Origin of the sequence: Pseudomonas sp. PA-5-4B, assembly GCF_021606215.1 — a bacterium.
Classification (GTDB): domain Bacteria; phylum Pseudomonadota; class Gammaproteobacteria; order Pseudomonadales; family Pseudomonadaceae; genus Aquipseudomonas; species Aquipseudomonas edaphica.
On the sequence record NZ_WKDB01000012.1, the window covers coordinates 1 to 57,671 of the forward strand.

52 protein-coding genes and 1 tRNA gene (1 of these 53 running past the window's edge) are annotated in these 57,671 nt (G+C 60.2%); 29 read left to right on the top strand and 24 right to left on the bottom strand.

Translation table 11 applies throughout. The features are described from left to right. The first annotated feature begins 313 nt into the window (after nt 1–313). The gene (locus GIW28_RS08160; protein WP_099549416.1) at nt 314–1,510 is read left to right on the top strand and encodes an MFS transporter; all 1,197 of its coding nucleotides are present in this window, start codon (nt 314–316) and stop codon (nt 1,508–1,510) included. Here the strand turns inward: GIW28_RS08160 and arfB are convergent. Then, on the bottom strand, nt 1,507–1,920 hold the full coding sequence (gene arfB, locus GIW28_RS08165; RefSeq protein ID WP_017139168.1) for an alternative ribosome rescue aminoacyl-tRNA hydrolase ArfB: 414 nt from the start codon (nt 1,918–1,920) through the stop codon (nt 1,507–1,509). The two genes, GIW28_RS08160 and arfB, sit on opposite strands and share 4 nt — an antisense overlap. Nucleotides 1,921–1,977: 57 nt before the next feature. Between arfB and GIW28_RS08170 the strand changes: the two genes are divergently transcribed. Further along, complete coding sequence (locus tag GIW28_RS08170) at nt 1,978–2,355, top strand: c-type cytochrome (protein WP_138453797.1); 378 nt, start codon at nt 1,978–1,980, stop codon at nt 2,353–2,355. A gap of 59 nt (nt 2,356–2,414) precedes the next feature. Here GIW28_RS08170 and GIW28_RS08175 read toward each other — a convergent pair whose 3' ends face one another. Continuing rightward, nucleotides 2,415–3,836, bottom strand: a complete 1,422-nt coding sequence (locus GIW28_RS08175; RefSeq protein WP_017139166.1) for an amino acid permease — start codon at nt 3,834–3,836, stop codon at nt 2,415–2,417. Between the two features lie 647 nt (nt 3,837–4,483). Between GIW28_RS08175 and GIW28_RS08180 the strand changes: the two genes are divergently transcribed. Together GIW28_RS08180 and GIW28_RS08185 are read left to right on the top strand one after the other, a co-directional pair. Then, nucleotides 4,484–4,621 (top strand): hypothetical protein, encoded by a 138-nt coding sequence (locus GIW28_RS08180; protein ID WP_003175756.1) that lies wholly within the window; start codon nt 4,484–4,486, stop codon nt 4,619–4,621. 73 nt (nt 4,622–4,694) lie between these two features. Beyond that, complete coding sequence (locus GIW28_RS08185; RefSeq protein WP_017139165.1) at nt 4,695–5,654, top strand: hypothetical protein; 960 nt, start codon at nt 4,695–4,697, stop codon at nt 5,652–5,654. Between the two features lie 193 nt (nt 5,655–5,847). Here GIW28_RS08185 and rluB read toward each other — a convergent pair whose 3' ends face one another. The 6 genes from rluB to GIW28_RS08215 form a co-directional block, all read right to left on the bottom strand. Continuing rightward, a complete protein-coding gene (rluB, locus tag GIW28_RS08190; protein WP_017139164.1) occupies nt 5,848–7,071 on the bottom strand; it encodes a 23S rRNA pseudouridine(2605) synthase RluB in 1,224 nt (407 codons plus the stop codon). Nucleotides 7,072–7,215: 144 nt separating this feature from the next. Continuing rightward, the gene (locus GIW28_RS08195) at nt 7,216–7,407 is read right to left on the bottom strand and encodes a DUF1289 domain-containing protein (protein ID WP_138454185.1); all 192 of its coding nucleotides are present in this window, start codon (nt 7,405–7,407) and stop codon (nt 7,216–7,218) included. Nucleotides 7,408–7,549: 142 nt separating this feature from the next. Then, nucleotides 7,550–8,488 carry an SMC-Scp complex subunit ScpB gene (gene scpB, locus GIW28_RS08200; RefSeq protein ID WP_169985128.1) on the bottom strand — a complete coding sequence of 313 codons (939 nt, stop codon included), beginning with the start codon at nt 8,486–8,488 and terminating at the stop codon, nt 7,550–7,552. A 12-nt stretch (nt 8,489–8,500) separates the two neighbouring features. Continuing rightward, entirely contained in the window at nt 8,501–9,199 is a 699-nt protein-coding gene (locus GIW28_RS08205) for a segregation and condensation protein A (protein ID WP_169875663.1), read from the bottom strand. 120 nt (nt 9,200–9,319) lie between these two features. Beyond that, nucleotides 9,320–9,949, bottom strand: coding sequence for an L-threonylcarbamoyladenylate synthase (locus GIW28_RS08210; RefSeq protein ID WP_017139161.1), 630 nt, complete (start codon nt 9,947–9,949; stop codon nt 9,320–9,322). A 13-nt stretch (nt 9,950–9,962) separates the two neighbouring features. Continuing rightward, nucleotides 9,963–10,826 carry a PHP domain-containing protein gene (locus tag GIW28_RS08215; protein WP_236447672.1) on the bottom strand — a complete coding sequence of 288 codons (864 nt, stop codon included), beginning with the start codon at nt 10,824–10,826 and terminating at the stop codon, nt 9,963–9,965. 87 nt (nt 10,827–10,913) lie between these two features. Between GIW28_RS08215 and GIW28_RS08220 the strand changes: the two genes are divergently transcribed. From GIW28_RS08220 to GIW28_RS08250, 7 genes are all read left to right on the top strand, one after another. Next, nucleotides 10,914–11,510, top strand: a complete 597-nt coding sequence (locus GIW28_RS08220; protein WP_099549410.1) for a septation protein A — start codon at nt 10,914–10,916, stop codon at nt 11,508–11,510. Between the two features lies 1 nt (nt 11,511). Then, on the top strand, nt 11,512–11,811 hold the full coding sequence (locus GIW28_RS08225) for a YciI family protein (protein WP_017139159.1): 300 nt from the start codon (nt 11,512–11,514) through the stop codon (nt 11,809–11,811). Nucleotides 11,812–11,917: 106 nt separating this feature from the next. Further along, entirely contained in the window at nt 11,918–12,325 is a 408-nt protein-coding gene (locus GIW28_RS08230; RefSeq protein WP_176991485.1) for a translation initiation factor 2, read from the top strand. A gap of 7 nt (nt 12,326–12,332) precedes the next feature. After that, nucleotides 12,333–13,010 carry a response regulator transcription factor gene (locus GIW28_RS08235; protein WP_017139157.1) on the top strand — a complete coding sequence of 226 codons (678 nt, stop codon included), beginning with the start codon at nt 12,333–12,335 and terminating at the stop codon, nt 13,008–13,010. Nucleotides 13,011–13,378: 368 nt separating this feature from the next. Then, the gene (locus GIW28_RS08240; RefSeq protein ID WP_017139156.1) at nt 13,379–13,843 is read left to right on the top strand and encodes an LTXXQ domain-containing protein; all 465 of its coding nucleotides are present in this window, start codon (nt 13,379–13,381) and stop codon (nt 13,841–13,843) included. Nucleotides 13,844–13,910: 67 nt separating this feature from the next. Next, entirely contained in the window at nt 13,911–15,254 is a 1,344-nt protein-coding gene (locus GIW28_RS08245) for a sensor histidine kinase (protein WP_177033312.1), read from the top strand. 40 nt (nt 15,255–15,294) lie between these two features. Next, the gene (locus GIW28_RS08250) at nt 15,295–16,644 is read left to right on the top strand and encodes a CoA transferase (protein ID WP_236447129.1); all 1,350 of its coding nucleotides are present in this window, start codon (nt 15,295–15,297) and stop codon (nt 16,642–16,644) included. A gap of 282 nt (nt 16,645–16,926) precedes the next feature. On the opposite strand, the gene GIW28_RS08255 is transcribed toward GIW28_RS08250, so the two are convergent. Then, nucleotides 16,927–17,790, bottom strand: coding sequence for a DNA-3-methyladenine glycosylase family protein (locus GIW28_RS08255; RefSeq protein ID WP_236447130.1), 864 nt, complete (start codon nt 17,788–17,790; stop codon nt 16,927–16,929). Beyond that, nucleotides 17,787–19,214 carry an arginine-ornithine antiporter gene (gene arcD / locus GIW28_RS08260; RefSeq protein WP_236447131.1) on the bottom strand — a complete coding sequence of 476 codons (1,428 nt, stop codon included), beginning with the start codon at nt 19,212–19,214 and terminating at the stop codon, nt 17,787–17,789. The genes GIW28_RS08255 and arcD (GIW28_RS08260) overlap by 4 nt, the downstream gene beginning before the upstream one ends. A gap of 446 nt (nt 19,215–19,660) precedes the next feature. Between arcD (GIW28_RS08260) and arcD (GIW28_RS08265) the strand changes: the two genes are divergently transcribed. The 12 genes from arcD (GIW28_RS08265) to GIW28_RS08320 all read left to right on the top strand — a co-directional run bounded on the left by arcD (GIW28_RS08265) (nt 19,661) and on the right by GIW28_RS08320 (nt 34,082). Beyond that, a complete protein-coding gene (arcD, locus tag GIW28_RS08265; protein ID WP_017139152.1) occupies nt 19,661–21,088 on the top strand; it encodes an arginine-ornithine antiporter in 1,428 nt (475 codons plus the stop codon). A gap of 24 nt (nt 21,089–21,112) precedes the next feature. Beyond that, complete coding sequence (gene arcA / locus GIW28_RS08270; protein WP_017139151.1) at nt 21,113–22,369, top strand: arginine deiminase; 1,257 nt, start codon at nt 21,113–21,115, stop codon at nt 22,367–22,369. 69 nt (nt 22,370–22,438) lie between these two features. Then, nucleotides 22,439–23,449, top strand: a complete 1,011-nt coding sequence (locus GIW28_RS08275) for an ornithine carbamoyltransferase (protein WP_236447132.1) — start codon at nt 22,439–22,441, stop codon at nt 23,447–23,449. 135 nt (nt 23,450–23,584) lie between these two features. Further along, nucleotides 23,585–24,514: a carbamate kinase gene (gene arcC / locus GIW28_RS08280; protein WP_236447133.1), complete on the top strand. Its 930-nt coding sequence runs from the start codon at nt 23,585–23,587 to the stop codon at nt 24,512–24,514. An 18-nt stretch (nt 24,515–24,532) separates the two neighbouring features. Then, on the top strand, nt 24,533–24,895 hold the full coding sequence (locus tag GIW28_RS08285; RefSeq protein ID WP_236447134.1) for a DUF5064 family protein: 363 nt from the start codon (nt 24,533–24,535) through the stop codon (nt 24,893–24,895). 183 nt (nt 24,896–25,078) lie between these two features. After that, the gene (locus GIW28_RS08290; RefSeq protein ID WP_099549404.1) at nt 25,079–26,587 is read left to right on the top strand and encodes a sigma-54-dependent transcriptional regulator; all 1,509 of its coding nucleotides are present in this window, start codon (nt 25,079–25,081) and stop codon (nt 26,585–26,587) included. Between the two features lie 361 nt (nt 26,588–26,948). Beyond that, nucleotides 26,949–27,332 (top strand): glycine cleavage system protein GcvH, encoded by a 384-nt coding sequence (gcvH, locus tag GIW28_RS08295; protein ID WP_099549403.1) that lies wholly within the window; start codon nt 26,949–26,951, stop codon nt 27,330–27,332. Between the two features lie 10 nt (nt 27,333–27,342). Continuing rightward, a complete protein-coding gene (gene gcvP, locus GIW28_RS08300; protein WP_236447135.1) occupies nt 27,343–30,180 on the top strand; it encodes an aminomethyl-transferring glycine dehydrogenase in 2,838 nt (945 codons plus the stop codon). A 174-nt stretch (nt 30,181–30,354) separates the two neighbouring features. Continuing rightward, nucleotides 30,355–31,731, top strand: a complete 1,377-nt coding sequence (locus tag GIW28_RS08305) for an L-serine ammonia-lyase (protein ID WP_176991491.1) — start codon at nt 30,355–30,357, stop codon at nt 31,729–31,731. A 39-nt stretch (nt 31,732–31,770) separates the two neighbouring features. Continuing rightward, the gene (gene gcvT / locus GIW28_RS08310) at nt 31,771–32,895 is read left to right on the top strand and encodes a glycine cleavage system aminomethyltransferase GcvT (RefSeq protein WP_138453676.1); all 1,125 of its coding nucleotides are present in this window, start codon (nt 31,771–31,773) and stop codon (nt 32,893–32,895) included. A 391-nt stretch (nt 32,896–33,286) separates the two neighbouring features. After that, nucleotides 33,287–33,499, top strand: coding sequence for a cold-shock protein (locus tag GIW28_RS08315; protein ID WP_017139143.1), 213 nt, complete (start codon nt 33,287–33,289; stop codon nt 33,497–33,499). A gap of 94 nt (nt 33,500–33,593) precedes the next feature. Beyond that, nucleotides 33,594–34,082, top strand: coding sequence for an RDD family protein (locus tag GIW28_RS08320; RefSeq protein ID WP_099549400.1), 489 nt, complete (start codon nt 33,594–33,596; stop codon nt 34,080–34,082). A gap of 136 nt (nt 34,083–34,218) precedes the next feature. On the opposite strand, the gene nadA is transcribed toward GIW28_RS08320, so the two are convergent. The 3 genes from nadA to GIW28_RS08335 form a co-directional block, all read right to left on the bottom strand. After that, nucleotides 34,219–35,277 carry a quinolinate synthase NadA gene (nadA, locus tag GIW28_RS08325; protein ID WP_017139141.1) on the bottom strand — a complete coding sequence of 353 codons (1,059 nt, stop codon included), beginning with the start codon at nt 35,275–35,277 and terminating at the stop codon, nt 34,219–34,221. Nucleotides 35,278–35,513: 236 nt separating this feature from the next. Continuing rightward, nucleotides 35,514–36,953 carry a lactate dehydrogenase gene (locus tag GIW28_RS08330; RefSeq protein ID WP_169985278.1) on the bottom strand — a complete coding sequence of 480 codons (1,440 nt, stop codon included), beginning with the start codon at nt 36,951–36,953 and terminating at the stop codon, nt 35,514–35,516. Nucleotides 36,954–37,220: 267 nt separating this feature from the next. Then, on the bottom strand, nt 37,221–38,507 hold the full coding sequence (locus tag GIW28_RS08335) for an OmpP1/FadL family transporter (protein WP_017139139.1): 1,287 nt from the start codon (nt 38,505–38,507) through the stop codon (nt 37,221–37,223). Between the two features lie 541 nt (nt 38,508–39,048). Here GIW28_RS08335 and GIW28_RS08340 point away from each other — a divergent pair. The 6 genes from GIW28_RS08340 to pstB all read left to right on the top strand — a co-directional run bounded on the left by GIW28_RS08340 (nt 39,049) and on the right by pstB (nt 49,705). Next, nucleotides 39,049–40,764, top strand: coding sequence for a ShlB/FhaC/HecB family hemolysin secretion/activation protein (locus tag GIW28_RS08340; RefSeq protein ID WP_017139138.1), 1,716 nt, complete (start codon nt 39,049–39,051; stop codon nt 40,762–40,764). A gap of 133 nt (nt 40,765–40,897) precedes the next feature. Further along, on the top strand, nt 40,898–45,817 hold the full coding sequence (locus tag GIW28_RS08345; protein ID WP_236447284.1) for a hemagglutinin repeat-containing protein: 4,920 nt from the start codon (nt 40,898–40,900) through the stop codon (nt 45,815–45,817). Nucleotides 45,818–45,989: 172 nt separating this feature from the next. Then, on the top strand, nt 45,990–47,006 hold the full coding sequence (pstS, locus tag GIW28_RS08350; RefSeq protein WP_176991495.1) for a phosphate ABC transporter substrate-binding protein PstS: 1,017 nt from the start codon (nt 45,990–45,992) through the stop codon (nt 47,004–47,006). A gap of 55 nt (nt 47,007–47,061) precedes the next feature. Further along, complete coding sequence (gene pstC / locus GIW28_RS08355) at nt 47,062–48,057, top strand: phosphate ABC transporter permease subunit PstC (protein WP_017139135.1); 996 nt, start codon at nt 47,062–47,064, stop codon at nt 48,055–48,057. After that, nucleotides 48,054–48,926, top strand: a complete 873-nt coding sequence (gene pstA / locus GIW28_RS08360) for a phosphate ABC transporter permease PstA (protein ID WP_017139134.1) — start codon at nt 48,054–48,056, stop codon at nt 48,924–48,926. The genes pstC and pstA overlap by 4 nt, the downstream gene beginning before the upstream one ends. After that, complete coding sequence (gene pstB, locus GIW28_RS08365) at nt 48,926–49,705, top strand: phosphate ABC transporter ATP-binding protein PstB (RefSeq protein ID WP_017139133.1); 780 nt, start codon at nt 48,926–48,928, stop codon at nt 49,703–49,705. The genes pstA and pstB overlap by 1 nt, the downstream gene beginning before the upstream one ends. Nucleotides 49,706–49,823: 118 nt before the next feature. On the opposite strand, the gene GIW28_RS08370 is transcribed toward pstB, so the two are convergent. The 11 genes from GIW28_RS08370 to ruvB form a co-directional block, all read right to left on the bottom strand. After that, a tRNA-Lys gene (locus GIW28_RS08370) sits at nt 49,824–49,899 on the bottom strand. A 63-nt stretch (nt 49,900–49,962) separates the two neighbouring features. After that, the gene (gene queC, locus GIW28_RS08375) at nt 49,963–50,640 is read right to left on the bottom strand and encodes a 7-cyano-7-deazaguanine synthase QueC (RefSeq protein WP_099549396.1); all 678 of its coding nucleotides are present in this window, start codon (nt 50,638–50,640) and stop codon (nt 49,963–49,965) included. A gap of 1 nt (nt 50,641) precedes the next feature. Beyond that, complete coding sequence (gene queE / locus GIW28_RS08380) at nt 50,642–51,289, bottom strand: 7-carboxy-7-deazaguanine synthase QueE (protein ID WP_017139819.1); 648 nt, start codon at nt 51,287–51,289, stop codon at nt 50,642–50,644. A gap of 164 nt (nt 51,290–51,453) precedes the next feature. Next, nucleotides 51,454–52,287, bottom strand: coding sequence for a tol-pal system protein YbgF (gene ybgF / locus GIW28_RS08385; RefSeq protein ID WP_017139818.1), 834 nt, complete (start codon nt 52,285–52,287; stop codon nt 51,454–51,456). Nucleotides 52,288–52,293: 6 nt separating this feature from the next. Beyond that, entirely contained in the window at nt 52,294–52,794 is a 501-nt protein-coding gene (gene pal, locus GIW28_RS08390) for a peptidoglycan-associated lipoprotein Pal (protein WP_003193861.1), read from the bottom strand. 55 nt (nt 52,795–52,849) lie between these two features. Continuing rightward, nucleotides 52,850–54,130 carry a Tol-Pal system beta propeller repeat protein TolB gene (tolB, locus tag GIW28_RS08395; RefSeq protein WP_032865998.1) on the bottom strand — a complete coding sequence of 427 codons (1,281 nt, stop codon included), beginning with the start codon at nt 54,128–54,130 and terminating at the stop codon, nt 52,850–52,852. 17 nt (nt 54,131–54,147) lie between these two features. After that, nucleotides 54,148–55,221 (bottom strand): cell envelope integrity protein TolA, encoded by a 1,074-nt coding sequence (gene tolA / locus GIW28_RS08400; RefSeq protein WP_017139816.1) that lies wholly within the window; start codon nt 55,219–55,221, stop codon nt 54,148–54,150. Beyond that, nucleotides 55,221–55,673, bottom strand: a complete 453-nt coding sequence (gene tolR, locus GIW28_RS08405) for a protein TolR (RefSeq protein WP_161630238.1) — start codon at nt 55,671–55,673, stop codon at nt 55,221–55,223. Before tolR ends, tolA begins: the two co-directional genes overlap by 1 nt. 23 nt (nt 55,674–55,696) lie before the next feature. Then, nucleotides 55,697–56,392 (bottom strand): protein TolQ, encoded by a 696-nt coding sequence (tolQ, locus tag GIW28_RS08410; protein WP_003209819.1) that lies wholly within the window; start codon nt 56,390–56,392, stop codon nt 55,697–55,699. A gap of 1 nt (nt 56,393) precedes the next feature. After that, entirely contained in the window at nt 56,394–56,849 is a 456-nt protein-coding gene (gene ybgC / locus GIW28_RS08415) for a tol-pal system-associated acyl-CoA thioesterase (RefSeq protein WP_071484353.1), read from the bottom strand. Between the two features lie 139 nt (nt 56,850–56,988). Continuing rightward, on the bottom strand, nt 56,989–57,671 hold the 3' portion of the coding sequence (gene ruvB, locus GIW28_RS08420) for a Holliday junction branch migration DNA helicase RuvB (RefSeq protein ID WP_017139814.1). The gene runs 376 nt beyond the window's last position; only the last 683 of its 1,059 coding nucleotides appear in the window; the start codon falls outside the window, past its right edge; the stop codon is at nt 56,989–56,991.

Sequence of the window (57,671 nt, forward strand, 5' to 3'; positions counted from 1 at the left end):
ACAATGACATGAATGAATTCTAGATGTTTATCCTGGTATCCAAGCTGTACATGACCATTGTGCTTCCATTGACCAGCGTATATTATTAACTACTGCATCTCGACTTATTTTTTTTTTTACAATCAGAACTCGGCAACCGGGATTATTCTCGTCTTCTCGTGGACTGGGATTTGAGTATACTAAACAGTGCTGGCCCCGCCTCAAGCCTGATGTCTTTTTGAGCTGACGTTTTGCTTTTTACCGCCCTGCACAAGCCAAAGCATCGGTATCATTAGCAGCCTATCTTTACCTGCTGCGACGGTGGACCTCCCCCATGCCAGATACCCAGCGCCCCATGGCGGTCACGCTGCAAGTCGTTTCCATCGTGCTGTTTACCTTTATCGGCTACCTCAACATCGGTATTCCCCTGGCCGTATTGCCGGGCTATGTGCACAGCCAACTGGGCTACGGCGCAGTTATCGCGGGCTTGGTAATCAGCGTGCAATACCTGGCCACCCTGCTGAGCCGTCCGTATGCCGGCAAAATCATCGATAACCTGGGCAGCAAGCGCGCGGTGCTGATCGGCTTGGTCGGTTGCGGCCTGAGCGGCGTGTTCATGTTGCTGGCGGCGTGGTTTTCCAGCCTGCCAGGCATCAGCCTGATCAGCCTGCTGATTGGCCGACTGGTGCTGGGCAGCGCGGAAAGCCTGGTGGGCTCTGGCGCCATCGGCTGGGGCATCGGCCGGGTCGGCGCCGCCAACACGGCCAAGGTCATCTCGTGGAATGGCATCGCCAGCTACGGCGCGCTGGCCATCGGTGCGCCGCTGGGTGTGCTGCTGGTCAGCCACTTGGGGCTGTGGAGCATGGGCGTCAGCATCATCCTGCTGGCGGTGCTCGGCGTGCTGTTGGCCTGGAACAAGGAAGCCGCGCCAATTGTGGCCGGCGTGCGCCTGCCCTTCATGAATGTGCTCGGCCGCGTACTGCCACACGGCTGTGCCCTGGCGTTGGGTTCGATTGGTTTTGGCACCATCGCCACCTTTATCACCCTGTATTACACCACCCAGCATTGGGACAACGCGGTGTGGGCATTGAGCCTGTTCGGCGCCAGTTTTATCGGCGCGCGCCTGTTGTTCGGCAATTTGATCAACCGGATCGGCGGCTTTCGTGTGGCGATTGCCTGCCTGTCGGTAGAAGCCCTTGGCCTGTTGTTGCTGTGGCTGGCACCCGACGCGCAATGGGCGCTGGCCGGTGCGGCGTTGAGCGGGTTTGGCTTTTCGCTGGTGTTTCCAGCACTGGGCGTAGAAGCCGTCAACCTGGTGCCGGCCTCCAGCCGTGGGGCGGCGGTGGGGGCTTATTCGCTGTTTATCGACTTGTCATTGGGTATCACCGGCCCACTGGCCGGGGCAGTGGCGGCAGGCTTCGGCTTTGCGTCGATATTCCTGTTTGCCGCCCTCGCGTCGGTCGGTGGTCTGCTGCTGAGTGTTTACCTGTACCGGCAAGCCCCCAAGGCCCGCGAGGCGAGAGGCGCCTAGAAGTCGACCTTGCCGCGCCCGGCCTTGATGCTGCCGCGCTTGGTCTTGGATTCCAGGCGACGCTTTTTCGAACCCAGGGTGGGTTTGGTCGGGCGGCGCTTTTTTTCGACCTTGGTGGCGCTGAGGATCAACTCCACCAGGCGCTCCAGCGCATCGGCACGGTTCTGTTCCTGAGTGCGGTATTGCTGAGCCTTGAGCACCAACACACCTTCACTGGTGATACGACTGTCACGCAGCGCCAGCAAACGCTCCTTATAGAACGCCGGCAACGATGAAGCCGGGATATCAAACCGCAGGTGCACCGCGCTCGACACCTTGTTGACGTTCTGCCCACCGGCGCCCTGGGCGCGAATGGCGGTCAACTCGATCTCGGCATCGGGCAAGTGCACGTTGTTGGAAATTACCAGCATCAATCAAAAACCTTAGGCAACGAGCCACAACAACATAAACAACAAGGACGCAGGAATATGAAAAGGCTATTCATCACTGTGCTCGGCACTTTATCACTCATTCAAACGCCACTGTCCGTCGCGGACACTGCCAACGGCAAAAACCTGTATTCACAGCGATGCGCCATGTGCCACGGCCCGGACCTCAAGGCCTCCGGGCCATTGGCCAGGAAAAGCAGCCCGCCCACGCCCGACCTCACAACGCCTGCTTTCAAAAAACGGCTGGCGGATTATCCGGGCGTTATTGTGTCTTCGGTGATCCTTCGCCCCAATGGCAACCTGATCCCAAAAACCCTGCAAGACAATGGTGTGAAGGTTGCGCCGCATGCCTGGAGCGTCAAGGATTTTCGCGACTTGAACGCCTACATGAGTGGCGTTATTGCAAACAGCCGATGAATCGCATCGCAAAAAAATACCCCTCAATAGAGGGGTATTAATCGCCGATGGAGCGTCGCTTACTTCAGCGCTGCATTTGCCGTGGTCAATGCGGCTTCAGCACTGCGCTTGTTCTTGATCCAGTAACACACCGCCATGAACGCTACCCACACCGGGATTGCGTATACCGACACCTGAATCCCCGGAATCATCAGCATGATCACCAGGATAAACACCACGAACGCCAGGCAGATGTAATTGCCATACGGATACCACAGCGCCTTGAACAGCGGCACCTGGCCGGTGCGGTTCATGTGTTGGCGGAACTTGAAGTGCGAAAAGCTGATCATCGCCCAGTTGATTACCAGGGTGGCAACCACCAGCGACATCAACAACTCCAGCGCGTGTTGCGGGATGAAGTAGTTCATCAACACCGCCACCAGAGTGACCGCTGCCGAGGCGAGGATCGAGCGCACCGGCACGCCGCGCTTGTCGATTTTGGCCAATGCCTTGGGCGCATCACCCTGCTCAGCCATGCCCAGCAGCATGCGGCTGTTGCAGTAGGTGCCACTGTTGTACACCGACAATGCCGCCGTCAGCACCACGAAGTTGAGGATGTGCGCGGCGGTGTTGCTGCCCAGCATCGAGAACACCTGCACGAATGGGCTGCCGCTGTAGGCATCGCCGGACGCGTTAAGGGTCGCCAGCAGGCTGTCCCACGGCGTCAGCGACAACAGCACCACCAGGGCGCCGATGTAGAAAATCAGGATGCGGTAGATCACCTGATTGATCGCCTTGGGGATCACCGTACGTGGCTGATCGGCCTCGGCGGCGGTAAAACCGAGCATTTCCAGACCACCGAACGAGAACATGATGATCGCCATGGCCATCACCAAACCGCCGACGCCATGGGGGAAGAACCCACCGTGGTCCCACAGGTTGCTCACCGACGCTTGCGGACCGCCGCTGCCGCTGACCAGCAAATAGCTGCCCAGGGCAATCATGCCGACGATAGCCACGACTTTGATGATGGCGAACCAGAATTCGGCCTCACCGAAGACTTTGACGTTGGCCAGGTTGATCAGGTTGATCAATACGAAGAACGCCGCCGCCGAGACCCAGGTCGGGATCTCTGGCCACCAGTAGTGCACATACTTGCCGACCGCAGTCAGCTCCGACATGCCTACCAGGATGTACAAAATCCAGCAGTTCCAGCCCGACAGGAAGCCGGCGAAACCGCCCCAGTACTTATGGGCAAAGTGGCTGAAGGAACCGGCGACCGGCTCTTCGACGATCATTTCGCCGAGCTGGCGCATGATCATGAAGGCGATGAAGCCGCAGATGGCATAACCCAGGATCATCGAAGGGCCGGCGGATTTGAGCACGCCGGCCGAGCCCAGGAACAGGCCGGTGCCGATGGCGCCACCGAGGGCGATCAACTGGATATGCCGATTTTTCAGGCCGCGTTTCAGCTCGCCTGAAGAAGATTGGGGTCCACTCATGAAAAGGGTCTCACGCAAGGTTTGAGAATGTCGAATGCAGGTTGCTGCCTTGAATTACCGACTCAAGCAGCGCCGCTCAAACCCCAGCGCAGGCACCAGGAGTACAGCGTCTTTCTAACGGTCATGCGTCACCTGTTTGTTTTTATCTGTGACGAAATCGAACCCGTCCGACTCGTGGCCGCACGGAGTGATCAGGGTGGGTAAACCCTGAGGTCTTGGCCTTTTGCGTGGATACGCAAGGGGGTCACAGTAAAACGCGGCGCATTGTACACCGCTCGACAGCTTCAGCACGCCCCAACAGAGTGCACACACCAAACTGTAAGCTAATCCTTACAGCTGGACGGCACTCAGTAACACCCGGACAAACTCGTAAATTAAACGTTACACCCCGGAAAATCAGCGTTACAGGCAGACTTTTTCGTCAGCTAACGGAAAACTGTCAGTGGGAAGTTTTTGAAAAATCGGTTCAGCCAATTTGCTGTTTTTTCTGGATAAAAAAACACACTGAAAAAACAGAAGAAAAAATTCAAATGAGACCGTGTCAATAAATATTTTGCATTTCCAAACACTCTCTCCTAGGTTCTTTCACTTGCCAGCGAAGCCCGTTGGCAAGCCGTTCTCAAACAACGTCCTCTAGGAGAAATACCATGCAAGCACTGGAAAACGACCTGGAAACCGAACTGCAACTCGACGATTGGTTTGAAGCGCCGACCCATGAGGCCGCCGTTGAAATGATGCAAGCCGATGCCGTCGTGCCCTTTGGCACTGCGATGTGGCCTTTCTAACACCCGGCAGGCATCCGGCAGGTGCTGTGCACGGCACCTGCCCCCTTACCCAAGGCACAGAAGGACACCCGTCATGGACAAGGCCCGCGCCGTCGAACACTTCCTCTACTACCTCGCACACCACCCGGCACTCAACGGCCTGAGCCGCCCGACGGTGTTGCTGGGCCATACCGAGCGCTACGACGCCATCGCCGAAGCAATCACCCACAGCAGCGCCGCACGCTTCAACTTCCAATGCCAGCGCCTGGACCTCACGCCCAGCGACACCCTGGCCCACGCCATCGAAGCCTGCGACCTGTACCTGTTTCTGTATGACTCTTCGACCCTGCCCAACCCACGTGCCGAAGGCCCGGATTTTATTCGCGCCCTGCAAGGCGTGATGGCCGAACACTGGAAGAAATCCCTGCTGTTCAAGGATTATGGCGACTATTTCTACGACACCTTCAGCGTCGAGCCGCAGCGCATCGCCGACCTCAACGCTACGCTGATCCGGCGCATGTCCCAGGCCAACGTGCTGAGCTTTACCGACAAACACGGCTCCCGCCTTGAGGCGCCGCTGAGCAGCATCAAGAAGTGGACCAATATCAACGGGGTCGGCAACCACGACCTGGCACCAGGCGAAATCGCCACCCACAGCGAAGCCATCAATGGCCAGGTGCGGTTTGTTGGCACCTTCCTCAGCACCATCCCGTTTGCGCGTAAGTACGGCGTGCTGCAATCACCGCTGGAGCTGTGGATCGAGAACTCGACGGTTTGCAGCGTGGCCAGCGAGGTGCCAGGGCTGGCGGACGACTTCAATAAATACCTGAATGCCAACCCGTCCAACCGCCGTGTGGAGGAATTGGGGATTGGCACCAACGAGGGCGTGAAAGACTTGTATGCACGCAATGCCGGCTTCGAGGAGCGCCATTGCGGGTTACACCTGGGCTTGGGCGGCGGGCAAAAAGGCAGCCATCACTTGGATTTGATCTTTGCCAGCGGGGTGTTGGCGCTGGATGACAAGCCGGTGTTTGATGGCAGATTTGCGTTCTAAACACACCTCGTTGAAACAAAGCGGATCCCTGTGGGAGCTGGCTTGCCTGCGATAGCATCACTGCGGTTTGCCTGGTAAACCGAGGTGCCCGCATCGCAGGCAAGCCAGCTCCCACACTTGATTGGGTTACCAACTTTCAGAGCAAAAAAAAACGCCAACCCTAAGGTTGGCGTTTTTTTATACAGCGGTTAAATCACTGCGGCTTCTTGCGACCAAAACCCGGACGCTGACCGGAACCGGCCGGCGCGCCACGGCGCTTGCCCGACGGCTCGTCGGCGACCAGTTTCGGACCAGGGCGCTTGTTCGCCGCGGGCTTGGCTGGGCGCTTGGTGCTGGCGTTGTCCGCTGGGCGGTCCGCTTCACCACGGTTGCTACGGCCGCCGCTTGGCGCTTCACCACGGGCAGGACGCGGGGTGCGTGGCGCACGCTCGCCTTCCTGACGCGATGGCGCGGTTGGGCGACGCTCGCCTTCGATGTGCGGCTCACGGGAGATACGCCCACCGGTCGCCGGTGCATTCAGCGCAGGGCGCAAGGTGCGTGCAACACGCTCGGTACGCGCAACAGGGCGCGAAGATTTACGCTGCATACGCTCAAGCTTGTCTTTGCTCTTGGCGTTCATCTGCGGCATGGCCACCGGCGTCAGGCCGACTTCGGCACTGAGGATGTCGACTTCGTACTGGCTCATTTCGCGCCAGCGGCCCATCGGCAGGTCGGAGTTGAGGAACACCGGGCCGAAACGCACGCGCTTCAGGCGGCTGACCACCAGGCCCTGGGATTCCCACAGGCGACGTACTTCACGGTTACGGCCTTCCATCACCACGCAGTGGTACCAGTGGTTGAAACCTTCGCCACCGGGCGCCTGCTTGATGTCGGTGAACTTGGCCGGGCCGTCTTCCAGCACCACGCCAGCCTTGAGGCGTTCGATCATCTCGTCATCGACTTCGCCGCGTACACGTACAGCGTACTCACGGTCCATCTCGTAGGACGGGTGCATCAAGCGGTTGGCCAGCTCACCGTCGGTGGTGAACATCAGCAAGCCAGTGGTGTTGATGTCCAGGCGGCCGATGTTGATCCAGCGGCCTTCTTTGGGCTTGGGCATCTTGTCGAACACGGTCGGACGGCCTTCCGGGTCGTCACGGGTGCAGATCTCGCCGTCGGGCTTGTTGTACATGATCACGCGGCGCACCGATTCGGCGGCCTCTTCACGCTTGATGACTTTGCCATCAATGGTGATTGCATCGTGCAGGTCGACGCGCTGGCCGAGGGTAGCCTCGACGCCATTGACCTTGATGCGCTTCTGGGTGATCCAGGCTTCGACGTCGCGGCGTGAGCCCACGCCGATACGCGCCAGCACCTTTTGCAGTTTTTCGCCTGCTGGGCCGATTTCCTGGCTGTCGTTCTGGTCTTGGTCGTTCATCTTAAGCACCTCCCGGTGGGTCGATTCAGGCGTGGCCTGAAGAGTATTGAAAGCGGGGCTTTGGCCGAATAGATCGGCAAAGGGTCGCGAATCATACGCGCATGGCGCGGGTTTCGCATCACAGACTAGTCGATAAGGCCCAAGTCATTTGCTTTTCCGCCGACCGGTGGCGCCCAGGGCCAGCAGGCGCAGCTCGGCTTCGGCCAGAACGGTGCGTTTGTCGGTTTTGTCGAGCTTCTTCCAGGCGCGGATTTCGCGCTTGCTGCGGCCACAGCCGACGCAGATGTCATCGGCGAATTTGCAGATGCTGATGCAAGGGTCTTTGGTGGAACTCATTTGAATCCTCCCAGCAAGCTGGCTTTTCTGTGGGAGCTGGCTTGCCTGCGATGGCATCACCTCGGTACAACCGACAGACCGGGGCGCCCGCATCGCAGGCAAGCCAGCTCCCACAGGGTTTCCATGTGTCTGGCAGACCGGGTCAGTCCTCAAACTGGCGCCGTTCGGCCTCGATGGCCTCAGCCAGCGCCCGGGCTTCGTCTTCTTCATCGCTCAAAGGCGGCTGTTCAAGGGCGGCAACAGCGGCCAGGAGCTTTTCACGGGCTTCGGCCACGCCGAGGATGTCTTCTCCGGGTTCAGGCTCAGGTTCCGGTTCGACTTGCGGCTCAACCTCAACGTTCACCTGGGTTTCAGGCTCAGCCGCGCCATCACGCAGCAAGTCATCAAAGTCAGTCTTGATGCCCTGCTCCATATCATCCAGTTCAAGCAGCAAGGTATGGAAACTGGTTTCGTCCTTTGGCTCTTCCGGCTCGGCGGTGGCGTCGGCCAGCTCCTGCAGGCTGGCCGGCACCGGCGCGTCGTCGAAGTCGAGCACCGGCTCGGCTTCCATCTCGCGCAGTTCGGCAAGCGGCGGCAGGTCGTCGAGGTTTTTCAGGTTGAAGTGGTCGAGAAACACCTTGGTGGTGGCAAACATCGCCGGTTTGCCGGGCACGTCGCGGTAGCCGACGATGCGGATCCACTCGCGCTCCAGCAGTGTCTTGACGATATGGCTGTTGACCGCCACACCCCGCACATCCTCAATCTCGCCCCGCGTGATGGGCTGGCGGTAGGCAATCAGTGCCATGGTCTCCAGCATCGCGCGGGAATAACGCTGCGGGCGCTCTTCCCACAAGCGGCCGACCCACGGGGAAAATTTCTCACGGATCTGCAAGCGATAACCTGACGCCACTTCGCGCAGTTCAAAGGCGCGGCCGTCGCAGGACTTGCGCAGAATCTCCAGCGCCTTCTTGAACACCGGTGGTTCAGGGCGCTCGGCCTCTTCAAACAACTCGAACAAGCGTTCCAGGGATTGCGGTTTACCCGAGGCCAGGAGAAAGGCTTCCAGCAAGGGCGCCAGTTCGCGGGGTTCAGTCAGATTCATCGATTCAGCTCTTTATTCGGCTCGCGCCCGCACGTGGATAGCCGCAAAAGGCTCATTCTGGACCAGCTCGACCAAGGATTCCTTGACCAGTTCGAGGATGGCCATAAAGGTCACCACCACCCCCAGGCGCCCTTCCTCTTTGGTAAACAGCTCGACAAACGGCACAAAGCCGCCGCCCTTGAGGCGCTCCAGCACATCGCTCATGCGCTCGCGGGTCGACAGCGCTTCGCGGCTGACCTGGTGGCTTTCAAACATGTCACCCCGGCGCAGCACCTCGGCCATGGACATCAGCAATTCTTCCAGGCTCACATCCGGCAACAGCTTGCGCGCCCGGGCTTCCGGGGCATCGAGCTTGGGCACCACCACATCACGGCCCACGCGGCTCAAGCCGTCGATGCCTTCGGCGGCGGCCTTGAAGCGTTCATATTCTTGCAGACGGCGGATCAGCTCGGCCCGCGGGTCGTCTTCTTCGGCCTCAATGGTCTCGGAACGCGGCAACAGCATGCGCGACTTGATCTCGGCGAGCATGGCGGCCATCACCAGGTACTCGGCGGCCAATTCCAGGCGTACCGACTGCATCAACTCGACATACCCCATGTACTGGCGAGTGATTTCTGCCACCGGGATGTCGAGGATATTGATGTTCTGCTTGCGAATCAGGTACAGCAGCAAATCCAGCGGGCCTTCGAAGGCCTCAAGAAAGACCTCCAGCGCATCCGGCGGAATATACAGGTCCAGCGGCATTTCCATGACCGCCTGGCCATACACCATGGCAAATGGCAGTTCCTGCTGGGCGCCCGCCTGGGGATCAGCGGTTTCCACGGCCGACATTCAGGCCTCGACCATAAACGGCGTCGGGTCGCCGCAGCCCACGCGCACCACTTCCGGCTCGCCATCGGCCAGGTTGATCACAGTGGACGCCTTGTTGCCGCCGTAACCGCCGTCAATGATCAGATCGACGTGTTTTTCCAGCAGGCGGCGCATCTCGTAAGGGTCGTACAGCGGCTCTTCTTCACCGGGCAAAATCAGCGACACGCTCATCAACGGCTCACCCAGTTCTGCCAGCAACGCCAGGGCAATCGGGTGCTCGGGCACACGCAGGCCGATGGTGCGCTTTTTGGGGTGCAGCAACAGGCGCGGCACTTCGCGGGTGGCATTCAGAATAAAGGTGTACGGCCCCGGCGTGTGCGCCTTGAGCAGGCGGAAGGTGCCGGTGTCGACTTTGGCGAACAGCCCCAGTTGCGACAAGTCGCTGCAGATCAGCGCAAAGTTGTGGTTTTTGTCCAGGTCACGCAGGCGTCTGACCCGTTCAACTGCGCTCTTGTCGCCGATCTGGCAACCAATGGCGTAGGACGAATCCGTTGGGTAGATCACCACGCCACCGGCGCGAATGATCTCCACGGCCTGTTTAATCAGGCGCGCTTGAGGGTTTTCCGGATGAATCTGGAAGAATTGACTCACTTGTTCTACCTGTTCAGACGGTGGCAATAATGGGGTCATGCTTGAATCGCCCCCACAACAGCGGCAAGTCTTCCGGGACCTGGCGGTACTCGCCAATCTCGGACCAGCCGCCTGGGCCATGAAAATCACTGCCGGCGCTGACCAGCAGACCAAATTCGCGAGCAAGAATCGCCAGGCTGCCCACCTGCTCAGCGGGTTGATGCCCGTTGACCACTTCGATTGCGTGGCCGCCCGCTCCAATATAGTCGGCAATCAGCTTGCGGCGCTTGCTGCGGGTGAAATCGTAATGCCAGGGATGCGCCAGGCTCACCCAGGCTCCGGAGGCACGCAATGTGCCGACTGTATCTTCCAGCGTCGGCCAGTGTTGCTTCACATCACCCAACTTGCCGGCGCCCAGCCATTTGCGAAACGCTTCGGCGCGGTCCTTAACAAAACCTTCACGCACCATCCAGTCGGCAAAGTGCGGCCGGGCCGGTGCGTTGCTGCTGTCGCCCAGTTCCTGCTGGATGGCGCGGGCGCCATCAAGGGCATTGGGCATGCCTTTAAGGCTGAGCTTGCGGCTTATTTCTTCGGACCTCAGCCAACGGCCATCGTGCAATTGGGCGATGGCCGCCACCAAAGGCGCGGCGTTTTGATCGAAGCCGTAGCCGAGCACATGAATGGTGGCGCCGCCCCAGGTACAGGACAATTCCACGCCGTTGACCAGTTGCATGCCCAAGGCATGCGCCGCCGTGCGGGCCTCGTCGAGGCCTTCGAGGGTGTCGTGGTCGGTCAACGACAAGACTCGCACGCCTTTTTCAAACGCACGCGCAACCAGTACCGCGGGCGCCAGGGCGCCATCGGAGGCCGTGCTGTGGCAGTGCAAATCAACATTCACGGGAGTGTGTAACCTCAAGTCAGCTGGCGCTTTCGCTACCAAGGATGTTTGTTATTATGCCGCCACATCCAGCTTCTGGCTCTTACTGTGAAACAATTCATCGACTTCATCCCGCTGTTGCTGTTTTTCATCGTTACCAAACTCGACCCCAGGGTCATCGATATCGCCGGTCATCCGCTCTCGTTCGGGGGCATCTACAGCGCCACTGCCGTGCTGATCGTCAGTTCTATCGTAGTCTACGGCGCCATTTTCATTTCCCAGCGCAAACTGGAAAAAAGCCAATGGCTCACCCTGGTTGCCTGCCTGGTGTTCGGCGGCCTGACCCTGGCCTTTCACAGCGAAACCTTCCTTAAATGGAAAGCCCCGGTAGTGAACTGGCTGTTCGCGCTGGTGTTTATCGGCAGCCACTTCATTGGTGACCGCTTGTTGATCAAGCGCATCATGGGCCACGCGCTGACCCTGCCGGAGCCGGTATGGACGCGTTTGAACGTGGCCTGGATCGTGTTTTTCCTGTTCTGCGGCGCCGCCAACCTGTTCGTGGCCTTTACCTTCCAGGATTACTGGGTCGACTTCAAAGTCTTCGGTAGCCTGGGCATGACCGTATTGTTCCTGATCGGCCAAGGTATCTACCTGTCGCGCCATCTGCATGACACCGCCCCTACCACGCCGAAAACCGAGGACTGACATGCTCTACGCCATCATTGCCACCGACGTTGCCGATTCGCTGGAAAAACGCCTGAGCGTGCGTCCGGCGCACGTTGAGCGCCTGAAAACCCTGCAAGCCGAAGGTCGCCTGGTGATCGCAGGCCCGCACCCGGCCGTCGACAGCAATGACCCAGGCGCCGCCGGCTTCACCGGCAGCCTGATCATTGCCGAGTTCGCCTCCCTTGCCGACGCAAAGGCCTGGGCCAACGCCGACCCGTACATCGCCGCAGGCGTCTACGCTGATGTAGTGATCAAGCCGTTCAAGCAAGTCCTGCCTTAAGCCCGGCTGCGCTGAACCTAATCGGTTCGGCGCGCTCCTAATTGCTCATTATTCTCGGTAACCTGCCGACAACGTTCTGAATATTCGTGTGGAATCAGGAGTTCCGATGCGCTTACGTCCGTTGTGTCTGTTGGCAGTGTTAATGATCGGGGCAAGCGCCCACGCTGAAGAAACCTCGAACACTGGCAGCTCCACGCCCTTGTCCCTGGCCGCCGGCAGCCAGATCACCGAGTTGCAGCAACGCTTGAAAGAAAGCGAACGGCTGCGTGAAGAACTGAGCAAACAACTGCAAAGTGCAGATACTGCTCGCGAAAGCGCCCAACTGAGTCGCTTGCGCCAGGAGAACCAACGCCTGGTCCAGCAACTCAAAGAGACACAAGGCGGCGCCTTGACCCGCTGGCTGACCGAGCAACAACAGTGGTTTGTCACGGGCGCGGCCGTCGCACTGATCGCCCTGCTGTGCGGGATCTTCGCCAGTGGTGGGCACCGTCGCCGTCGACAATGGCTAAATTGAGTGAGTCATGAGCGAGCTGTTACTGATAGATGATGACCAGGAGCTCTGTGAGCTGCTGACCAGTTGGCTGAGCCAGGAAGGTTTCCAGGTGCGCGCCTGCCACGACGGCGTGAGCGCGCGCAAAGCCCTGGCCGAAGCCGCACCCGCCGCCGTCGTGCTTGACGTGATGCTGCCGGATGGCAGCGGCCTGGAGTTGCTCAAGCAATTGCGCAATGACCACCCGGAATTGCCGGTGGTGATGCTCTCGGCCCGTGGCGAACCGCTGGACCGTATCCTCGGCCTGGAACTGGGTGCCGACGATTACCTGGCCAAGCCCTGTGACCCGCGCGAGCTGACTGCGCGCCTGCGCGCCGTGCTGCGCCGCAGCCACCCGGCCGCCGTGTCGACGCAGATGGAACTGGGCGATTTGTGCTTCAGCCCGGTGCGCGGTGTGGTCAGCATCGACGAGCAGGAATTCACCCTCACCGTGTCCGAAAGCCGCCTGCTCGAAGCCTTGCTGCGCCAGCCCGGCGAGCCGCTGGACAAGCAGGAACTGGCGCAGATCGCCCTGGGCCGCAAGCTCACTCTGTACGACCGCAGCCTGGACATGCACGTGAGCAACCTGCGCAAAAAGATCGGCCCACACCCGGATGGTCGGCCACGGATCGTGGCGCTGCGCAGCCGCGGCTACTACTACAGCCTTTAAAGATCGTTTAAAGATCGTTCCCACGCTCCGCGTGGTAATGCCGCCGGGGACGCTCTGCGTCCCGCTGTGTACGCCGGTGACGCAGAGCGTCACGGTATGCATTCCCACGCAGAGCGTGGGAACGATCAATTGCCCAGTGGGAGCTGGCTTGCCTGCGATAGCGCAGGGTCAGCTTGCATCTATGTAGCTGACCCGCCGCATTCGCAGGCAAGCCAGCTCCCACACTTGATCGCATCAATCCGACAGTTTTGTCAGTTCACATCAAAACCCTCTTTACCCAAGCTTTACCCTCCCCTGACCGCCGCTGACCTTGCGCTGCGTAACCTACTCACATCCGGACTCACCGGAATAGAGACAGGAGAAACACCATGCGCAAGACCCTTATCGCTCTGATGTTCGCCGCTGCCCTGCCGACCGTTGCCATGGCCGCAATGCCAGAAGGCCCAGGCCCGATGGGCGGCCCAGAAGGCCACATGATGGGTGGCCCGGGCCACGGCGGTGAACACGGTCCGCGTGGCAAAGGCGGCCCCTTCAGCCAGCTGGACCTGACCAAGGAACAGCGCCAGCAAATCGGCAAATTGATGGGTGACCAATGGCACGCCCGCAAAGACCTGGTCAAAAAGTACCTGGACAAGCTGCCGGCTGCTGACCAGAAAGCCATGCAGGATGAAATCGCCGCCGGCAAACAGAAAACCCAGGCTGACATCCGTGCTGTGCTCAAACCCGATCAACAGAAGAAATTCGACGAGATCGTCAAGAAGCAAGCCGAGCGCCGCGCCGAGTGGAAGGAATTCCAGGCCTGGAAAGCGCAACAGCCGCAAAAAGCGCAATAATGCTCTAGCGTTACCTCCCCAGCCCAGTGGCTCACGCCGCTGGGCTTTTCCTGCTTGAGGGTTTCCTGTGCGTTCATTGTTCTGGCGCATCCTGGCCAGTTTCTGGCTGGCCATCGCCTTGGTTGCCGGGCTGTCGATCCTGCTTGGGCACATGCTCAACCAGGACGCCTGGATTCTCAGCCGCCATCCCGGCCTCAACAACCTGGCGCAAGAGTGGACGCAACTCTACGAAGCCCAGGGTGAGGACGCCGCCCAGGATTTGCTGCAACAACGCAAACGCCAGTACCACATCGACGTGCAGGTACTCAACGAAAGCGGCGACCCGGTGGTACGCGGCACGTTCCCACGTCGCGCCGCCGCCTTCGAAGCCCGCCAGAATGACAACCAGGACAGCCACTTGCCCTGGCGCCGCCTGACCGCCGAGTACACCAGTGAAAAAACCGGGGACACGTACCTGCTGATCTACCGCATCCCCAACCCGGAACTGGACGCCTGGCACCGCAGCAGCCTGCTGTGGCCGTTTAGCGCGCTGGCGATTGCCCTGGTGGTACTGACGTTGTTCAGCCTGCTGGTGACCTTGTCCATCACCCGCCCACTCAGCCGCCTGCGCGGTGCGGTGCATGACCTGGGCCAGACCACCTATCAGCAAAACAGCCTGGCGCAACTGGCCAACCGCCGCGATGAGTTCGGCGTGCTCGCCACCGACTTCAACCGCATGGGCGCGCGCCTGCAAAGCCTGATCGGCAGCCAGCGCCAGTTGCTGCGCGATGTGTCCCACGAACTGCGCTCACCGCTGGCCCGACTGCGTATTGCCCTGGCCCTGGCCGAACGCGCCAGCCCGGAAGAACGCGAACGGCTGTGGCCGCGCCTGACCCGCGAGTGCGACCGCCTGGAAGCGCTGATCAGTGAAATCCTCGTACTGGCCCGTGTGGATGCTGACAACGCCAGCGCAGAGGACGTCGACCTCACCCCACTGCTCAGGACCTTGCAAAAGGATGCCCAACTCAGTGCGCCGGAACAGGTGGTGCAACTGAGCGCCGAGCCCGAGTTGCACCTCAAGGGTTGGCCGACCATGATCGAGCGCGCCGTGGACAACCTGCTGCGTAACGCCCAGCGCTTTAACCCCGTGGGCCAGCCGATCGAGCTAAGCGCCCGGCACCAGGGCGAGCGCATCCTGATCAGCGTGCGCGACCACGGCCCCGGCGTTGAAGCCGAACACCTGAGCCAGTTGGGCGAGCCGTTTTATCGCGCGCCCGGCCAGGCCGCACAAGGCCACGGGCTGGGCCTGGCGATTGCCCGTCGCGCCGCCGAACGCCATGGCGGCAGCCTGATCCTGGGCAATCACCCGGACGGCGGTTTTATCGCCAGCATCGACTTGCCGTTGGAGCCGGGAGTGGTCACAGCCGTGTGAGGATCTTCTATAGTGGCCCTTCTCTAACGGAGGGCCTTTGATGACTGACCTGCTGACATCCATCCAAGCCGCACTCGATCTACCGCAAACCCCGCTGACGTTTACCGAGGCCGGCGCCCTGCCCTCGACCTTTGCCGTGACCGAACTGGCCAGCGCCAGCCTCGGCGCTGCCGGCCAGGCGGTTGCTCAACTTATCCAGCAACAGACCGGGCGCCTGCCCAGCGTAAGCGTGGACCGGCGCCTCGCTTCCTTCTGGTTCTCCTCCTCGATTCGCCCGGTGGGCTGGCAAGTACCGCCGCTGTGGGACCCGGTAGCCGGCGACTACGCCAGCGCCGACGGCTGGATCCGTTTGCACACCAATGCGCCCCATCACCGTGCCGCTGCCGAGCGCGTACTGGGCAAGGTCAAGGACCGCGCCGAGATGGCCAGTAAAGTCGCGACCTGGAACGCCGCCGAACTGGAACAGGCGATCGTCGATGCCGGCGGTTGCGCGGCGCAGATGCGTACATGGCAGGCCTGGCAAACCCATCCGCAAGGGTTGGCGGTGAACGCTGAGGCATTGGTGCAGCGCCAGGCCTTCGACACCCCCTGCGACAAACCTTGGCTCGGCTCGGTGGCACGCCCACTGGCCGGCATCAAGGTGCTGGATTTGACCCGCGTGTTGGCCGGCCCCGTGGCCAGCCGTTTTCTCGCAGGTTTGGGCGCAGATGTACTGCGCATCGACTCGCCGACCTGGAACGAGCCCGGCGTAGTACCGGAAATGACCCTGGGCAAACGCTGCGCACGCCTGGACCTTAAAAGTGCTGAAGACCGCCAGGTGTTCGAAAGCTTGCTCAAGGACGCCGACATCCTGTTCCACGGCTACCGCGCCGACGCACTGGAGCAGTTGGGCTACACCGCCACTGAACTGCAAAACCTCGCCCCCGGCCTGATCGACGTGAGCCTCAACGCCTACGGCTGGAGCGGCCCGTGGCGTAACCGTCGCGGCTTCGACAGTTTGGTGCAGATGAGCAGCGGGATTGCCGACGCTGGCATGGCGTGGAAACAGGCAGATAAACCGGTGCCGCTGCCGTTGCAGGCGCTGGATCATGCGACCGGGTATTTGATGGCGGCCAGTGCGATTCAAGCGTTGAGTGAGCGGCTGAAAACCGGCCGTGGTGGTTCGGCGCGGTTGTCATTGGCGCGCACGGCGAAGTTGCTGGTGGAGGCCGGGCACGTGCCGGAGCAGCCGGCGTTGCGGGCCGAAGAACCGGGCGATCAGGGCTTGGTAGTGGAGCAAACGGCGTGGGGCCAGGCGCACCGTTTGCTGGCGCCGGTGACCATCAGTGGCACGCCGTTGCAGTGGGATTTGCCCGCCGGCGAATTGGGCTCACATCGGGCTCAGTGGTGACTTGAGATCGCTATCGCAGGCAAGCCAGCTCCCACATTGGATGTGTGAACACAGTCAAATGTGGGACCTGGCTCTCACACATTGAAAGTGTGGTCACAGTCAAATGTGGAAGCTGGCTCTCACACATTGAAAGTGTGGTCACAGTCAAATGTGGAAGCTGGCTCTCACACATTGAGAGTGTGGCCACAGTCAAATGTGGAAGCTGGCTCTCACACATTGAGAGTGTGGCCACAGTCAAATGTGGGAGCTGGCTTGCCTGCGATGAGGCCCTGACAGCCACCCTCAATCCCCCCGACTCAACGACGTCCACAAGTGCTGCGCCGCATACGCCCTTAAAGGCCGCCACGCCTCGGCACGCGCCAACAACTGCCGCGCCGACACCGGCCCGCCTTCCAGTGCCGCCAGCGCATTGATCAAGCCAATATCCCCCGACGCGAACGCATCCGGCTCACGCAACTGACGCATGGCGATGTACTGCGCGGTCCAGTCGCCGATTCCCGGCAAGGCCACCAGCCGCGCCACGCCGTCCTTGAGGTTGGCCTTGGGTGCAAATAACTGCGGATCTTCCAGCAACGCCTGAGCCACACCTGACAAAGTACGGCCCCGCGCCTTGGGCATGCCCAAGGTCGCGAGGTCCGCCGCCGCCAAGACTTCGGCAACAGGAAACACATGGGTAATACCGGCATAGGGCGTTTGCAGCGGCTGGCCATACTGCGCCACCAATTTACCCGCCAGGCGAATGGCCGCGACCACCGTGATCTGCTGGCCCAGCACCGCACGAATCGCCAGTTCCAAACCGTCCCACGTCCCCGGTACACGCAGGCCAGGGCGGGCAGCCACCAGTTGTGCCATCAACGGGTCGGCGGCCAGCTGCGCATTGATCAACCCAGGCCGGGCGTCCAGATCGAACATGGCCCGCAGGCGCCGCTCGATCTCGGGCAGCGCCGCCGCGTCGGGGAACTCAACACCCACTTCCAGCCAATCGCCCGCACCCGGTGCCACGCTGATGCAGCCGTGCTGCCCGTTCACGCTGATGCTGCGCCGATACACGCCGGCCTCAACGGTCTCCAGCCCGGTGATCGCCCGCGCCGATAAAAAACCCAGCATTGCCGCCCAGTCATAGGGCGGCTGATACGCCAATCTCACAACGACAACACCCCGCTATACAGCCCATAAGCCGCCAGCCCCGCGCCCGCGATCACGCAGCTGAAAATGCCCTTTTCCATGTGCGTAAACAAGGGCTGGCCCTGCTCGCGCTTGGCCAGGGCAAACAGGATCACGCCGGGCGCATACAACAGCGCCGAGAGCAGCAGGTACTTCAAGCCGCCGGCGTACAGCAGCCAGACGGCATAGCCGAGGGCGATCAGGCCGACCAGCAAATCCTTATAGCGCTGGCGCTGGGCACCGGCATAGGTTTCACCGCGCCCGCTCAACAGCACCGCGTAGGCCGCCGACCACAGGTACGGCACCAGGATCATCGACGAGGCCAGGTAGATCAGGGTGGTGTAGGTGCTGTGGGAAAACAGCGTGATCACCAGGAACACCTGGATCATCAGGTTGGTCAGCCACAGCGCGTTGACCGGCACCCGGTTGGGGTTTTCCTTTTTCAGGAAGGCCGGCATGGTCTTGTCATGGGCAGTGGCGTAGAGGATTTCCGCACACAGCAGCGCCCATGAGAGCAAGGCGCCGAGCAGTGACACGGCCAACCCGATGCTGATCGCCATCGCGCCCCACGGCCCGACGATATGCTCCAGCACACCCGCCAGTGAAGGGTTTTGCAATTGCGCCAGCTCCGGCTGGCTCATGATCCCCAGGGACAGCACATTCACCAGCACCAACAGTGCCAGCACGCCGAGAAAGCCGATCACGGTGGCGCGGCCCACGTCCGAGCGCTTCTCGGCGCGCGCCGAATACACGCTGGCGCCCTCGATGCCGATAAACACGAACACGGTGACCAGCATCATGTTGCGCACCTGATCGACCACGCTGCCAAATTGCGGGTTGCCCAGGCCCCAGATATCACGGGTGAAAATATCCGCCTTGAACGCCACGGCGGCGATCACGATAAACATCAGCAACGGCACGATCTTCGCCACTGTGGTGATCTGGTTGATGAACGCCGCCTCCTTGATGCCGCACAGCACCAGAAAATGCACGGCCCACAGCAGCAGTGAGGCGCAGCCGATGGCGACTGGTGTATTGCCCTGGCCGAACACCGGGAAAAAGTAGCCGAGGGTGCTGAACAGCAACACGAAGTAACCGACGTTGCCCATCCACGCACTGATCCAGTAGCCCCAGGCCGACGAAAACCCCATGTAGTCACCGAACCCGGCCTTGGCGTAGGCGTACACGCCGGAATCCAGTTCAGGTTTGCGATTGGCCAGGGTCTGGAACACAAACGCCAGGGTGAGCATGCCGACGGCGGTGATGGCCCAGCCGATCAACACCGCGCCCACTTCGGCGCGTGCGGCCATGTTCTGCGGCAAAGAGAAAATCCCGCCGCCGATCATCGACCCCACCACCAGGGCAATCAGCGCGCTGAGACGTAGTTTCTCGGCCGGTTGGGACATGCAAACTCCTGAAATAAAATAGTTTGAGAGAACAAGCGCGCACTCAACTAATTAAATCAGCGAGTGCAGCGTTTATTAAAGACAGCGATAAAACCGTCACGCTCATAACGCAACGGCATGACAGTTTATAAAGTTTAAGCTTATTTAGATTTTAAATAGAGCAGGCACTTGGCCAGTTTTTGCAGACTTAACCCGTTAATTGAGAAAAGTTTGCACATTCGACAAAGCGGGCCAGGGTCAAACGTCCACACCTCGGACTAAATGCTTGATCAAAACGCAGGAGCCGCTCTGGAAAGCGCCTTTGCGGGGCAAACTATTGCCCCGGGATCTTACCCCTAAGTCATTAATTCACAATGGAATGTGCCAATGACGTGATCTAAGTCAGCTGTTTGATCAGCGCACAGAATTATTCTGTGCTCTCTCTTCTCCTGCATTGGAGTCATGCAATGTCTGACACTCCCGGAAAACTTCGACTCGGCGCCCTGGTTGCGCTGGTCGTGGGCTCAATGATTGGCGGCGGGATCTTCTCACTGCCGCAAAACATGGCCGCCAGCGCCGATGTCGGCGCGGTGTTGATCGGCTGGGTCATTACCGCCATCGGCATGCTCACCCTGGCGTTTGTGTTCCAGACCCTGGCCAACCGCAAACCTGACCTCGACGGCGGCGTGTACGCCTACGCCAAGGCCGGCTTCGGCGACTACATGGGCTTCTCATCGGCGTGGGGTTACTGGATCAGCGCCTGGCTGGGTAACGTCGGTTACTTCGTGTTGCTGTTCAGCACCCTCGGTTACTTCTTCCCGATCTTTGGCGAAGGCAACACACCCGCTGCGGTGATTGGCGCCTCGGTGCTGCTGTGGGCCGTGCACTTTCTGGTACTGCGCGGCATCAAGGAAGCGGCGTTCATCAACCTGGTGACCACCGTCGCCAAAGTGGTGCCGCTGGTGCTGTTCGTGTTGATCGCTGTGTTCGCGTTCAAGCTGGACATTTTCACCGCCGACATCTGGGGCGTGAAAAACCCCGACCTGGGCAGCGTGATGAACCAGGTGCGCAACATGATGCTGGTCACCGTGTGGGTGTTTATCGGCATCGAAGGCGCGAGCATCTTCTCGTCCCGTGCGGAAAAACGCAGCGACGTCGGCAAGGCCACCGTAATCGGTTTTATCACCGTGCTGCTGTTTTTGATGCTGGTGAACGTGCTGTCCCTGGGCATCATGACCCAACCGGAACTGGCCAAACTGCAGAACCCTTCGATGGCTGCCGTGCTGGAGCATGTGGTGGGCCACTGGGGCGCGGTCTTGATCAGCGTCGGCTTGATCATCTCGCTGTTGGGTGCGCTGCTGTCGTGGGTGCTGCTGTGTGCGGAGATCATGTTCGCCGCCGCCAAGGACCACACCATGCCGGAGTTCCTGCGTAAGGAAAACGCCAACCACGTGCCGGTCAATGCCCTGTGGCTGACCAATGCGATGGTCCAGGTTTTCCTGGTCATCACGCTGTTTTCGGCCAGCACTTACCTGTCGCTGATCTACCTCGCCACCTCGATGATCCTGGTGCCTTACCTGTGGTCGGCGGCCTATGCACTGCTGCTGGCGGTGCGCGGCGAGACCTACGAAAACGCCCTGCGCGAGCGCAAGAAAGACCTGTTCATCGGCGCCATCGCGTTGATCTACGCGGTGTGGCTGCTCTACGCCGGTGGCACCAAGTACCTGCTGCTCTCCGCCCTGCTGTATGCCCCCGGCGTGATCCTGTTCGCCAAGGCCAAGCATGAACTGGGCAAACCGATTTTCACCAACGTCGAGAAGCTGATTTTCGCCGCGGTAGTCATTGGCGCCCTGGTGGCTGCTTATGGCCTCTACGCCGGCTTCCTGACTCTGTAACTTTTGTTCACTGGAGGATCTGTAATGACCACGGAAAAAGTGAAGTACGGCGTACATTCCGAAGCCGGCAAACTGCGTAAAGTCATGGTGTGCTCCCCAGGTTTGGCCCACCAGCGGCTGACCCCCAACAACTGCGATGAACTGCTGTTCGATGACGTGTTGTGGGTGGCCCAGGCCAAGCGCGACCACTTCGACTTCGTAACCAAGATGCGCGAGCGGGACATTGATGTGCTGGAAATGCACAACCTGCTGACCGATATCGTCGCCATCCCCGAAGCGTTGGACTGGATTCTGGAGCGCAAGATCACCGCCAATACGGTGGGCCTGGGCCTGGTCGATGAAGTCGGCTCATGGCTGCGCAGCCTGGAGCCGCGCAAAATCAGCGAGTTCCTGATTGGCGGCGTGTCGGCCGATGACCTGCCGAGCAGCTTCGGCGGCCGGACCATCGAGATGTTCCGCGACTTCCTCGGCCACTCAAGCTTCATCCTGCCGCCGCTGCCCAACACTCAGTTCACCCGCGACACCACCTGCTGGATCTACGGCGGTGTGACGCTCAACCCGATGTACTGGCCGGCGCGACGTCAGGAAACCCTGCTGGCCAGCGCCATCTATAAATTCCACCCCGAGTTCACCAACGCCGACTTCCAGATCTGGTACGGCGACCCCGACCAGGAACACGGGGCCGCCACACTGGAAGGCGGCGACGTGATGCCGATTGGCAATGGCGTGGTGTTGATCGGCATGGGCGAGCGTTCTTCGCACCAGGCGATTGGCCAACTGGCGCGCAACCTGTTCAAAAACAAAGCCGTGGAACGCGTGATCGTTGCCGGCCTGCCGAAGTCCCGCGCGGCGATGCACCTGGATACGGTGTTCAGCTTCTGCGACCGCGACCTGGTGACGATCTTCCCCGAAGTGGTCAACCAGATCGTGCCCTTCACCCTGCGCCCGGATGAAAGCAAACCACACGGCATCGACATCCAGCGGGAGAAAACCAACTTCCTCGAAACCGTGGCTGCAGCCCTCAACCTCAAGACGCTGCGAGTGGTCGAGACCGGCGGCAACAGCTTCGCCGCCGAACGCGAGCAATGGGATGACGGCAACAACGTGGTGGCCGTGGAGCCCGGCGTGGTGATCGGCTACGACCGCAACACCTACACCAACACCTTGCTACGCAAGGCCGGTGTGGAAGTCATCACCATCAGCGCCGGTGAACTCGGCCGAGGCCGTGGCGGCGGCCACTGCATGACCTGCCCGATCATCCGCGACCCCATCGACTATTGATTTTTTGGCCCTGGCCGCTGCTTATCCAGGAGCGGCCAGGGGGATAACCGAAACCTAAGGAGATCCATCATGGCTTTTAATATGCGCAACCGCAGCCTGCTCTCGCTGATGCACCACACTACCCGCGAGCTGAACTACCTGCTGGACCTGTCCCGCGACCTCAAACGCGCCAAGTACACCGGCACCGAGCGTCCGCACCTGCAAGGCAAGAACATCGCGCTGATCTTCGAAAAAACCTCGACCCGCACCCGTTGCGCGTTCGAAGTGGCGGCCCATGACCAGGGCGCCCACGTCACCTATATCGACCCAGTGTCGTCGCAGATCGGCCACAAAGAAAGCATGAAAGACACCGCCCGCGTCCTGGGCCGCATGTTCGATGCCATCGAGTACCGTGGCTTTGAACAGGAAATCGTCGAAGAGCTGGCCAAGTTCGCTGGTGTGCCGGTATTCAACGGCCTCACCGCCGAATTCCACCCAACCCAAATGATCGCCGACACCCTGACCATGCGCGAGCACAGCGACAAGCCGCTGCATGACATCAGCTACGCGTACCTGGGCGACGCACGTTACAACATGGGCAACTCGTTGCTGATGATCGGCGCCAAACTGGGCATGGACGTGCGCATCAGCGCGCCGAAAGCGCTGTGGCCACACGAAGACTTCATCAAGCAGTGCCAGGCGTTTGCCGAAGAAAGCGGCGCGCGCATCACCATCACCGAAGACCCGAAAGAAGCGGTCAAAGGCGTCGACTTCATCCACACCGATATCTGGGTGTCGATGGGTGAGCCGGTGGAAGCGTGGGACGAGCGTATCGAGCAACTGCTGCCGTACCAGGTCAACGCCAAGATGATGAAAGCCTCGGGCAACCCACGCGTGAAGTTCATGCACTGCCTGCCGGCGTTCCATAACAGCGAGACCAAGGTGGGCAAGGACATCGCCGCGCGCTATCCGAACCTGGCCAATGGTGTGGAAGTGACTGAGGAAGTGTTCGAGTCGCCAGCCAACATCGCGTTTGAGCAGGCGGAAAACCGCATGCATACCATCAAGGCAATTCTGGTGTCGGCGCTGGCGGATATCTAACCCCACTCTGATCGTTCCCACGCTCTGCGTGGGAATGCAGCCAGTGACGCTCTGCGTCACAAGAGCGGACGCAGAGCGTCCAGTGAGGCATTCCCACGCAGAGCGTGGGAACGATCCTTCTAAAAGGAATGCATTATGCGCATCGTCGTAGCCCTGGGCGGTAACGCCCTGCTCCGCCGTGGTGAACCCATGACGGCGGACAACCAACGCGCCAATATCCGTATCGCCACCGAACAGATCGCCAAAATCCACCCCAGCAACGAATTGGTGATCGCCCACGGCAATGGCCCGCAAGTCGGCCTGCTGTCGTTGCAGGCAGCGGCTTACACCCAGGTTTCGCCGTACCCGCTGGACGTGCTCGGTGCCGAGACCGAAGGCATGATCGGCTACATCATCGAACAGGAGTTGGGCAACCTGCTGGACTTCGAGGTGCCGTTCGCCACCTTGCTCACCCAAGTGGAAGTCGACGCCAAAGACCCGGCCTTCCAGAACCCGACCAAGCCCATCGGCCCGGTGTACTCCAAAGCCGAAGCCGAAAAACTCGCCGCCGAAAAAGGCTGGGCCATCGCGCCCGATGGCGATAAATACCGCCGTGTGGTGGCCAGCCCACGCCCGAAACGCATCTTCGAAATCCGCCCGATCAAGTGGCTGCTGGAAAAAAGCGCCATTGTGATCTGCGCCGGTGGCGGCGGCATCCCGACCATGTATGGCGAAGACGGCACGCTGCGCGGCATTGAAGCGGTGATCGACAAAGACCTGTGCTCATCCTTGCTGGCATCACAACTGGACGCGGATTTGCTGGTGATTGCCACCGACGTCAATGCGGCTTTTATCGACTTCGGCAAGCCGACCCAAAAGGCCATCGGCCAGGCCCATCCCGATGACATGGAGAAACTCGGCTTCGCCGCCGGCTCCATGGGGCCGAAGGTACAAGCGGCCTGCGAGTTCGCCCGCCAGACTGGCAAAACTGCCGTCATCGGTTCACTCTCGGATATCGAAGCCATCGTCCAGGGCAGCGCCGGCACGCGTATCAGCACGGCAAAACCTGGCATCACCTACCTGTGAAGTAGAGGAGAAACGCCTATGGCCACCTTTGAACCCGGTCACCTGCACATCGAACGTCACGCGCTCAACAAAGAGGACTACAGCTACAACCTGTGCATCGACTACGAGGTCAGCCAGGATCCAAAGGAAGGCAAGGGAATGATCTTCAAGCTGCACGGCTCGGTGCAGGGCAAGGACCTCAAGGAGGAATTCTTTTTACCCAAGGATCAGGCCTTCGACTTTGCCCGGCATGCGATGAACATCGCGCAGAAATATGGAATGCCGAAGGTTGCGACGCTTAACGGCTCGATGCACAAGCAGTACGACTTGATGTTTGAAGATGTAAGGCATCAGTTGGATGTGAAATCCGGCGATCCGGTCAAACCGGAACACCTGGAGTAACAACACCGTAAGTCCAATGTGGGAGCTGGCTTGTGTGGGAGCTGGCTTGCCTGCGATGCGGTCACCTCGGTGTATCAGGTAGACCAAGGTGATGCTATCGCAGGCAAGCCAGCTCCCACATTTTGATCTCCCTGCGCTCCAAGGCATACTTGCCGCCTCCAGTTCCCCAGAATTGCCAGCCCCATGCGTATCCACGTCAGCTTCATCGACCGCGTCGGCATTACCCAGGAAGTCCTGGCCCTGCTCGGTGGGCGCAATCTCAACCTGGATGCGGTGGAGATGGTGCCGCCCAACGTGTACATCGACGCGCCGACCCTGAGCGCCGAGGTGCTCGAAGAGCTGCGCGATGCGCTGTTCAGCGTGCACGGCGTACAGGCGGTCACCGTGGTGGATATCCTTCCCGGCCAACGCCGCCACCTGCAACTCGACGCGTTGCTCGCGGCCATGACCGACCCGGTGCTGGCCCTGGACAGCGCGGGCAAGATCCTGCTGGCCAACCCGGCGCTGATCGCGCTGTATGGCCGCGAACCGGCGGGTGAAAGCATCAGCGCGTTGTTCAATGACCCGGCGTTGCTGGAAACCTTGCTCGAACAGGGCTTTCGTTTGCCGTTGCGCGAAATCAGCGTCAACGGCCAGACCTTTTTGCTCGACGCCACGCCGATCACTGACGCCGGCGCCCTGCTCACTCTGTACCAACCCAACCGCATCGGCGAACAGCTGTCGGCGCTGCACCATGACCATGCCGAAGGTTTTGATGCGCTGCTGGGCGAGTCGCCGGTGATTCGCACGCTCAAGGCGCGGGCGCAACGGGTGGCGGCGCTGGATGCACCGCTGTTGATCCAGGGCGAAACCGGCACCGGCAAAGAGCTGGTCGCACGCGCCTGCCATGCGATCAGTGCGCGGCACAGTGCGCCGTTTCTAGCGTTGAACTGCGCGGCGCTACCGGAAAATCTCGCCGAAAGTGAATTGTTCGGTTATGCGCCTGGCGCCTTTACCGGCGCGCAGCGTGGCGGCAAGCCGGGGCTGATGGAGTTGGCCAACCAGGGCACGGTGTTCCTTGATGAGATCGGTGAGATGTCGCCGTATTTGCAGGCCAAGCTGCTGCGGTTTCTCAACGACGGCAGCTTTCGCCGGGTGGGCGGCGACCGCGAAGTGAAGGTCAATGTGCGCATTCTCAGCGCTACTCACCGCGACCTGGAAAAGATGGTCAGCGAGGGCACCTTCCGCGAAGACCTGTTCTACCGCCTTAATGTGCTCAACGTCGAAGTGCCGCCGCTGCGCGAGCGCGGCCAGGACATTCTGCTGCTGGCGCGCTACTTCATGCAGCAGGCCTGTGCGCAGATCCAGCGCCCGGTGTGCCGCCTGGCGCCTGGCACTTACCCGGCGCTGCTCGGCAACCGCTGGCCGGGTAATGTGCGCCAGCTGCAGAACGTGATCTTCCGCGCCGCCGCCATCTGCGAAAGCAGCCTGGTGGACATCGGTGACCTCGACATCGCCGGCACCTCAGTGGCGCGCCAGAGCGACGGTGAAGTCGACAGCCTGGAGCAAGCGGTGGAAGACTTCGAGCGCAACCTGCTGGAAACGCTCTACACCAGTTATCCCTCGACCCGCCAACTGGCCAGCCGCTTGCAAACGTCCCACACGGCGATCGCCCATCGCTTGCGCAAGTACGGCATTCCAAACAAAACCTGAAAATGTAGAGATCAAAATGTGGGGCTTGTGTGGGAGCCAGCTCCCACACAAGCCCCCTCCCCCATGGAGGGCATCCAAGTTTTGGTCTGAGAACGACATCCGCTGTACTGAAAGCGCTACAGCGTAACGATATCGCTACAACCCTGTTTTTTGCGCGCCATGCAAGGCTTTGATCCGCATAGGCTTTTTTTGGTGTGCCCGAGTGTAGCGAAATCGCTACAGCTGAAAATCATATCGTCATAACCAAAATCGTTAAGTAGCTGATTTATAACGACTTAATAACATTGGCCGCAATATTGCTAAGCAACTCCCCATTATTCCAATCCCGTCCACCAGACGAATCTGGCCCTGAGGAGTTTCCATGAGCGAGTTGCGTTTCACTGAAGATCACGAATGGCTGCGCGCCGAAGCCGATGGCAGCGTCACCGTGGGTATCACCGCTTTCGCGCAGAATGCGCTGGGTGATGTGGTTTTCGTGCAACTGCCGGAGTTGCAGGCTTACGACAAGGGCGCCGAAGCCTCCACCGTGGAATCGGTCAAGGCAGCCAGCGGCGTGTACATGCCGCTGACCGGTGAAGTGCTCGAAGTGAACGAAGCACTCAGCGACAGCCCGGAACTGGTCAACGAAGACCCGATGGGCGAAGGTTGGTTCTTCCGCTTTAAACCGGCCGACGCCGAGGCGGTAGCTAAACTGCTGGATCAGGATGCGTACGACCGCCTGATCAAAGCCAACGCTGAAGCCTGAGGAGCGCGCCATGACCGTTAATCTGACCACCGCCAATGAATTCATCGCCCGCCACATCGGCCCTCGCCAGGAAGATGAGCAGCACATGCTCGCAAGCCTGGGTTTTGATTCCCTCGAAGCCCTCAGCGCCAGCGTGATCCCGGAAAGCATCAAGGGCACCAGCGTGCTCGGCCTGGAAGACGGCCTGAGCGAAGCCCAGGCCCTGGCCAAGATCAAGGCCATCGCCGGCAAGAACCAACTGTTCAAGACCTACATCGGCCAGGGCTATTACAACTGCCACACGCCGTCGCCGATCCTGCGCAACCTGCTGGAAAACCCGGCCTGGTACACCGCCTACACCCCGTATCAACCTGAAATTTCCCAAGGCCGCCTGGAAGCGCTGTTGAACTTCCAGACCCTGATCAGCGACCTCACCGGCCTGCCGATCGCCAACGCCTCCTTGCTCGACGAAGCCACCGCCGCCGCAGAAGCCATGACCTTCTGCAAGCGCCTGAGCAAGAACAAGGGCAGCAATGCCTTCTTCGCCTCGGTCCACAGCCACCCGCAAACCCTTGACGTGCTGCGCACCCGTGCCGAGCCGCTGGGCATCGACGTGGTAGTGGGCGATGAGCGTGAACTGACTGACGTCAGCGCGTTCTTCGGCGCTCTGCTGCAGTACCCGGCGAGCAACGGTGACTTGTTCGACTACCGCGAACTGACCGAGCGCTTCCACGCCGCCAACGCACTGGTGGCCGTGGCCGCCGACCTGCTGGCCCTGACCCTGCTGACCCCGCCGGGTGAGTTCGGCGCCGACGTGGCCATCGGCAGCGCGCAACGCTTCGGCGTGCCGCTGGGCTTTGGTGGCCCGCACGCGGCGTACTTCTCCACCAAGGATGCGTTCAAGCGCGACATGCCCGGCCGTCTGGTCGGTGTGTCGGTCGACCGTTTCGGCAAGCCGGCCCTGCGCCTGGCCATGCAGACCCGCGAGCAACATATCCGTCGCGAGAAAGCCACCAGCAACATCTGCACCGCGCAAGTGCTACTGGCTAACATCGCCAGCATGTACGCCGTGTACCACGGCCCTAAAGGCCTGACCCAGATCGCCCAGCGCATTCACCAACTGACCGCGATCCTGGCCAAAGGCTTGACCGCCCTGGGCCTTAAGGTTGAGCAGGCAAACTTCTTCGACACGATCACCCTCAACACGGGCGCCAACACCGACGCCCTGCACGACAAGGCCCGCGCCCAGCGCATCAACCTGCGTGTGGTCGATGCTGAACGCGTTGGCCTGTCGGTCGACGAAACCACCACCCAGGCTGACATCGAAGCCCTGTGGTCGATCTTCGCCGACGGCAAGGCACTGCCCGCCTTTGCTGCGACTGAAAGCACCTTGCCCGCCGCGCTGCTGCGCCAGTCGCCGATCCTCAGCCACCCGGTGTTCAACCGTTACCACTCCGAAACCGAGCTGATGCGCTACCTGCGCAAGCTGGCCGACAAGGACCTGGCGCTGGACCGCACCATGATCCCGCTGGGTTCGTGCACCATGAAACTCAACGCCGCCAGCGAAATGATCCCGGTGACCTGGGCCGAATTCGGTGCCCTGCACCCCTTCGCCCCGGCCGCACAAAGCGCCGGCTACCTGGAGCTGACTTCCGACCTGGAAGCCATGCTCTGCGCGGCCACCGGCTACGACGCGATCTCCCTGCAGCCGAACGCCGGTTCCCAAGGTGAATACGCCGGCCTCTTGGCCATTCGTGCTTACCACCAGAGCCGTGGCGAAGAACGCCGCGACATCTGCCTGATCCCGTCTTCAGCCCACGGCACCAACCCTGCTACCGCCAACATGGCCGGTATGCGCGTGGTGGTGACCGCCTGCGACGCACGCGGCAACGTCGACATCGAAGACCTGCGCGCCAAAGCCATCGAGCACCGCGAGCACCTCGCTGCGCTGATGATTACCTACCCGTCCACCCACGGCGTGTTTGAAGAAGGCATCCGCGAAATCTGCGGCATCATTCATGACAACGGCGGCCAGGTGTACATCGACGGCGCCAACATGAACGCGATGGTCGGCCTGTGCGCACCGGGCAAGTTCGGTGGCGACGTGTCCCACCTGAACCTGCACAAAACCTTCTGCATCCCGCACGGCGGTGGCGGCCCGGGCGTTGGCCCGATTGGGGTTAAATCCCACCTCACGCCATTCCTGCCAGGCCACGCGGCCATGGAGCGCAAGGAAGGCGCGGTGTGCGCGGCGCCATTTGGCAGCGCGAGCATTTTGCCGATCACCTGGATGTACATCAGCATGATGGGCGGCGCGGGCCTCAAGCGCGCCTCGCAGCTGGCGATCCTGAACGCCAACTACATTTCCCGTCGCCTTGAAGAGCATTACCCCGTGCTCTACACCGGCAGCAACGGCCTGGTGGCACACGAGTGCATCCTGGACCTGCGCCCCTTGAAAGACAGCAGCGGCATCAGCGTGGATGACGTGGCCAAGCGCCTGATCGACTTTGGCTTCCATGCGCCGACCATGTCGTTCCCGGTAGCGGGCACCTTGATGATCGAGCCGACCGAAAGCGAATCCAGGGAAGAACTGGACCGTTTCTGTGACGCCATGATCGCCATCCGCGAGGAAATTCGCGCAGTGGAAAACGGCACCTTGGACAAGGACGACAACCCACTGAAAAACGCCCCGCACACGGCGGCTGAAATCGTCGGTGAATGGAGCCACCCGTACAGCCGTGAACAGGCGGTGTACCCGGTGGCGTCGTTGATCGAAGGCAAATACTGGCCGCCGGTTGGCCGGGTCGACAACGTGTTTGGCGACCGTAACCTGGTGTGTGCGTGCCCGTCGATCGAGAGCTACGCGTAACCCTGACTGACGGAACAGGGTCAAGTGTGGGAGCTGGCTTGCCTGCGATTGCATCACCCGGGTCTACCTGATAGACCGAGGTGTCTGCATCGCAGGCAAGCCAGCTCCCACATGGATCTCTTCCACAGTCAGGCCGAGTACACCCAGAAAATAATAAGAAACCGGAGAACAACCATGTCCCTTAGCGTGTTCGACCTGTTCAAGATTGGCATCGGCCCCTCCAGCTCCCATACCGTCGGCCCGATGCGCGCCGCCGCTCGATTCGTCGAAGGCCTCAAGCGCGACAACCTGCTGAGCGCCACCAGCGGCATCAAGGTGGAGCTCTATGGCTCGCTGGGCGCCACCGGCAAAGGTCACGGCAGCGACAAGGCCGTGTTGCTGGGCCTGGAAGGCGAACACCCAGACACCGTGAATACTGAAACCGTCGCCGCACGCCTTGCGCAAATGCGCGGTGACGGTCGCTTGAACCTGCTCGGTGAACACAGCATTGCGTTCAACGAGAAAGAACACCTGGCGATGATTCGCAAGCCTCTCGCCTACCACCCCAATGGCATGATTTTTCGCGCCTTCGACACCGCCGGGATCCAGATCCGCAGCCGCGAGTATTACTCGGTCGGCGGTGGGTTTGTGGTGGATGAAGACGCTGCCGGCGCTGACCGGATTGTCGAAGACACCACGCCGCTGACCTTCCCTTTCAAGCACGCCAAGGACTTGCTCGGCCATTGCGCCACCTACGGACTGTCCATCAGCCAGGTGATGCTCACCAATGAAAGTGCCTGGCGCCCGGAGGCGGAAACCCGCGCCGGCTTGCTGAACATCTGGCAAGTGATGCAGGACTGCGTGGATGCCGGTTGTCGCAACGAAGGCATCTTGCCCGGCGGCTTGAAGGTCAAGCGCCGTGCAGCGGCGCTGCATCGGCAGCTGTGCAAGAACCCCGAATCGGCATTGCGCGACCCGTTGTCGGTGCTGGATTGGGTCAACCTGTATGCGCTGGCGGTCAACGAAGAAAACGCCAACGGCGGGCGCGTGGTCACCGCGCCCACCAACGGTGCGGCCGGGATCGTGCCGGCGGTGCTGCATTACTACATGCGCTTTATCCCCGGCGCGAACGAGGACGGCGTGGTGCGCTTTCTGCTCACCGCCGCCGCTATCGGGATTTTGTACAAGGAAAACGCCTCGATTTCCGGCGCCGAAGTCGGCTGCCAGGGCGAAGTCGGCGTGGCCTGTTCCATGGCCGCAGGCGCTTTGTGCGAAGTGTTGGGCGGCAGCGTGTCCCAAGTGGAAAACGCTGCCGAGATCGGCATGGAACACAACCTCGGCCTGACCTGCGACCCGATTGGCGGGCTGGTGCAGGTACCGTGCATCGAGCGCAACGCCATGGGCTCGGTCAAGGCGATCAATGCCGTGCGCATGGCCTTGCGTGGTGACGGGCAGCACTTTGTCTCACTCGACAAGGTCATCCGCACCATGCGCCAGACTGGCGCCGACATGAAAAGCAAATACAAGGAAACCGCCCGTGGCGGTTTGGCCGTCAACATTATCGAGTGCTGACGCCTACGAGCGCGTCCGCACGTTTTTCAGGAGCTGAACATGTCCACCGAAACCCTGTTGAAAACCCCATTGCACGCGCTGCACATCGAGTTGGGCGCGCGCATGGTGCCCTTCGCCGGCTACGACATGCCGGTGCAATACCCGCTGGGCGTGATGAAGGAACACCTGCACACCCGTGATCAAGCCGGGTTGTTCGACGTGTCCCACATGGGCCAGATCCGCCTGACCGGCGCCAACGCCGCCAAGGCCCTGGAAACCCTGGTGCCGGTCGACATCATCGACCTGCCAGTCGGCATGCAGCGCTACGCCATGTTCACCAACGACCAGGGCGGCATCCTTGATGACCTGATGGTGGCCAACCTGGGCAACGACGAACTGTTCCTGGTGGTCAACGCGGCTTGCAAGGACCAGGACCTGGCCCACCTGCGCAAACACATTGGCGAGCAGTGCAGCATCGAACCGCTGTTCGAAGAGCGCGCCCTGCTGGCCTTGCAAGGCCCGGAGGCAGTGAAAGTGCTGGCGCGCCTGGCGCCGGAAGTCACCAAGATGACTTTCATGCAGTTCGCCACCCTGCGCCTGCTGGGCGTGGACTGCTACGTGAGCCGCTCGGGCTACACCGGTGAAGACGGTTTCGAGATTTCCGTACCGGCGGCCAATGCCGAGAGCCTGGCGCGCAGCCTGCTCGCCGAAACCGAAGTTCAAGCCATCGGCCTGGGCGCCCGCGATTCCCTGCGCCTGGAAGCCGGCCTGTGCCTGTATGGCCATGACATGAACACCGAAACCACGCCGATCGAAGCCAGCCTGCTCTGGGCGATCTCCAAGGCCCGTCGTGCCGATGGCGCGCGTGCTGGCGGCTTCCCGGGCGCTGACCGCATCTTCACCCAGCAACAAGCCGGCGTAAGCCGCAAGCGCGTGGGCCTGCTGCCACAGGAACGGACCCCGGTGCGTGAAGGCGCAGAAATCGTCGACGAACACGGCACGGTGATCGGCAGCGTGTGCAGCGGCGGTTTTGGCCCGACACTGGGCGGCCCATTGGCCATGGGTTACCTGGACAGCGCATTTGTCGCACTGGACACCGAAGTGTCTGCGTTGGTACGTGGGAAAAAGGTGCCACTACGTGTAAGTAAAATGCCATTTGTACCGCAACGTTACTACCGTGGCTGATTGACTGTTCCTATAAGTAACGCGGTTGCGTTAACGCGCACTAATTTGTAACGCAACCGCCATAAAAGAGTGCATTGACGATAGTCATTTTAATAGGCGCAAACCTATAACAAGTGAGCAACGCTATCGAATATGTGGGATCCACTTTTAGTCAACGAAGTGTCATATGGCCGAGCAAAACCTGGGGATTCTCCGGGGCTTGTTTTTTCCATATTAGTTGACGTAGAGTTTAGCCACTGTGTTTGCATGGGTCGCTTTGAACCTGGACCTGGGCAGTAGCCATAAGTTTGCTACAACCCGTTCGACGTCTCTTACTTTCCTGCAACCCAGCCCAGTACTCTTTCATGTGAAAGGGGCTGTCATTAATTTTTAGCGTCAAAGGAAATAAGAAATGTCGAATCGTCAGAGCGGTACCGTCAAGTGGTTTAACGACGAGAAAGGGTTTGGTTTTATCACTCCAGAAAGCGGTCCGGATCTGTTCGTGCATTTCCGCGCTATTCAGGGCAATGGCTTCAAGAGCCTGAAAGAAGGCCAGAAAGTGTCTTTCATCGCCGTGCAAGGCCAGAAAGGCATGCAGGCTGACGAAGTACAAGCAGAAGGCTGATCCTTACTGCGACAAAAAGCCCCTGATGGTAACATCAGGGGCTTTTTTATGTGCGTTTGCTCGTAAAATGGCTTTTTTCTCAAGAGAGACGGCCATGCCCAAACCTTTGTTGAGCCCCCAAGGCGAATTCCCCGCCGTTGGCCTGGGCCGTCGTCTGGCAGCGATGTTCTATGACTTCCTGTTGTGCACCGCGCTGCTGATCGTCACCGCGTTTATCTACAAGCTGGTGTGGATGGCGTTTATCGGCGAAGCCAGGATGCGCACGCTCACCGAGTCCGGCGCGCTGGACGGCGACCCGCTGCTGTCGACGATCCTGTTTTTTGTGCTGTTTGGTTTCTTCGCCAAGTTCTGGACCCATTCGGGGCAGACATTGGGCATGCAGGTGTGGGGCGTGCGCGTGCAGAACGCCGACGGCTCGCGCATCAGCCTGTGGCAGGCGCTGCTGCGCTTTGTGGTGGCGATTGCATCGTGGTTGTGCGTGGGGCTGGGGTTTGTCTGGTCGGTGTTTGATAAGCGCAAGCGCAGCTGGCATGACATCTACTCGGATACGCAGCTGGTGCACATTCCAAAGCAGAAAAAGTAACCCAAGAACACTAGAGATCAAGTGTGGGAGCTGGCTTGTCTGCGATGGCGATCGTTCAGTCACAGCAGCATTGACTGATAGACCGCTATCGCAGGCAAGCCAGCTCCCACATTTTGTCTATGTGTTCAACTTCAGGTCAGGCGTTGCCAGCCAGCTTGAGGCGCGCAGCCTGGGTAAAGTCCAACATGCGTTTGAGCGGGCGCACGGCGTGCGGGATCACCGACGGCTCGACGAAGATCTCATTACTGCCCTCACGCAAACACTGCAGTGTGCGCTCCAGCGTATTCATCGCCATCCACGGGCAGTGCGCGCAACTGCGGCACGCCGCGCCGTTGCCGGCGGTCGGTGCCTCAACGAAGACTTTATCCGGGCACAACTGCTGCATCTTGTAGAAGATGCCGCGGTCGGTGGCGACGATAAAGGTCTTGTTCGGCAAGCGCTGGGCTGCGGCAATCAGTTGGCTGGTGGAACCCACCGCGTCAGCCAATTCAATCACCGCCGTCGGCGACTCCGGGTGCACCAGGATCGCAGCGTCCGGGTACAGCGCCTTCATGTCTTCAAGCTGCTTGGACTTGAACTCTTCGTGGACGATGCACGCGCCGTCCCAGAGCAACATGTCTGCGCCGGTCTGGCGCTGAATGTAAGTGCCCAGGTGCTTGTCCGGCCCCCAGATAATCGTCTCGCCGTTGTCCATCAGGCTTTCGACGATTTCCAGCGCGCAGCTGGAGGTAACAACCCAGTCGGCACGGGCTTTGACCGCCGCCGAAGTGTTGGCGTAAACCACCACCGTGCGCTCGGGGTGCTGGTCGCAGAACGCTGAAAACTCCTCCACCGGGCAGCCCAGGTCCAGGGAGCAGGTGGCTTCCAGGGTGGGCATGAGGATGCGTTTTTCGGGGGTGAGGATTTTGGCGGTCTCGCCCATGAAACGTACACCGGCCACCAACACAGTCTTGGCCGGGTGGGCAGCGCCAAAGCGGGCCATTTCCAGGGAGTCGGAGACACAGCCTCCGGTTTCTTCGGCCAGGGCCTGAATCACCGGGTCGCAATAGAAGTGGGCAACCAGCACCGCGTCCTGAGCCTTGAGCTCGGCGGCGATGGCGCTGCGCAGGCTCGCCTCTTCATCGGCGCTCAGGGCCTTGGGCTGCTTGGCGTCGAGGTGGGCTTGAACCAGTAGGCGTTCGGAAATTTGCGTCATGTTCGCAAGACCTGCAAGCGCAGTAAGCGCGAAAGTCGAGTGTACCACCGGCTCTGGAGCCCTTCGGGCGCCGCCGGACGAAGTGATTGTGTTCATCAAGCACGGTTGAAGCTGCGCAAGGCTACAGAATATCGAATCGATTCAAAAGCCAAATCTGGCATCCAGGCGCACGCCTGTCGGGCAAAAAAAACGGGAAGGCCCCGTGATGAGCCTTCCCGCTTTCATGGCGCGCAACCTCAGCGCATCAGTACAGCGGGATAGTCCTTTAGCAGCACCGAATCCTGCATGGCCGCCAGGGCGTCCTTCAAGGTTGATTGCTCCAGCGCGTCCTTGGACTTTTTAACCTCCTGGGCTGCGTGCTCCAGCAACGCCAGGTAGTCGCGTTTGGACGAGCCTTCTTTCGGCACCACCGTGTCTGACACCAACTGGGCCATCTCGTACTTCTGGGTCCGGGTGTTCTGCACCGCCGACTGCGACACAGAAGCACTCGTCAGTTGGCCATCCTTATAGGAGAAGCTCGCGGTGCTGCTGGCCTTGTCCTGCACTTGCACATACAGGTAGTTCTGCGATTCGCGGGTGCCATCCAACACCGGTGGCTCGCCACCGCTGAGGCTTTTGTGGAAGTTTGCCGACAGCACCGACTGCTGGTTCTGGGTCACGCTGCGGTCCGCGCTGCTGCGGCCATTGACCTGGGTCTTCTGCGACACGGTGTAGGAGAAGCTGTCGACTTCCGTAGGACGCATTGCGTTGAACGCACCGACGGCCTGCTTGATCGAAGCCTTGAAGTCCGCCAGCCCTGTCAGCAAACCTTTGTCGGTCGGGTTGTTGCTCAATGCATTCGTTGCGCCAGCGCCTTGGGGATAGTTGCTGTTCATGGCGCTGAACGCATCCTTGAATATCGCCATCAAATCAGCATTGGCACTACCGCGCTGTTGCACCCGGTCGAACTGGGCGAGGTAGGTTTTCATCGCATTGGCCTGCTGTTTGGAGTCACCCAGGATTGCGCGGTTTTTCAGGTCCACAGACAGGTCGACGTCGCCGGCCGGGCCACTCATACGTGTGGTGCGGCTTTGGCTGTCGGCGTGGAACGCCAGGCTCATGTCCTCGCCCCCCTGGGTTTTGACTTTGGCGTTGAGGTCCACCGACGCCAACACGCTGGTGTCGAACTGGGTCAGTTTGCTCAGGTCGAGTTTCGGCGGTACGGCGGTCAACCCATCGACCGAAGCCTGGAACGCCTTCCCCAATTGGCCGACGGCTTTGAGTTCATCCGCGGTCAAATCGCCGCCGTCGACGGTGGCCTGCACGCCCAAGCCGTCTTTCTGACTGAACAGGCTGAACGTCACCGTCTTACCGCTGGCGGTCTTGATGCTGAGGCTGATTTGGTTGTCGGCCTTGCTGTGCAACACCGCCTGGTCGGCCTTGATCCCGCCCGTATCACCGGCACGCTCTGCCGTGGTGTTGAGTACCGATTGTGAAATCCCCGCCCCGCCGCCCCCGGTGAACTGATCCACCAACGCAGCACCGAGGCCGCTGTAACGGCTGGTCGTGGAGATTGAACCGAAGCGTTGGCTGATCGCCTGGGTGACTGCGTCCTGATTATCGTTTTCCCAGGCCCACACGGTTTCGCGGCCGGGGAGCTGCCCGTTTTTGGAATAGAGATCGATAACGTCGGCCACGGGATTTCCGAGGCTGACCACGGAAGACGGCCGGGCCGGTGAGACGTCGAGGGTGTTCGCAAGCGCTGCCGGCGGTGAGGTCGTGGCGGCGCGAAGAATGAGGGGATTGGTCGCGATGATCGGCGTTAGCGTAGTCATGACAGTCCGTGTCCTAAAAGCTGATTAGCCTTCAATCTAACCAAGACACGCCGCGATTGACAGCATTGAGGTCAAAACTTACGGCAAAGGACCACGCCAAAAAACCGGCCCTTTGCCGTTATCCACAGGTCAGAAGCGGTAAGTCACCGAACCACCAAAACCATTGGCACTGTTTTCATACTTGGCGTCGTAGGTCAGCGCCAACTGAGGATTGTTGTCGCGCACCTTGATGGGCTCTTCCTTCAGGTAGGAATAAGCCACGTCAAAGGTCAGGTTATCCACAGGCGTCCAGCCGGCACCGAGGCTGAAGACGGTGCGGTCGCCCGTCGGAATACGCACCGAACGGTCGGTGTTGTTGGTTGGCGTCTGGTCCACCGAGAAGCCGGTACGCAGCACCAGCTGCTTGTTGAGCTGGTACGACAGGCCTATCGCGTGGGACCAGGTGTCGTGCCAATGCTGCTCTTCGGTGATGGAGCCCAGGCCGGCCAGCTCAGCGGTAATGTCCGACACGCCGGCGTTGTTGACCGTGATCTTCTTCAACTGGCTCCAGCGCGTGTAGGTGCTACCCACGTAGAGGGTCAAGGCGTCGGTCAGTTGGTGCGTGACCGAGAAGTCCACGGACGACGGCGTGGTGACATTCAGCTTGGCGTCATACTTCTGCGCCCCGCCGTCCAGCACATCGGAGAGCACGCCGGAGGCGTTGGTATGGCCGCTCAGGTGATAGACCACTTGCGAGTGGTAGGTGACGCCGACGCGGGTGCTGTCCAGAGCCTGCACCAGGATACCGGCGTTGAAGCCCATCGCGGTGTCGTCACCCTTGATCTTGGCCGTCTCGGTGCCCAAGCCAAACGCCGGGACTTTGGAGTCCAGCTCGCCGCTGATTTTGTTGAAGGTCGGGCCGAAACCTACCGAGACCTTGTCGTTGAACGCATAGCTGACCGTCGGCTGCACGGTGATGACCTGAATCTTGCTTTTGTTACCAAAGCCATTGCCCTGGAACCCGTGTTCATAGTCGGTCACCAGACCGAACGGCGCGTAGACCCCCAGGCCAAAGGCCCAGTGTTCATCGATCGGCGTCACCAGGTAACCCATCGGCACGGCAATGCCGGGGACCATATCGCCTTTGTTGGTGCCAGGATTGTCGACACCGCCTTGAGAGGAACTGGCGTCCTTGATGTTGGATTTGGCATCGAGGTAGGTGGCGCCGATGCTGACTTCATTGTGCTTGATGCGCGACATGCCGGCCGGGTTACCGAACACCGTACTGGCATCATCCGCCGAGGAAGAACGCCCGGCGTAGCCTGTACCCATTGAGCTGACACTTTGCTCATTGAGGGCAAAACCACCGGCGAACAGGTGTGTGGAGGCGAGCGAAATGGAGAGCGCCAAGGCGCTTTTAAGAGTTTTGTTATTCATTATTAGGACTCGAATTATTGGGCAGCGCTGGGGAAACTACCAACGTTCGAGCGAGGCGTTTATGAAGAGTTTTTCATGCTTTTGATTGTCGGACAATCTCAGGATTTTCAAAGACTTCGCCTGATTTTCCGTGTCTTTTTATGACTTTTTAACCGGATCGTGACTGCCTGGTTTCATCGTCGTAAAGCTGTCAATTTGAACGCAAATACCCCTCGATAGCCACGTTGACGACATGGGATGCGTGCATCTCTATAAACACGCCGATTAAGTCATCTTGCTGCAACAATCAAAACCCTCCCACATCGCCTGATCCACATACCCACCCCGTAAATTCAGGGACCTGATAGCCCCCATCAGTCAATTTGCACTGATTTTGTGCATTTATTTGCTGAATAACGCGGCATTCCTCACGTTTTATGTAATAAATCCTACAGACGATGTAACAATCCGTTTAATCATGACTCAAGAGCGGCAAGCCCCCCGAGCTCACGGTTTGGCTCCGGGGCATGAATCGTGTGTATTTCTACGTTAAGGATGTCGAGTGCCGAACCTGCCCTCACTCAAACGCTTGTGCCATCTCCACCCATTGGGTATCGCCCTGCTCTGCGTGTGCGCGCTGCCCGCGTCCGCCGCCGACGGCCCGCAGCCAGGCCAGGAAGCCCTGCGTTTGCAGCAACAGCAGCAGCGCGACCTGCAGCAATTACAGCTGGAGCAACGCCAGCGCCAGCTCCAGAAAGGCAGCTTCGGCACACCGACGGCCGCCCCCACTGTGCCAGCAGACAATGTCAAAGATGAACGCTGCTGGCCGCTGAGCGGCACACGCCTGGCCGGTGTCACGCTGTTCAGCAGGGCCGAGCTAAATAAACACATCGAGCCCTATGTCGCCCCGTGCATGGGCGTCACCCAGATCAACCGCCTGCTGGCCGAGATCACTCGCCTGTACGTCGAGGCCGGTTATATCGCCAGCCGCCCGTACCTGATCAGCACCCCGGCTGCCGGGCAACCGCTGGATATCCATGTCGAAGAAGGCTACCTGGAAGCCATCGAACTGGCCGACCAAAGCTTGCCCGTGTCCCTGGCCGGCGCCTTCCCCGGGCTGCTCGGCAAACCACTGAACCTGCGCGACCTGGAGCAAGGCCTGGACCAGCTCAACCGCCTGCGCTCGGTGGACCTCACCGCGGATATCGCCCCTGGCCGTGAACCTGGTGCCTCGCGCATCATCCTGCGTTCGCGCAGTAGCGCCTCACGTTGGGGGCTGGGCCTGGGAGTGGATAACCTTGGCAGCGCCGGCACCGGGCGTGATCGCAACGCCATCAGCCTGAGCCTGGACAGCCCGCTGCAGCTCAACGATTCACTCAACCTGAGCTTCAGCGACACGCTCAACCACGGCCCGCGTTACAGCCGCAGCAACAGCCTGTTTTATTCGATCCCCTACGGCTACTGGACCTACAGCCTGTTCGCCAGCCATGCCGAATACCGCTCACCGCTCAAGGTCAGCAGCACCACGCTGTACAACAGCGGCCGTACCGATCAGATCAGCCTGCGCACCGACCGCGTGTTGTGGCGCGACCAGGGCCATCAACTCAGCGCCAACCTGCAACTGGCCTACAAGGACGTCGACAGCTACTTGCAAAAGGTCCGCTTGGGCATCCAGAGCCCAACGCTGAGCGTGGCCGAGGCCGGTTTGAACCTGTTCTGGCTCAACAGCGCGGTGTGGAACCTGGACGTCAATTACGCCCAGGGCCTGACCTGGTTCGGCGCTGATCGCGACGCTGACCAAGTGCAGGAAAACCTGCCCCAGGCGCAGTTTCACAAGTACCGCGCCAACCTCACTCAATGGCGCAACGGCCAATGGCGCACGCAACCCTGGCAGTGGCAAAGCCAGCTGTCTGCGCAATACAGCCCGGACCGTTTGCCTGCCATTGAGCAACTGCTGGGCACCGACGATTCGGCTGTGCGTGGCTACCGCGAAAACAGTGCCTCGGGCGCCATCGGTGCGGTGTGGCGCAACACCTTGCGCCTGCCGCTCAACAGCGACCTGCCGGTAAAAATCACCCCGCGCCTGGGCCTGGACAACGGTTGGGTCAAGCGCGAACACGGCGCCCCGGGCCAACGCCTGAGCGGCGCGAGTGCCGGGCTCAACCTGAGCTGGAAGAACGTGCAGCTCGACGTCGATTACCAACGCAATTTGCACACGCCAACAGGCTTTGGCCAGGAGCCGGAGGTCTGGCTGACGCGCCTTAGCTTGCAGATATGAGCGTGCAGATATGAGTGTGCAGATTTAAACCAACACCCGATTAGCCTGAAACAACCGCCGTACCTGACCACCCCAGTAGCGTTGCAACGAACAACGCACGAGGCGGATCAGCCAACATAGAGCGAACTTACTTATGCCGACTGACACCCACACGTTTCACCTTTCACCCCAGGGCAAACTGCGCTGGGCCATCGCCAGCCTGTTCCTGCTGCCGCAACTGGTACTGGCCGCCGGCATCACCGTGGTCGAAGGGCCTGGCGGGATACCGCAACTGCAAAACCAGCAGGGCGTGCCCATCGTCAATATCGTCGCGCCGAATGCCGGCGGCCTGTCCCATAACCAGTTCCTGGATTACAACGTCGACCGCCAGGGCGTGGTGCTGAACAACGCCCTGCAGGCCGGCCAGTCGCAACTCGCCGGGCAACTGGCGGCGAACCCGCAGTTCCAGGGCCAGGCGGCGAGCGTGATCCTCAACGAAGTGATCAGCCGCAACGCCTCGACCTTAAACGGCGCCCAAGAGATTTTCGGTAAGGCGGCCGATTATGTGTTGGCCAACCCCAACGGTATTTCGGTGAATGGCGGGAGCTTCATCAACACCCCGAACGCCAACCTGGTGGTGGGCCGCCCCGAACTCAATGACGGCAAGCTGCAAGCCTTGGACACCCGCGACGCAAGCGGCCAACTGACGGTGCACGGCCAAGGCCTGCAAAACCGCGCGGGCTCGATCAACCTGATCGCGCCGCGCATCGACAGCGACGGGCGCTTGAGTGCCCGCGATCAACTGAACCTCACCGCAGGCCGCAACCAGGTCGACTTCGCCAGTGGGCAAGTGCGCCAGGTCGACCCCGCCAGCAAGACCCAGGACCAGCGCATCGACGCCAGCCTGTTTGGGGCGATGCAGGCCGGACGCATCAACATCATCAGCACGGCCGAAGGTGCTGGCGTGCGCGTAGGCGCGGTGCAGGTGGAAGGTCGTGACGGGGTCAACGTCAGCTCGGCCGGCGACCTCGACATCAGCGGCCAGGTCCACGCCAACAGCCTGGACGCCACCCGTGCCGGCGTGCGAAGCCAGCATGGCGATGTGGACTTGCACAGCGCCAAGGATTTGAACCTGGCCGCCACCGACGTCAGTGGGCGCAACGTCAAGCTCGACGCCGGTCGCAACCTGACCCTCAGTAGCCTGGAAAGCCGCAAACTCCAGGAAAAACGTGAACAGTGGGACAACAGCAACTTCCTGTTCACCTACGAAACCTACGACCGCACCACCACTGATAAAGACTCGCGCCAGCACGGTAACAAGGTCGTAGCGCAGCAGGATGCAACGCTGTCTTCCGGCGCCAAGGCCGAGATCAAGGCCAGCCAAGTCGAAGCGGGCAATGCCTTACGTGTCAACAGCGGCGCCGACCTGCTGGTGAACGCCGCGACTGAAACCCATGAAACCCGCGATCAGGGCAACCATCGCAAACATCTGTGGAAAGCCAACTGGGATAAATCTTCCAGCGAGCAACGCAGCGTCACCAGCAGCCTCAAGGCCGGCAAAACGCTGGAGCTGACCAGCCAGCAGAAACTGCAATTGCAAGGCGCCGAACTGAAAACACCCGGCGATATTCAATTGGCCGGCCGCCAAGTGGAGATCAGCAGCGCCAGCCGCACCCAGGTAAGCCGCGACAACGCTTACTCCGGCGACCTGACCGGCGGCAGCTTCTTTGGCAAGAGCGGCGACGGCGACAAGGGCAAAACCTTGAACACCGGCAGCAAGGTCAACGCCGACGGCAAACTGCTCGTCAAGGCCGACGACGTGCGCATCAGCGGCAGCCAGGCGCGTGGCGGCAAGCAGGCCAGCGTGATCAGCGACAAAGGCTCGCTGGTGATCGACGGCGTAAAAGACACCTCCCACGACAATAGCTACAGCAACGACAGCAAGTTCTTCGGCATTTCCAAGGATGAAAGCCGCAAGCAACTCAAGGACAGCACTGTCGTGGCCAGCAACCTGCGCTCGGACAGCAACCTCAAGCTGCAAAGCGCCAAGGACATTCAAGTCAGTGGCTCTCAGGTCTCGGCCGCCGGTAAATTACAGGCGGACGCCAAGGGCGATATCAAGATCGCTTCGGCTGACAACACCACACACGACACCACCACCACTCACACCCGTGGTTTCGATGGCTACGCCAAGGAAAACGCCGAAGGCACTCGCCAGTACCGCGCTGGCGTGAGCTTTGAGGACCAGCAGCAAACCAGCAAGACCGACACCACAAAACAACAAGCTTCCAGCCTCAGCGGCGCCAGCGTGGCGGTCACCGCCGATGGCAATGTGAGCATCAAGGGTTCCGGCGTCCAAGCCACCCAGGGCGATGCAATTTTGAGCGGCAAAAACGTCGAGTTGCTGGCGACCGATAACAGCACGCGCAACACCACCGACAAAACCACCACCGGCGGTGGCGTGTACTACACCGGCGGTCTGGACAAGGCTGGCAACGGCGCGCAGTTCAGCCATCAAAGCAGCCACGACAACAGCAGCAACACCACCGCGCAAACCAGCAACGTGGCAGCGGCTGGCAAACTGACCATCAACGCCGGCAACACCCTCACCAGCCAGGGCGCGCAGGTCAAGGCAGGCTCCGAATTGCAGGTCAACGCCGGCACCGTCGATAACCAGGCGGCGCACAACAGCCAGACCAGTACCCACAAGGAAAACGGTTGGACCGCCGATGTCGGCGTCAATGTCGAATACAAAGGCATCACCCGACCAATCGAAAAAGCCGTCGAAGGTGTGGCCCAGGCCAAATTCCATCAACCCGGTTTGCTCGATGCTTTCGAGCAGCCGAATGTCGGGCTGGACGTGGAAGTCGGTCACACCAACAAGACCCGCACCCAGCAGGACAGCACGGCGGTGGTCAGCCAGTTCAGTGGCGCCACGGTGCAGGTCGATGTCGCCGGTAAGTTGCAGGATGAAGGCACTCAGTACCGCGCCACCGATGGCGGGCTGAAGATCGATGCCGGCGAGCATATCGCCAGCGCCGCAGCCAACACCCACAGCAGCAGCGAACAAAGCGTGGACGCCAAGGCAGGCGTGCGGGTCTACACCACCACCGGTGAAGACGTGAACGTGCGCGGCAGCGGCGCAGGCGGCAGCAGCGATGTGCGCGAAGCCAGCAGCACGGCGGTGGTCGGCAGCTACGCGGGCACTCAGGGCGTGAACATCACGGCCAAGTCCGATGCGCGTTACGCGGGCAGCCAGTTCAACGGTGGCCAGGCGGGCGTCAACCTCAAGGCCGGTGGCGAGTTGGCGCTTGATCAGGCCAGCGACACGCAAAGCACATCCAGCAACAGCCTGCGCGGTAATGGTTCATTGACCGTGGGCACCGCACCGGGCACCAACGGTACCAACGTCAACCTCGGTGCTGGTGTGCAACTGGATAACAAGCAGCTGGCCACCCAAGACAGCCAGGCGCGGGTCGCGACGCTTCAAGGCAGCGGGCCGATCCAGCTCAGCAGCGGCGCCGACATGACCCTGCAAGGCACGCAGATCGCCAGCAACGGTGATATCAGCCTGAATGCCGGCGGCAAGCTGGACCTGCAAGCGGCCACCAATACGCATGTCAGCAATGGCAGCAACCTCGGCGGCGGCCTGAGCGTCGGTGCCGGAAAAACCAGTGGCGCCGACAGCAGCGCCAAGACTGGCAGCCTGAGTGCCAACTTCAATATCGGCAAGGTGGCGGAAAACGATCAGGGCGTGGTTGTCGGGCAGTTGCACAGCAAGGGCAACGTGAGCCTCTCCAGCGCCGATGATCTCCATCTGCAAGGTACGCAGATTGCCGCCAAAACGGTCACCCTCGATGCGCAAAACGGCGGCATCCTGCAAGAGTCGGCGCAATCCACCCAGGCTCACAACAGCTGGGGCGTGACCCTCGGCGCGGGTGGCAGCGGCGGTAAAACAACACGGGGCGACGCCGGTGAACACGACACACCCAAGACCCAGCTGGGCATCAATGCCCGCGCCAAGGTCGATGTGGACCACGTGCAAGGCACCACCCAGCACGACAGCCTGATCAAGGCCGATAGCGTAGCCATCAACAGTGCCGGTGATACCCATCTGGCGGGTGCGCGGATAGAGGCGGATCAGGTCAGCGGCAACGTCGGCGGGGATCTTGTGGTCGAGAGCCGCAAAGATCACGTCAGCAGCACTAAGGTCAACGTCGACGCCAAGCTTGATGTCGAAAAAAACCAACCCGGCGTGGTCAACAAGCTCGCCAAGACCACCGGCCCGCTCAAGGACAAGGTGCAAGCCAAGGCCGAGGGCGCGTTCGACAAGCATCGGGAGAAGTTGGAAAACGCCGTCGACAAAGGCACCGAGCACCTCGCTTCGGCCAAGGACAGCGTGATCAACGCCAAGGAGCGCCTGGGCGAAAAGCTCAGCCGCAGTGGCAGCTACGAGGTGAATCCTGAACCCCGTGGCGCCTTTGGCACCCGCGTGGACCAGGCCAAGACCTACCTCGCGGACAAGAAAGATGCACTGGGCACGCGCCTGTCCAGCTTCAAGGACAAAGTCTGGCCAAAAACCAGCGACAGCTACACCGTCAGCGGCAAGGACACCGCCGGCAGCAAGGTGGCCGATACCGCGCAAAACGTACTGTTCGGTGACAAGAGCGGCAACACCAGCTACACGCCGACGCTGAACCTGGACGTCAGCCACGTGGTGAAAGACAGCGTTAATCAGGCCTCGGGCATTCGCGGTGCTCAGGGCGTAAACCTTGAAGTGGCTGGCGACACACGGCTGACTGGCGCGCGGATCAGCGCCGAAAGCGGCAAGGTTGAGTTGGGCGGTTCCAAAGTGACGGCGACGACGTTGGCAGGCAGCGACTATCGCGCCGATGTCGGGCTGAACCTGTCGAAATCGCCGGTCAACCTGGCGCTGGGCGCCAAGGACGAACTGACCCAGAAACAGGACGACGCCACACGCAAGGATCAGGCTTTCAACCTTGGGCCGCTGCGGGTCGGCGGGCACAGTGACCAGCAGGAATTACAGGCGGGGATTGACCAGAAAGGCAGCTAAGTAGCATCGCCTGGGTGACAGCAGCCATGCTCGCTGCCACCCAGGCAAACATTTCTAAATGTTTCTTCATAAAGCCAAACCGTCATTAAACAGCAACATATCAGGAATTAAATCGTCACGTCTTAGACAGGTGGGCCTACCCACTTACCCCTTACCTTGAGGTGTTGTCGTGATGTTGCCGACTAAAAAAAGTCTGTCTGTATTGTTGAGCGCCCTGTGCCTGAGCGGCATGGCCCACGCCACCGACGTTACCGGTGCCGGCTCCAGCTTCGTCTACCCGGTGCTGTCCAAGTGGTCGCAGGACTACAGCAAGAACTCCAGCAACCGCATCAACTATCAGTCGATCGGCTCCGGCGGCGGCATCGCCCAGATCAAGGCAGCCACCGTTGACTTCGGCGCCTCTGACGCACCACTGTCGGCCGACGATCTCAAAGCCGGCGGCCTGGGTCAGTTTCCCAGCGTGATCGGCGGCATCGTGCCGGTGATGAACGTCGAAGGCGTGGCCGCAGGCCAGCTGAAACTCGACGGCGACACCCTGGCAAAGATCTTCCTCGGTGACATCAAGGCCTGGAACGACCCTGCCATCGCCGCGCTCAACCCTGGTGTGAAGTTGCCAAGCGCAAACATCACCGTGGTGCACCGTTCGGACGGCTCCGGCACCTCGTATAACTTCACCAACTACCTGGCCAAAGTCAGCGACAGCTGGAAAACCAGGATTGGTTTCGGCACCACCGTACCGTGGCCGGTCGGTGTGGGCGGCAAGGGCAACGAAGGCGTTTCGGCCTACGTGAAGCAGATCAAGAACTCGATCGGCTTTGTGGAATACGCCTACGCCCTGCAGAACAAAATGACCTTTGCCTCACTGAAGAACGCGTCCGGCAAGTTCGTCGAGCCTAACGCCAAGGCGTTCCAGGCCGCCGCCGACACCGCCGACTGGGCCAGTGCCAAAGACTTCAACCTGATCATGACCAACGCCCCAGGTGAAGGCGCATGGCCGATCACGGCCACCACCTGGATCATCATGTACAAGCAGCCCAAGAATGCCGAGCAAAGCCAGGCGGCGTTCAACTTCTTCAAGTGGTCGCTGGAAAAAGGCCAGGAACAGGCTGCGGCCCTGGACTACGTCGCATTGCCGGGCTCCCTGGTGTCGCGAATCGAAGATTACTGGAAGTCTGACTTCGCCCACTGATTCGCCCTACGACCGCCTTCCTCGATAACTGAGGAAGGCGCTGAGCACCTCTGATATGAACGACACGGTCCACACCCTGGTTATGACTACTCACGCGAGCGACACCGGGGGCGACCGCCGCGCCGCCCGCGATCAACGCCACGACCTGTGGTTCAAACGCTCGATGTTCGGTGCCGCCATGCTGGTACTGGCGCTGCTGGGCGCCATTGCCGCCTCGACCCTGTGGGGCGGCGGGCTGGCGTTCAAGACGTTTGGTTTCGGTTTCATCACCAGCACCGAGTGGGATGCCGTCAATAACCACTTTGGTGCCGTGGTGCCGATTTACGGCACCTTGGTCACCTCCTTTCTCGCCTTGCTGATTGCCGTTCCGGTGAGTTTCGGCATCGCAATTTTTCTCACGGAAGTTGCGCCGCCCTGGCTGAAAATGCCGGTGGCCTCGGCGATTGAGCTGCTCGCCGGTATCCCGTCGATCATCTATGGCATGTGGGGTTTGTTTGTGTTCGGGCCTTTCATGGCCGAACACCTGTCGCCGTTGATCAATGACTACCTGGGCGCCCTGCCCTTTGTTGGCTCGCTGTTCCAGGGGCCGCCACTGGGAATCGGCATGCTCACCGCCGGCATTGTGCTGGCGGTGATGATCATGCCGTTTATCACCTCGGTGATGCATGAGGTGTTTCGCAGCGTGCCCACGCAGTTGAAAGAATCCGCCTACGCCTTGGGCAGCACGACGTGGGAAGTGGTGTGGGACATTGTTCTGCCTTACACCCGCTCTGCGGTGGTCGGCGGTATCTTCCTCGGCCTGGGCCGCGCCCTTGGCGAGACCATGGCGGTGACCTTCGTATTGGGTAACGCACAACAGTTTTCCGCCTCGTTGCTGATGCCCAGCAGTTCCATCGCCTCGGTCATCGCCAACGAATTCAGCGAGGCCTACACCGACCTGCATCGCTCTGCGCTGATTGCCTTGGGTTTCCTGCTGTTTATCGTGACCTTCGTCGTGCTCGCGCTCGCGCGACTGCTGCTGATGCGCCTGTCGCGCAAGGAAGGGTTATGAACGCCAACGAACGCCTGTATCGCAAACGCGCATTTAAAAATGGCGTGGCCATGTTCCTCAGTTGCGGCGCCACCGCCTTTGGCTTGCTGTGGCTGACGTGGATTCTGCTGACCACCATTATCAACGGGTTCCAGGCCCTGAACCTGCGCCTGTTTACCCAGATGACCCCACCGCCCGGCACCGAGGGCGGCCTGGCCAATGCGTTTTATGGCAGCGCGTTGATGTCGGGTATCGCGTTGCTGATCGGTACGCCCATCGGGCTGATGGCCGGCATCTGGCTGGCAGAGTTCGCACGCCACTCGCGCCTGGGGACTACGGTGCGTTTCATCAATGACATCCTGCTGTCCGCCCCCTCGATTGTGCTGGGTTTGTTCATCTACACCGGGGTCATCCTGCCGCTGAACCTGCTGACCAATCATCAGGTCGGCTTCTCTGCCATCGCCGGTGCGCTGGCGCTGGCGCTGCTGGTGATTCCGGTGGTGGTGCGCACCACCGATGAAATGCTCCAGCTGCAACCCTCCACCATGCGCGAGGCGGCCCTGGCACTCGGTGTACCGCAGTGGAAGCTGACGCTGCAAATCGTGCTGCGGGCGGCCAAGGCCGGCGTGGTCACCGGCATCCTGCTCGCCCTGGCGCGCATTACCGGGGAAACCGCGCCGCTGCTGTTCACCGCCTTTGGCAATCAGTTCTGGAGCAGCAACCTGCTCAAGCCGATCGCCAGCGTGCCCGTGGTTATTTTTCAATACGCCATGAGCCCGTTCGACGACTGGCATGCACTTGCCTGGGCCGGCGCATTGGTCCTGACGTTGTTCGTGCTGGTACTCAGCCTGGCATCCCGCCTGATTCTTTTACGCAATAGGTCTCACTGATGGACGCCACCGGCATTGCTCCCGACAAAACCAAAATCCAGGTGCGTGGGTTGGAGTTCTTCTACAACAACCAACGCTCGCTCAAATCCATCAACATGGATATTCCGGAAAAGCGCATTACCGCCATCATCGGGCCTTCGGGCTGCGGCAAGTCCACCATGCTGCGGGTGTTCAACCGCATCTACTCGATGTATCCCAAGCAGGAAGCGCGCGGCGAAGTGCTGCTCAATGGCGAAAACATCCTCGCCCCCGGCTACTCGATGAACCGCCTGCGCAGCCACGTAGGCATGGTGTTCCAGAAGCCGGTACCGTTTCCGATGTCGATCTACGACAACATCGCCTACGCAGTGCGTCATCACGAAAAACTCTCGCGCCGCGAAATGAACGACCGCGTCGAACAGGCCCTGCGTGGCGGCGCGCTGTGGGATGAGGTCAAAGACAAACTCAACCAGAGCGCCCAGAGCCTCTCCGGCGGCCAGCAACAACGGCTGTGCATCGCCCGCACCATCGCGCTGCGCCCGCAGGTGCTGCTGCTGGACGAACCAACCTCCGCCCTCGACCCGATTTCCACCGGGCGTATCGAACAGTTGATTACGGAATTGAAGGCGCAGTACACGGTGATCATCGTGACCCACAACATGCAGCAGGCCGCGCGGGTGTCGGACAGCACCGCGTTTATGTTCATGGGGGAATTGATTGAGCATGGCAAGACCGATCAGATCTTTACCACGCCGAAGATGAAGCAGACGGAGGACTATATTACGGGGCGGTTTGGCTAAGGCCGGGCAACGAGCCGTCTCTTGGAGGCGGTTTTTTACCAGCGCCAAATTGCAGGCAAAAAAAAACCCGGAAATCCTCACTTGCGTGGGCCTTCCGGATTTTCTAAACCGCCAAAAATGGTGGGTCGTGTGGGATTCGAACCTACGACCAATTGGTTAAAAGCCAACTGCTCTACCAACTGAGCTAACGACCCGCTGTGTGGTGGCGCGTATAATACTGATTTCTAAGGATTATTCAACACCTTATTTTAAATAAATCAGAAATAACGCGTTGGGTCCGCAATTGCGGCGTTTTTGAAGCCTTCTGCTCGCAGTCTGCAAGCGTCACATTTCCCACAGGCACGACCGGAATCGTCTGCCTGGTAGCAGGAAACTGTCAGCGCGTAATCGACGCCCAGTCCTACGCCAGCCTTCACGATGTCTGCCTTGCTCATGTTCTGCAGCGGCGCCTGAATGCGGAATCCCTGCCCTTCCACTCCGGCCTTGGTCGCCAGGTTGGCCATGCGTTCGAATGCCTCGACGTATTCCGGACGGCAGTCCGGGTAGCCGTTGTAGTCGAGGGCATTAACGCCAATGAAGATGTCGCGGGCTTTCAATACTTCGGCCCAGCCAAGCGCGAGGGACAGGAATACGGTGTTGCGCGCCGGCACGTAGGTCAACGGAATGCCTTCGCTGGGCGCTTCAGGCACATTGATGCTGCTGTCCGTCAGGGCCGAGCCGCCGATGCCGTTGAGGTTGAGGCCGATCACCTTGTGCTCGACCACGCCCAGCTCACGGGCAACACGCTCGGCGGCGTGCAGCTCGGCGCGGTGGCGTTGGCCGTAGTCGAAACTCAGGGTGTAGCAGCTGTAGCCTTGGGCGCGGACCATGGCCACCAGCGTGGCGGAATCCAGACCGCCAGAGAGCAGGATGACCGCGCGCTTTTGCTCGGTCATGTCAGCGCCCCGGCTCGTCGTTCCACAGGTATTTGTGCAACTGCAATTGCAGGCGCACCGGCAGGTTGTCCGCCACGACCCAATCGGCCAGGTCGCGGGCGTTGAGGTCATGGTGGCTCGGCGAGAACAACACCTCGCCGGCACGGCGGTCGAGGTTGTACTGGATCAGCTTGGAGGCCGCCCAGTCATAGTCATCCCGCGAACAAATCACGAACTTGACCTGATCGTTGGCCGTCAGCAAATCCATGTTGTCGTAGAGGTTGCGGTGCGCTTCCTTGGAGCCCGGGGTCTTGAGGTCGACCACCCGGCTCACGCGCGCGTCAACCGCGGAGATATCCAGGGCGCCGCTGGTTTCCAGTGAAACCTCATAGCCAGCGTCACACAGCCGCTTGAGCAACGGGATGGCATTCGGCTGGGCCAGGGGCTCACCACCGGTCACACAGACGTAGCGCGGCTTGAAGCCGGCAACCTGCTCGATGATGTCGTCGAGGGTGCGCACGGTGCCACCGCTGAAGGCGTAGGCGCTGTCACAGTATTGGCAACGCAACGGGCAGCCGGTCAACCGTACAAATACGGTAGGCAGGCCAGCGGTACGCGTTTCACCCTGTAACGAGTAAAAAACTTCGGTAATACGTAATGTGTCTTGCATAGTCGCCACGGGCGTAACAGCTAAACAGGCTGTCCGCCTCCGTCAGGCACTTCAAGGAACCCCGCCAACGCGTAGGCCCCAAAAAGCGTGTTTCATAAAAGGGCGTGGATTCTAACGAAAAAACCCGCGCCAGGCGCGGGTTTCTTCTAAACGGGTTGCATCGCTTACAAGCGCTGCAGATCCCGCTGGGCCAACTGGGCTGCGGAGGTACCCGGATATTGGGCAACCACCTGTTGCAAAATGCCTTTGACCTTGTCGGTGTGACCCAGGCGGCGTTCTACATCAGCCAGTTTATACAGCGAGTCAGGCACCTTGGCATGCTTTGGGTACAGCTGGCTGACCTTGGCAAATGCCTGGCCTGCCGCTTGCAAATCACCCTTTGCCAGGTTCACCTCACCCAGCCAGTACTGGGCATTGCCCGCGTATTGGCTGTTAGGGTATTTGCGCAGGAATGCGGTAAAGGCCTGGCTGGCCTTATCGAAATCCTTGGCTTTGATCAGGTCAAAAGCTGCGTCGTAATACAGCTTTTCCTTGGCCGGATCACCCGGTTCGCTGCTGGCAGCAGGCGCTTGGCTAGCCGCTGCGCCTGCTGCTGCACCACCGGCGGCAGCGCTTGGCGCGCCACCGGCAGAAGAATTATCAGGAGTTGCGGCAGGTGTTACGCCGGCTCCAATGCGTCGATCAAGATCCTGGTAACGCTCCAGGCCTTCTTGCTTCAGCTGGTTCACTTGGTTCTGCAAGATCTCAATGGTGCCTTGTTGCTGCGACAATTGATCCTGCATACGTTGCAGCTGGTTGAACAGTTCGCCCTGTGCCGAGGGAGCGGCAGTTGCCGGTCCCCCAGCATAGGCGCCGTTCGTGCCATAACCCGCTGGCGGATAACTGCTCCCGCTATTGTTATAGCCAGAGTTGCTATCTTCCACAGGAACCGCAGCCCACACCGCAAGCGGTGCGAGGCTGAGAGCCAATACAGTTAGAGCACGACGGCACGTTCGCATGACGAATTACTTACGCAGTTCGACGCGACGGTTTTGAGCCCACGACTGTTCGTCGTTGCCAGTTGCAACTGGACGCTCTTTACCGTAGGAAACCAGTTCCAGTTGGCCTGGAGCAACACCTTGCAGTACCAGGTAGCGTTGAACGGCTTTCGCACGACGCTCGCCCAGTGCCATGTTGTACTCACGAGTACCACGGGCGTCAGTGTTACCTTCCAGAACAACGCGAGCGCCGTTAGCTTTCAGGTCCTTCGCGTGAACGTCCAGAGCGCGCATGGCTTCTGGCTTCAGGTCAGAACTGTCGTATTCGAAGTAGAAAGTGGTGATAGCGCGCAGAGCAGCTTCTTCGCTCAGGGAGCCGTCAACTGCACCAGTGTTAGCGCCGTAACCAGCGTTTGGATCAACAGCTGCGCCTTCACCGGCATTGTCGCCGCCTTTAGACGAGCAACCAACGGCTACGGACAGAGCCAGAGCCAGAGCAGCAAACTTACCAAACTTCAGCATTTCCATCGTGAAACTCCTAATGAACCCCAGTGTGTTAAGCAATTCTTTTTGTAGCGCCGCGTCAGTTCAGGTAAGGGGACCAGGATGGTTCTCTGACTTCGCCTTGTGCGGTAGGAAGCGGGAGCCTTACGCGTCCATTAATGGACACGAGCATCAAGACTCCCCGGCCCTGCTGGCGGGTGGCGTAGATTACCATGGTGCCGTTGGGCGCAACAGTGGCTGACTCATCAAGGTTGGTATCTGTGAGGATTTTTACCGTTCCACGCTGCAAATCCTGGGCCGCAACCCGGAAATTAGTGAAACCATCCTGACGGTGAATCATCACCAACGTCTTTTCATCGGCCGAAAGCTTAGGGTTGGCATTGTAGTTACCAATAAAGGTCACGCGTTCCGCGCCACCGCCACCTACGCTTGTTTTGTAGATTTGAGGCTTGCCGCCACGGTCGGAGGTGAAGTAGATGGTCGAACCATCCTTACCCCAGAACGGTTCGGTATTGATGCCCGGGCCACTGGTTACACGGCTGATCTGGCGCGAAGCCATGTTCATCACGTAAATGTCCGGGTTGCCGTCCTTGGACAGTACGAACGCCAGGCGCGAACCATCCGGCGACCACGCAGGGGCACCGTTGAGGCCTTCAAAGTTGGTGATCTGCTCACGACGACCCGTATCGATGTGCTGCACGAAAATGCGCGGGCGGCGCTGTTCGAACGACACATAGGCAATACGCTTGCCGTCCGGCGCGAAGCGCGGCGACAGGATTGGCTCACGCGACTGCAGCAAGGTCACGGCGCGGGCGCCGTCGTAGTCCGAACGCTGCAAGGTGTAACGCGTGTTGTCTACGGAGAAACGCTCAGCCGTTACATAAAGCAGACGTGTCGAGAACGCACCCTTGATACCGGTGAGTTTTTCAAACGACTGGTCCGAGATGTAGTGCGCCATGTCCCGCAGTTGTTCGGCGGTGCCCGATACGCTGCCGGTCAAGACCTGCTGCTCGGTGGCCACGTTGAACAACGTGTACTGGATTTGCAGGCGACCGCCGGCCGGCGTAATGCTGCCGACCATCAGGTACTGGGCGCCTACCGCTTTCCAGTCACGGAAAATGACTTCGCTGGCCTGGGTCGGCTGGCTGATCATGTTGCCTTTTGGAATAGGCGCGTAGTAGCCGGAGTTGCGCAGGTCGTCGCTGACGATCTGGGCCATGTCATCCGGCAGCACGCTGCCGCCCTGCCAACCGAACGGCACTACCGCGATCGGGGTGGCCCGATCGCTACCGCTGGTGACCAGAATGTTCTTTTCATCCGCCGCCGCTATCCCTGCCATACAGCAAATAACGACAAGCATTCCTCGAAGAAGGTTTCTCACAAGGCTAGATCCTCAGGTGTGAATGTCATCTTGAATGAACGATAGGGAGCGAAGTCGCTTGGTTTCATTCCCTGCATCTCGGTCAACCGGCCAATGTTCTTGACCGCGGCAACCGCCGAACTGTCGAACGAACCGTCACCACTGGACTTGGACACGCTGACCGAAGTCACCGTACCGTCCGGCAACATGCCGATCTGCAGCACTACTGTCATGCCTTTACGTGCCGAAGGTGGACGTGTCCAACCTTCCGCTGCCCGTGCCCGAATCAGGTCGTCGAAACTGCCCGCGACTTCATCGCCACGTTCATCGGCCAAGGCTTGCTGACGCTGCGGCGTGTCGGAGAGCAAATCTGCCAAGGCCTGGGCCTTTTTCTCTTCGGCGGATTTACGCGCTGCTTCCTGGGCCTTTTTCTTGCTGGCGTCGGCGGCAGCTTTCTTCTTCGCGTCGTCGGCGACTTTCTTCTTCGCCTCGTCTGCTTCAGCTTTTTTCTTGGCGTCTTCGGCGGCTTTCTTCTTCGCGTCTTCGACTATCTTCTTCTTGGCGTCTTCAGCGGCCTTTTTCTTGGCCTCTTCTTCGGCAGCTTTTTTGGCTTCTTCTTCAGACTTCTTCTTGGCTATATCAGCCAATTGTTTCTCTTCAGCCTTTTTAGCTTCGGCAGCTTTATCGGCTTTTTTGGCTTCATCAGCCTTTTTGGCCTCGTCAGCTTTCTTGGCTTCGTCAGCCTTTTTCGATTCCTCGGCCTTTTGAGCCGCCTCTTCTTTCTTTTGTTCCGCAGCAGCCTTCACCGCTTCCTGCTCGACCTTCTTCTGTTCCATCTGCTCGACTTCGGTCTGGCGCGCAGCCGACTTCTGGGCCTCACCCGCAATCTTTTGATTGGTCTGGGTGGTGGCCTGACTTTTCGATTTCAGCTGATACAGGGTCGCCTGCACGATCGGCTTGGCTGGCGGCAGGTCCGGGGTCATGGCAAAGCTGACGAACAGCATGCCAAACACCAGGACGTGCAGGGCAATTGCCCAGACGCTAGGCCAGAAGTAGCTTTCCGAGGCGGACGGCTCTCGCTGTTGCTGCATCAGGGCGCCTCGGTAATCAAGCCAACGTTACCCACGCCGGCCTTCTGCAGCCCGCCCATGGCGCCCATGACGGAACCATAGTCGACCACTTTGTCGCCGCGAATGAACACTTGCGTGTGCTTGCCGCCTTCGTTGCCGGACCGGATGATCTTGGTCACGGCGTCCGTCATCTGCGGCAAGGTCATGGCCTTGTCCTGCTGTTTCTGGGTGTCGACTTCGCTGCCAAGGTTCCAGTAATAGGTCTTGTCAGCCTTGATCGAAATGGTCAGGACCTGGGTGTTGTTGTCTTGCGGCAAGGCTTCGCTGGAAACCTTGGGCAGATCAACCTTCACGCCCTGATTGAGCATCGGCGCGGTCACCATGAAGATAACCAGCAGCACCAGCATCACGTCGATGTAAGGCACTACGTTCATCTCGGCGACCGGCTTGCGCTTTTTGCGAGCTCGAGCGATTAAAGCCATTGGAAATTACCTGCTTATTCTTCGCTGGTGTGCACTTTACGGTGCAGGATCGCCTGGAATTCATCGGCGAAGGTGTAGTAACGGCTGATCAAGGTTTCGCCACGAGCGGCAAAACGGTTGTAAGCAATTACTGCGGGAATAGCGGCGAACAGGCCGATCGCGGTGGCGATCAAGGCCTCGGCGATACCCGGGGCCACGGTGGCCAGGGTCGCTTGTTGCGCCTGGGCCAGGCCACGGAAGGAGTTCATGATGCCCCACACGGTACCGAACAGGCCGATGTACGGGCTCACGGAACCGACGGTGGCGAGGAACGGCAAGCTTTGTTCAAGCTTTTCTTCTTCGCGGGAGATGGCAACGCGCATGGCACGGGCCACGCCTTCCATGACCGCTTCCGGGTCAACACCCGGTTGCTGGCGCAGGCGCGAGAATTCCTTGAAACCGGCGCGGAAGATCTGCTCTACGCCCGAATCCGGGTCCGGGTTGCTACCGGCCTGACGGTACAGCTTGGACAGGTCGATACCCGACCAGAAGCGCTCCTCGAAGCTCTCCAGGGCACGTCGACCGGCACGCAGCAGGTTGCTGCGCTGAAAAATCATGACCCAAGAGGTAACCGATGCGGCTACCAGGACCAGCATCACCAGTTGAACCACAACACTGGCATTGCTGACCAGGCTCCACATGGAGGAATGGTCGACGACGGTAGGTTCCACGCTAAATCTCCTGCTTTGATTGTTTACCCGCGCCGCTTACGCCGGCAAAGGCCGCACGTAGAGCTTCGGGAATGGCCCGGGGTTTCAAACTATTGGTGCGCACACAAGCCACCAGGAACTGCCCCTCACAGAGCAGCGTTGCATCCGTTGCCCGCCTGACCTGCTGTTTAAAGCGCAGGCTGACACGGTTCAATTCGATAACTTCAGCGCTGACCAGCAATTCGTCGTCCAGTCGCGCCGGTGCGTGGTAGCGCGCCTCGCTGGAATGCACGACGAATAACAGGTCCTCCCCTGCCAGCTGGGATTGGGCAAAGCCCAGCTCCCGTAGCCGCTCGGTTCGAGCCCGCTCCATGAACTTGAGGTAGTTAACGTAATAAACGATGCCGCCGGCATCGGTGTCCTCGTAATAAACGCGACAGCGATGTGCGAACGACTGATCCCCGTTTTGCGCGCGCATACTCTAGTGCTTACTCCTCAGGTTGCCAATCCGGCTGGGCAACTGTTTTTGCATTCTATTCAGCATTTCTAATGACTGAATGACGACACCAGCCACTAGGACAGCACAAACTTCAGATAAATCGTCTGGCGTGGTGTTTTTAATCGTCCACTGCATCGAGGAATTCGTCTACTACAGGCATCTCGCCCAATCGTGACGGAATGTTTAACCCGAAGTGCAAATAGGCGTGGCGCGTGACCACGCGGCCCCTTGGCGTACGCATGATGTAACCCTGTTGGATCAGGTACGGCTCCAGCACATCCTCAATGGTATGGCGCTCCTCACTGATCGCCGCTGCCAGGCTGTCCACACCGACCGGGCCGCCGTCGAACTTCTCGATCATGGTCAAGAGTAGACGTCGATCCTGGTGGTCGAAGCCATGCTCATCCACATCCAGCAGGTTCAAGGCCAAATCCGCCACGGCCTTGGTGATATGCCCCTTGGCCCGCACCTCGGCAAAATCGCGCACACGACGCAGCAAGCGGTTGGCGATACGCGGCGTACCACGGGCGCGGCGGGCGATTTCGAACGCGCCTTCCGGGTCCAGTGGCAACCCCAGGATGCCCGCCGAACGGCTGACAATCGTCGCAAGATCGGCAGTGCTATAGAACTCTAGACGTTGAACAATGCCGAAACGGTCTCGCAGCGGGTTGGTCAGCATCCCGGCGCGTGTGGTGGCGCCGACCAACGTGAACGGCGGCAGGTCGAGCTTGATCGAGCGGGCCGCAGGGCCTTCACCGATCATGATGTCGAGCTGGAAGTCTTCCATGGCCGGGTACAGCA

Bases quoted from the DNA above. Each gene is read 5' to 3' on its own strand.
- GIW28_RS08185 (WP_017139165.1), top strand. From the start codon at position 4,695: ATGGACAAGGCCCGCGCCGTCGAACACTTCCTCTACTACCTCGCACAC.
- GIW28_RS08285 (WP_236447134.1), top strand. From the start codon at position 24,533: ATGGCCACCTTTGAACCCGGTCACCTGCACATCGAACGTCACGCGCTC.
- GIW28_RS08175 (WP_017139166.1), bottom strand. From the start codon at position 3,836: ATGAGTGGACCCCAATCTTCTTCAGGCGAGCTGAAACGCGGCCTGAAA.
- GIW28_RS08320 (WP_099549400.1), top strand. From the start codon at position 33,594: ATGCCCAAACCTTTGTTGAGCCCCCAAGGCGAATTCCCCGCCGTTGGC.
- arcD (WP_017139152.1), top strand. From the start codon at position 19,661: ATGTCTGACACTCCCGGAAAACTTCGACTCGGCGCCCTGGTTGCGCTG.
- GIW28_RS08230 (WP_176991485.1), top strand. From the start codon at position 11,918: ATGCGCTTACGTCCGTTGTGTCTGTTGGCAGTGTTAATGATCGGGGCA.
- GIW28_RS08235 (WP_017139157.1), top strand. From the start codon at position 12,333: ATGAGCGAGCTGTTACTGATAGATGATGACCAGGAGCTCTGTGAGCTG.
- GIW28_RS08180 (WP_003175756.1), top strand. From the start codon at position 4,484: ATGCAAGCACTGGAAAACGACCTGGAAACCGAACTGCAACTCGACGAT.
- tolA (WP_017139816.1), bottom strand. From the start codon at position 55,221: ATGCAGCAACAGCGAGAGCCGTCCGCCTCGGAAAGCTACTTCTGGCCT.
- GIW28_RS08335 (WP_017139139.1), bottom strand. From the start codon at position 38,507: ATGAATAACAAAACTCTTAAAAGCGCCTTGGCGCTCTCCATTTCGCTC.
- GIW28_RS08160 (WP_099549416.1), top strand. From the start codon at position 314: ATGCCAGATACCCAGCGCCCCATGGCGGTCACGCTGCAAGTCGTTTCC.
- pstC (WP_017139135.1), top strand. From the start codon at position 47,062: ATGAACGACACGGTCCACACCCTGGTTATGACTACTCACGCGAGCGAC.
- ybgF (WP_017139818.1), bottom strand. From the start codon at position 52,287: ATGCGAACGTGCCGTCGTGCTCTAACTGTATTGGCTCTCAGCCTCGCA.
- pstS (WP_176991495.1), top strand. From the start codon at position 45,990: ATGTTGCCGACTAAAAAAAGTCTGTCTGTATTGTTGAGCGCCCTGTGC.
- GIW28_RS08250 (WP_236447129.1), top strand. From the start codon at position 15,295: ATGACTGACCTGCTGACATCCATCCAAGCCGCACTCGATCTACCGCAA.
- pstB (WP_017139133.1), top strand. From the start codon at position 48,926: ATGGACGCCACCGGCATTGCTCCCGACAAAACCAAAATCCAGGTGCGT.
- pstA (WP_017139134.1), top strand. From the start codon at position 48,054: ATGAACGCCAACGAACGCCTGTATCGCAAACGCGCATTTAAAAATGGC.
- GIW28_RS08240 (WP_017139156.1), top strand. From the start codon at position 13,379: ATGCGCAAGACCCTTATCGCTCTGATGTTCGCCGCTGCCCTGCCGACC.
- GIW28_RS08305 (WP_176991491.1), top strand. From the start codon at position 30,355: ATGTCCCTTAGCGTGTTCGACCTGTTCAAGATTGGCATCGGCCCCTCC.
- arfB (WP_017139168.1), bottom strand. From the start codon at position 1,920: ATGCTGGTAATTTCCAACAACGTGCACTTGCCCGATGCCGAGATCGAG.
- GIW28_RS08195 (WP_138454185.1), bottom strand. From the start codon at position 7,407: ATGAGTTCCACCAAAGACCCTTGCATCAGCATCTGCAAATTCGCCGAT.
- arcD (WP_236447131.1), bottom strand. From the start codon at position 19,214: ATGTCCCAACCGGCCGAGAAACTACGTCTCAGCGCGCTGATTGCCCTG.
- tolB (WP_032865998.1), bottom strand. From the start codon at position 54,130: ATGCTTGTCGTTATTTGCTGTATGGCAGGGATAGCGGCGGCGGATGAA.
- gcvH (WP_099549403.1), top strand. From the start codon at position 26,949: ATGAGCGAGTTGCGTTTCACTGAAGATCACGAATGGCTGCGCGCCGAA.
- arcA (WP_017139151.1), top strand. From the start codon at position 21,113: ATGACCACGGAAAAAGTGAAGTACGGCGTACATTCCGAAGCCGGCAAA.
- scpB (WP_169985128.1), bottom strand. From the start codon at position 8,488: ATGAATCTGACTGAACCCCGCGAACTGGCGCCCTTGCTGGAAGCCTTT.
- GIW28_RS08290 (WP_099549404.1), top strand. From the start codon at position 25,079: ATGCGTATCCACGTCAGCTTCATCGACCGCGTCGGCATTACCCAGGAA.
- arcC (WP_236447133.1), top strand. From the start codon at position 23,585: ATGCGCATCGTCGTAGCCCTGGGCGGTAACGCCCTGCTCCGCCGTGGT.
- rluB (WP_017139164.1), bottom strand. From the start codon at position 7,071: ATGAACGACCAAGACCAGAACGACAGCCAGGAAATCGGCCCAGCAGGC.
- GIW28_RS08315 (WP_017139143.1), top strand. From the start codon at position 33,287: ATGTCGAATCGTCAGAGCGGTACCGTCAAGTGGTTTAACGACGAGAAA.
- queE (WP_017139819.1), bottom strand. From the start codon at position 51,289: ATGCAAGACACATTACGTATTACCGAAGTTTTTTACTCGTTACAGGGT.
- nadA (WP_017139141.1), bottom strand. From the start codon at position 35,277: ATGACGCAAATTTCCGAACGCCTACTGGTTCAAGCCCACCTCGACGCC.
- GIW28_RS08275 (WP_236447132.1), top strand. From the start codon at position 22,439: ATGGCTTTTAATATGCGCAACCGCAGCCTGCTCTCGCTGATGCACCAC.
- ybgC (WP_071484353.1), bottom strand. From the start codon at position 56,849: ATGCGCGCGCAAAACGGGGATCAGTCGTTCGCACATCGCTGTCGCGTT.
- pal (WP_003193861.1), bottom strand. From the start codon at position 52,794: ATGGAAATGCTGAAGTTTGGTAAGTTTGCTGCTCTGGCTCTGGCTCTG.
- GIW28_RS08225 (WP_017139159.1), top strand. From the start codon at position 11,512: ATGCTCTACGCCATCATTGCCACCGACGTTGCCGATTCGCTGGAAAAA.
- gcvT (WP_138453676.1), top strand. From the start codon at position 31,771: ATGTCCACCGAAACCCTGTTGAAAACCCCATTGCACGCGCTGCACATC.
- GIW28_RS08345 (WP_236447284.1), top strand. From the start codon at position 40,898: ATGCCGACTGACACCCACACGTTTCACCTTTCACCCCAGGGCAAACTG.
- GIW28_RS08170 (WP_138453797.1), top strand. From the start codon at position 1,978: ATGAAAAGGCTATTCATCACTGTGCTCGGCACTTTATCACTCATTCAA.
- queC (WP_099549396.1), bottom strand. From the start codon at position 50,640: ATGACCGAGCAAAAGCGCGCGGTCATCCTGCTCTCTGGCGGTCTGGAT.
- gcvP (WP_236447135.1), top strand. From the start codon at position 27,343: ATGACCGTTAATCTGACCACCGCCAATGAATTCATCGCCCGCCACATC.